Here is a 57,671-nt window from a genome sequence, read left to right as displayed (position 1 = left end):
GGGCGGCCTCCGGGGCGCACGGCTTCAACATCGGCATGAACCAGGGGACCGTCGCCGGCGCCGGTATCGCCGCTCATCTCCACCAGCACATCGTCCCGCGCTGGGGCGGCGACACGAACTTCATGCCGGTCGTCGGCCACACGAAGGTGCTGCCGCAGCTGCTGGGCGACACCCGCAAGATGCTGGCGGAGGCCTGGCCGGCCGAGTAGTGACACGGGGGCCGCCGGTCCGCGGCCCCCTCAACTCTGTGCGCCCCTACGCGTCGTAGAGATCCGCCTTCTGCGGCGCGACGTCCTGCACCTGCGTGCTCAGGAAGCCCGCCCGCGTGCCGAACTTCTCGGTGTCCACGCCGTTGTCCCGCAGGACCCGGATCGCCGCCGCGTGCACGACCCGCAGGACCGGGGTCGCGGCGCGCAGCGCGTCGTCGGCCATGAAGCGGTGCCGCCACGGCTTGTCCGCCCAGGCGTGCCGCAGACCGAACGGCTCGGGCAGGGCCAGCGAGCCGCCGAGCCAGTTGAGCAGCGGTGGAAACCGGGTCAGGGGCGCCCGGGCGGTGAGCCGGACCACCTCGTCCGCGTCGACCAGCGGCAGCTTGATCTTCTTGGTCTCCCAGAACTTGACCTGCTTGGCGACTTCTTTCTCCTTGGCCGCCGGCTTCGTGGTGAACAGTCCGTGCACCGGCCCCAGGGCGTGCCCGGTGACCTCGATGCGCAGCGTCTCGTGCAGCACGGTCACCGTGATCAGCATGGTCAGGACCAGCTGCCCCTCCCACAGGGTCCACTGGACGCCCAGGTAGTGCCGGTCGCCGCCGCCGAACTGCTGCTTGTTGCAGATGTCCTGTATCGCGTGGGTCTTGACCTGGTAGGCGTCCACGTCCGTGCCTCCCGGCCGGGACACCTCCTTCGCGCCCTCCGCGATCGGCGTGACGATCCAGTGGCGCACGGACGGCTTCGGGAAGCCGCCGGTGTTGATCGTGTTGCGTTCCAGCATGCGCAACTGGTCGTGGATGGAGCGGATGACGTCCCAGCTGCGGAAGGGGTGGATCTCCCGGGTCGGGTCGGCGGACACCAGGTCCTCGGCCAACTGCCAGCTGCCCCACCGGGTGCCCATGCCGAGTATCCCCTTGGGACCGGCGTAGAAGACCGAGTTGGACTGCTGTTCGGCGCTGAGCGTGGCCAGGGACTGGCGCAACTGCTCGGCCGCGGTCTCGCCGGGGTTGCTCGGCACCGCCTCGGGCACCTTCGCGCCGACGCTGCTGCCCGCCAGCAGACTGGCCCAGCGCTCCCGCAGATCCCTCGCGGTGCGCTCGCAGATCTGCTTGGCCCAGAACCAGCCGACCACGGGCAGGGCCACGCAGGCGCGTGCGTACAAGCCCCAGAAGCCGGAGAACGGCATCTTGATCAGGAAGAGCACCGCGAGCGCGCCCATCGCGACGAGCAGCGCCGTGGCGAACGCGCCGGCCTGCTTGTCCTCACGCCTGGTGATGTTGGTGCGCAGTATGAAGACCATCAGCCAGACGAGGAGCCCCGGCAGGAAGAGCACACCGCACAGCACCATCACGGCGGTCAGCCAGTTGTCGCGGTCCCGCCGGATGTTGTTCGCCGCGAGACAGTGCTCGACCACGACCTGCGGCTCGGCGCCGAAGGACTGGATGAGGGGCTTGCGGCCCGCGCCGAGCATGCGGGTGATCACGGCCGTGGAGAACGCCTCACCCAGGTTGGGGCGGAAGATCTTCGCCCACCTGCGGCCGCCCGTGACGGCCGACTGGTGCCATTCGTTGTTGGCCTTGAGGACCTCCTCCACCGGATTGTCCCGATAGGCCGCCGAGGCCAGGGCGAACGTCGCCGTCTGCGCCTCGTCGCCCGTGCGCGGCACCTGCGGACCGAAGATGTCCGCGTAACCGCCGTCAACGGTCATTCCCGCCCCCGATCGCCGCCGGACTCACCCACTGCGGCTTTCCCGACTTCCTTGCTTCGCACACCTGTTGATCAGGTCATCAGCGTATCCGTACGCGCTGACATTAATCGGCGGACGGCCGAAGCCGCCCGCCGATTCGGAGGGGAGCGTTCCATAAACGTCACCCGAGGGGCCCCGGACGCCACTTGTGCGCCGTCCGGACCCAACTACGAGGCGGCCCGCGCCTCTTCACGGATCCTCTCGGCGATCTGCGGCGGCATGGGTTCGTGCCGGGCGTAGGAGCGGCTGAAACGCGCGGTGCCGTGCGACAGGGACCGGAGGTCGACCGCGTACCGGCCGATCTCGATCTCGGGCACCTCGGCCTTGATGAGCGTGCGCCCGCCGTTGGTCTGCTCGGTGCCCTGCACCCGGCCGCGCCGCCCGGACAGGTCGCTCATCACGGCGCCCACGTAGTCGTCGCCGACCAGCACGGACACCTCGGCGACCGGCTCCAGCAGATGGATCCTCGCGTCGGCCGCCGCCTCCCTGAGGGCCAGCGCCCCGGCCGTCTGGAACGCGGCGTCCGAGGAGTCCACGGAGTGCGCCTTGCCGTCCAGCAGTGTCACCCGGACATCGATGAGCTGATGGCCGGTGGCGACCCCCTTGGCCGCCTGCGCCCGTATGCCCTTCTCGACGGACGGGATGAACTGCCGCGGTACCGCGCCGCCGACGACCTTGTCCACGAACTCGATGCCCGAGCCGCCGGGCAGCGGCTCCACCTCGATCTCGCAGATGGCGAACTGCCCGTGCCCGCCGGACTGCTTCACATGGCGCCCGCGCCCGGTCGAGCTGTCGGCGAAGGTCTCGCGCAGGGAGACCCGGTGCGGTACGACGTCCACCTGCACGCCGTAGCGGCTGCGCAGCCGCTCCAGTGCCACATCGGCGTGCGCCTCGCCCAGGCACCACAGGACGACCTGGTGGGTGTCCTGGCTCTGTTCGAGCCGCATGGTCGGATCCTCGGCGACCAGCCGGGCCAGGCCCTGCGAGAGCTTGTCCTCGTCCGCCTTGCTGTGCGCCTGGATGGCGAGCGGCAGCAGCGGGTCCGGCATCTCCCACGGTTCCATGAGCAGCGGGTCGTCCTTGGCGGAGAGGGTGTCGCCGGTCTCCGCGCGGCTGAGCTTGGCCACGCACGCGAGGTCGCCCGCGATGCAGTGCGACAGCGAGCGCTGCTGCTTGCCGAAGGGAGCGGACAGCGCGCCGATGCGTTCGTCGACGTCGTGGTCCTCGTGCCCGCGGTCGGCGAGCCCGTGCCCGGAGACATGGACCGTCACGTCCGGACGCAGCGTCCCGGAGAAGACCCGCACCAGCGAGATCCGGCCGACGTACGGGTCGGACGCCGTCTTCACGACCTCCGCGACCAGCGGCCCCTCGGTGTCGCACGCCTTGATCTCACGCAGCTTGCCGTCGATGGTCGTGACGCCCGGCGTGGGGTGCTCGAACGGTGTCGGGAAGCCGCCCGTGATCAGCTCCAGCAGCTCGACCGTGCCGAGCCCCTGCCTGGCGCCGTCGGCCGCGGGGGCGGCGGCCAGGACCGGATGGAACACCCCGCGTGCGACGGCCCGCTCCAGGTCCTGCACGAGCGTCTTGAAGTCGATCTCCTCGCCGCCCAGATAGCGGTCCATGAGGGTCTCGTCCTCGCTCTCCGAGATGATTCCCTCGATCAGCCGGTTGCGGGCCTCCTCGATCCCCGGCAGCAGGTCCTCGCCCGGCTCGGACTCCTTGCGCTCCCCGGACGAGTAGTCGAACAGCTTCTGCGACAGCAGTCCGGTCAGCCCGGTCACGGGCGCGTGCCCGTCGGGCCCCTGCGGGCCGCGCAGCGGGAGGTAGAGCGGCAGTACGGCGTCGGGGTCGTCGCCGCCGAAGGCCTGCGCGCAGATCCGCGTCATCTCCTCGAAGTCGGCCCTCGCGGCCTCCAGATGCGTGATGACGATCGCCCGGGGCATCCCGACGGCCGCGCACTCCTCCCACACCATGCGCGTGGAGCCGTCCACCCCGTCCGAGGCCGAGACGACGAAAAGGGCCGCGTCCGCCGCTCGCAGACCGGCCCTGAGTTCCCCGACGAAGTCGGCGTATCCGGGGGTGTCCAGAAGATTGATCTTGTACCCGTCCCATTCGACGGGCACCAGGGAGAGCTGTACCGAGCGTTGTTGCCGGTGCTCGATCTCGTCGTAGTCCGAGACGGTGCCGCCGTCCTCCACGCGGCCCGCCCGGTTCAGTGCTCCCGCGGTGAGCGCGAGAGCTTCCACCAATGTCGTCTTGCCCGATCCGGAGTGGCCGACCAGCACCACATTCCGTACGGACGCGGGGTGGTCGGCCGCTGTTGCCCTGCCGGCGGCTCCGGGGTGTGCGTTCGCCTTGTCGCCCATGGCCTTGCCTCCCGTGCACGGTGAGGTCTCTGTGGGCGCGGACATGCGGACCCGCGTGCGGTGCGGCTCCGGTGACGCCCGCGGTCCTTCGAGCTTTCCACTCCCGTCACGGTGCGTCCATACGACGGACGCGATCGCCCGGTGACCTGGAGGCCGCGAGCGCGTGACACGGCTACGGGTGCCCGGCCGTCACCCACGCGCGCGCGTGGCTACGATGGGCCAGCCGGTGGCCAGCAGGGGCCGCGCGGCGAAACCGACCCTCGGGAAGGCCATGCTGAACAAGTACGCGCGTGCTTTCTTCACGCGTGTTCTCACGCCGTTCGCCTCGTTTCTGATCAGAAGGGGCGTCAGCCCCGACACGGTCACACTCCTCGGCACCGCCGGAGTGGTCGCGGGCGCGCTGGTCTTCTACCCCATGGGCGAGTTCTTCTGGGGCACGGTCGTGATCACGCTGTTCGTGTTCTCCGACCTCGTCGACGGCAACATGGCCCGCCAGCTCGGCCGCTCCAGCCGCTGGGGCGCCTTCCTGGACTCCACGCTCGACCGCGTCGCCGACGGCGCGATCTTCGGCGGCTTCGCCCTCTGGTACGCCGGGGGCGGCGACGACATCACCCTGTGCGCGGTCTCCATCTTCTGCCTGGCCAGCGGCCAGGTGGTGTCGTACACGAAGGCCCGCGGCGAGTCGATCGGGCTGCCGGTCGCCGTCAACGGCCTCGTCGAGCGCGCCGAACGCCTGGTGATCGCCCTGACCCTGGCGGGACTCGCGGGCCTGCACAAGTTCGGCGTACCCGGCATCCAGTACCTGCTGCCGATCGCCCTGTGGATCGTGGCCGTCGGCAGCCTGATCACGCTGATCCAGCGGGTCGTCACGGTCCGCCGGGAGTCCGCGGAGGCCGAGCAGGCCGAGCAGGCCGAGCAGGTCGCGGAGGCCGTGCAGGCCTCGGACGAGCCCTCCGCCACCGGTCCGGCTGCCGGGGAGTCCCGGGAGCAGGGGAGCGAGGCCGCGAAGTGAGCGCCCAGGACCGGCTGACGGACTCGCTGTACGGCCTCGGCTGGGGCGTGGTGAAGAAGCTCCCCGAGCCGGTCGCCGTGCGCCTCGGCCGGAGCATCGCCGACCTGGCCTGGAAACGGCGCGGCAAGGGCGTGCTCCGGCTGGAGAGCAACTACGCGCGCGTGCTCCCCGACGCGAGCCCGGCGCGCCTCGCCGAGCTCTCGCGCGCGGGCATGCGCTCGTACCTGCGCTACTGGATGGAGTCCTTCCGGCTGCCCGCCTGGAGCAAGGACCGCATCAAGAGCGGCTTCGATCCCAAGGGCCTGCACCACCTCACCGACGGGCTCGCCGCCGGCAAGGGCGTCGTCCTCGCGCTGCCGCACATGGCCAACTGGGACCTCGCCGGCGCCTGGGTCACCACCAAACTGGAGACACCGTTCACCACGGTCGCCGAACGGCTCAGGCCGGAGACGCTCTACGACCGTTTCGTCGCCTACCGCGAGGGCCTGGGCATGGAGGTGCTCCCGCACAGCGGCGGCACCGCCTTCGGCACGCTGGCCAGGCGGCTGCGTGACGGCGGCCTGGTCTGCCTGGTCGCCGAGCGCGATCTGTCGTCGTCCGGGGTCGAGGTCCGGTTCTTCGGCGAGGCGACCCGTATCCCCGCGGGCCCGGCCCTGCTGGCCCAGCAGACGGGCGCACTGCTGCTGCCGGTGACCCTCTGGTACGACGACTCGCCCGTCATGCAGGGCCGGGTGCATCCCCCGGTCGAGGTGCCCGAGACAGGTACGCGGGCCGAAAAGACGTCTGTCATGGCACAGGCGCTGGCCGATGCCTTCGCCACCGGGATCGCCGACCATCCGGAGGACTGGCACATGCTGCAGCGCTTGTGGCTGAAGGACCTCGAGCCCCGGCCGTCGGACGGGGCGCGCTCGTGAGAATCGGCATCGTCTGCCCGTACTCCTGGGACGTACCGGGTGGCGTCCAGTTCCACATCCGCGATCTCGCCGAGTACTTCATCCGCCTCGGCCACGAGGTGTCCGTCCTCGCCCCGGCCGACGACGACACCCCGCTGCCGCCGTACGTCGTCTCGGCCGGCCGCGCGGTCCCGGTGCCGTACAACGGCTCGGTGGCCCGTCTGAGCTTCGGTTTCCTGTCGGCGGCACGGGTGCGCCGCTGGTTGCACGACGGCGAGTTCGACGTGGTGCACATCCATGAGCCGTCCTCGCCGTCGCTCGGCCTGCTGACCTGCTGGATCGCTTCGGGACCGATCGTCGCGACCTTCCACACCTCGAACCCGCGCTCCCGGGTCATGGTCGCCGCGTACTCGATCCTCCAGGCCGCCCTGGAGAAGATCAGCGCCCGGATCGCCGTCAGCGAGTACGCCCGCCGCACGCTCGTCGAACATCTCGGGGGCGACGCGGTGGTGATCCCCAACGGTGTGGACGTCGAATTCTTCGCCAGGGCGGAGCCGAAGCCCGAGTGGCAGGGCGACACGATCGGCTTCATGGGCCGCATCGACGAACCCCGCAAGGGCCTGCCGGTGCTGATGAAGGCCCTGCCGAAGATCCTCGCCGCGCGCCCGGGGACGCGGCTGCTGGTCGCCGGGCGCGGCGACGAGGAGGAGGCGGTGGAGTCGCTTCCCGAGGAACTGCGCGCGCGCGTGGAGTTCCTCGGCATGGTCAGCGACGAGGACAAGGCCCGCTTCCTGCGCAGCGTCGACCTGTACGTCGCCCCCAACACCGGCGGCGAGAGCTTCGGGATCATCCTGGTCGAGGCCATGTCGGCGGGCGCCCCGGTGCTCGCCTCCGACCTCGACGCCTTCGCCCAGGTTCTGGACCAGGGCGCGGCGGGCGAGCTCTTCGCCAACGAGGACGCGGACGCGCTCGCCGAGGCGGCGGTACGGCTGCTCGGCGACCCGGCGCGGCTGTCCGAACTGCGCGAGCGCGGCAGCGCGCACGTCCGCCAGTTCGACTGGTCGACCGTCGGGGCGGACATCCTGTCGGTCTACGAGACGGTGACGTCGGGCGCGGCGGCGGTGGCGGCGGCGGACGACGACCGGGGGTGGGGGCTGCGGGCACGGCTGAGGCTCGCCCGCGACTGATCGCCGACCTCGGGGTCGGGCTGGGCCGGAGTCGGTGAGCGGATCACGGCACCGGTTCACCCGCCCTCGGCAGCGCGGACCGGCCGGACACCCGGGCACGGCTCCGCGTCGGCTGCCGCTTCCCGCGCCGACCCGCCCCGATAGCCTTGCTGCCCGTGACTCCCACCCTCATCTGGATTCTCGTCGCGCTGGTCGCGATCGGCCTTTATCTGAGCTGGACCGCGGGCCGTCTCGACCGGCTGCACGCGAGGATCGACGCCACGCGCGCGGGCTTGGACGCGCAGTTGCTCCGCCGGGCCTCCGTGACCCAGGAGCTGGCCACCTCGGGCGTGCTCGATCCGGCCGCGTCGATCGTCCTGTACGAGGCCGCGCACGCCGCGCGGCAGGCCGAGGAGGAGCAGCGGGAGGTCGCCGAGAGCGACCTGAGCCAGGCGCTGAGGGCCGTGTTCGCGGAGCCCGCCCAGGTGGAGGCGGTGCGCGAGGCGCCCGGGGGAGAGGCGGCCGCCCATGAGCTCACCGAGGCGGTACGCCGGGTCCCCATGGCCCGCCGCTTCCACAACGACGCCGTGGGCGCCGCCCGCCGCCTGCGCCAGCACCGCAAGGTCCGCTGGTTCCGCCTGGCCGGCCACGCCCCCTTCCCAATGGCCTTCGAAATGGACGACGAGCCACCTGCGGCCTTGGTGGACCGGGCCGGGTAGGGGCGATCAGACCCAGCTTTCGGCCGGGAAGCGCTGGTGCGGGGCAACGGTTGGGCAGCGGGGTCCGACTCACCGGCGGCCCTGGTGGACTGGGGCGGGTAGGACTGAGGCCGACGTCGGCCGCCAGGGTCCTTGCGTGGCTGGAGGGCAACCAGATGCAGCTTTCGGCTGGGAAGCGCTGGTGCGGGGCAACGGTTGGGCAGCGGGGTCCGACTCGCCGGCGGCCCTGGTGGACTGGGCCGGGCCGGGCCTGACCGATGTCGGCTGCCAGCGTGGTTGCGTGGCTGGAGGGCAACCAGATCCAGCTTTCGGCTGGGAAGCGCTGGTGCGGTGTGGGGCACCGGTTGGGCGGCGGGGCACGAGCCGCCGACGGCCTTGGTGGACCGGGCCGGGCCGGGCCTGACCGATGTCGGCTGCCAGCGTGGTTGCGTGGCTGGAGGGCAACCAGATGCAGCTTTCGGCTGGGAAGCGGTGGTGCGGTGTGGGGCACCGGTTGGGCGGCGGGGTCCGACTCGCCGGCGGCCCTGGTGGACTGGGCCGGGCCGGGCCTGACCGATGTCGGCTGCCAGCGTGGTTGCGTGGCCGAAGGGCAACCAGATCCAGCTTTCGGCCGGGAAGCGCTGGAGCCCTGCGGGGCAACGGTTCGGCGGACGGCACGAGTCGCCCCTGGCCCCGGGTAGGACAGTGACCGGCGTCAGCTGTCGAGTCTTCCGTGGCCCGGAGGGCGATCAGGACAAGCCCCCGGCCGGGAAGCGTCGGCGTACTGCGGCGCAACGGCTCAGCCGATCGGCCGCCGCGTCCTCCGTGGCCCGGAGGGCAACCAGATCCGGCCACCGATTGCGCAGCGCCCCGCACTGCCCATCCGCGGCCTCGCCGACCGGCGCGGCCCGCCCCCGGAACCCCACAGCGGCAAAAACGATCCACCGCCTCCCCATTGGCCCTTGCTGTGGCCTGGTCCGGTGGCGTTTCCTCGGTGCTGCAGCAGTCCCTTTCACTTCAGCGAGGTCAACCCGTGTCCAGCATCGAGAACCAGGCTCCCGAGACCGGCACCGCGCGCGTGAAGCGCGGTATGGCGGAGCAGCTCAAGGGCGGCGTGATCATGGACGTCGTCACGCCGGAGCAGGCGAAGATCGCGGAGGACGCGGGCGCCGTCGCCGTCATGGCCCTGGAGCGGGTCCCGGCCGACATCCGCAAGGACGGCGGCGTGGCGCGCATGTCCGACCCGGACATGATCGAGGGCATCATCGAAGCCGTCTCGATCCCGGTCATGGCCAAGTCCCGCATCGGCCACTTCGTCGAGGCCCAGGTCCTGCAGTCCCTCGGCGTCGACTACATCGACGAGTCCGAGGTCCTCACCCCGGCCGACGAGGTCAACCACTCCGACAAGTGGTCCTTCACGACCCCCTTCGTCTGCGGTGCCACCAACCTGGGCGAGGCCCTGCGCCGCATCGCCGAGGGCGCGGCGATGATCCGCTCCAAGGGCGAGGCCGGCACCGGAAACGTCGTGGAGGCCGTCCGCCACCTGCGCCAGATCAAGAACGAGATCGCCAGGCTCCGCGGCTACGACAACCACGAGCTGTACGCCGCCGCCAAGGAGCTGCGCGCCCCGTACGAGCTGGTCAAGGAGGTCGCCGAGCTCGGCAAGCTCCCCGTGGTGCTGTTCTCCGCCGGTGGCGTCGCCACCCCCGCCGACGCCGCGCTGATGCGCCAGCTCGGTGCCGAGGGCGTCTTCGTCGGCTCCGGCATCTTCAAGTCCGGTGACCCGGCCAAGCGTGCCGCCGCCATCGTGAAGGCGACCACCTTCTACGACGACCCGAAGATCATCGCGGACGCGTCCCGCAACCTCGGCGAGGCCATGGTCGGCATCAACTGCGACACCCTCCCCGAGACCGAGCGCTACGCCAACCGCGGCTGGTAACCACTCATGAGCACTCCTGTCATAGGCGTCCTGGCCCTCCAGGGCGACGTCCGGGAGCACCTCGTGGCCCTGGCCGCGGCCGACGCCGTGGCCAGGCCGGTGCGGCGCCCCGACGAACTCGCCGAGGTGGACGGCCTCGTCATCCCCGGCGGCGAGTCCACCACCATCTCCAAGCTGGCCGTCCTGTTCGGCGTGATGGAGCCCCTTCGCGCGCGCGTGCGCGACGGCCTGCCGGTCTACGGCACCTGCGCGGGACTGATCATGCTGGCCGACAAGATCCTCGACCCGCGCTCGGGCCAGGAGACGATCGGCGGCATCGACATGATCGTGCGGCGCAACGCCTTCGGACGTCAGAACGAGTCCTTCGAGGCGGCGGTCGACGTGAAGGGCGTTCCGGGCGCCCCTGTGGAGGGCGTCTTCATCCGCGCTCCCTGGGTGGAGTCCGTCGGCGCCGAGGCCGAGGTGCTCGCCGAGCACGGCGGCCACATCGTCGCGGTCCGTCAGGGCAACGCGCTCGCCACGTCGTTCCACCCGGAACTGACCGGCGACCACCGCGTGCACTCTCTCTTTGTCGACATGGTGCGCGCGTACCGGACGCGGGAGTCCTTGTAGGATCTCAGGCGTTGGTTGCAGAGATGGGTTACGCGAAGGAGACAGGCAGATGTCCGGCCACTCTAAATGGGCCACGACGAAGCACAAGAAGGCCGTGATCGACGCCAAGCGCGGCAAGCTCTTCGCGAAGCTGATCAAGAACATCGAGGTCGCGGCGCGTATGGGCGGCGTGGACCTGGACGGCAATCCGACGCTGTACGACGCCGTGCAGAAGGCGAAGAAGTCGTCGGTTCCGAACAAGAACATCGACTCCGCGATCAAGCGTGGCGGCGGTCTCGAGGCCGGCGGCGCCGACTACGAGACGATCATGTACGAGGGCTACGGCCCCAACGGTGTCGCGGTGCTCATCGAGTGCCTGACCGACAACCGCAACCGCGCCGCCTCCGACGTGCGTGTCGCCATGACCCGCAACGGCGGCAACATGGCCGACCCCGGTTCGGTGTCGTACCTCTTCAACCGCAAGGGCGTCGTCATCGTCCCCAAGGGCGAGCTCACCGAGGACGACGTGCTCGGCGCGGTCCTGGACGCGGGCGCCGAGGAGGTCAACGACCTGGGCGAGTCCTTCGAGATCCTCAGCGAGGCCACCGACCTGGTCGCCGTCCGCACCGCTCTCCAGGACGCCGGGATCGACTACGACTCCGCCGACGCCAACTTCGTCCCGACCATGCAGGTCGAGCTGGACGAGGAGGGCGCCAGGAAGATCTTCCGGCTGATCGACGCCCTCGAGGACAGCGACGACGTCCAGAACGTCTTCGCCAACTTCGACGTCAGCGACGAGGTCATGGAAAAGGTCGACGCCTGAGCCGACGCTCAGCTTCCAACGGGCCGACGGGACGCACCCGTCGGCCCGTCGCTTTGTCGGTGGCACCCGATAGCCTGCACAAACAGGCGAATCGAAGAGAGGGGGGCGCGTGCGCGTACTCGGGGTGGACCCCGGTCTCACGCGATGCGGCGTCGGCGTGGTCGAGGGGGTCGCGGGCCGCCCGCTCACGATGATCGGCGTCGGGGTCGTCCGCACGCCCGTGGACGCCGAGTTGGGGCAGCGGCTCGTCGCCGTCGAGCAGGGCATCGAGCAGTGGCTGGACGAGTACCGGCCCGAATGCGTCGCCGTGGAGCGGGTGTTCAGCCAGCACAACGTCCGTACGGTGATGGGCACCGCCCAGGCCAGCGCCGTCGCCATGCTGTGCGCCGCCCGCCGCGGCATCCCCGTCGCCCTGCACACCCCGAGCGAGGTCAAGGCCGCCGTCACCGGCAGCGGCCGCGCCGACAAGGCCCAGGTCGGCGCGATGGTCACCCGCCTGCTGCGGCTCGACGCGCCGCCCAAGCCGGCCGACGCCGCCGACGCCCTCGCACTCGCCATCTGCCACATCTGGCGCGCGCCTGCCCAGAACCGACTCCAGCAGGCCGTCGCCCTGCACGCAGCCACAGCACGGAAAGGCCGTACGGCATGATCGCCTTTGTGAGCGGCACGGTCGCCGCACTCGCTCCCGACACCGCGGTGGTCGAGGTCGGTGGTGTCGGCCTGGCGGTGCACTGCACGCCGAACACGCTGTCGACCCTCCGTCTCGGTCAGCCGGCCAAGCTCGCCACCTCCCTGGTCGTACGCGAGGACTCCCTCACCCTCTACGGCTTCGTCGACGACGACGAGCGCCAGGTCTTCGAGCTGCTCCAGACCGCCAGCGGAGTCGGCCCGCGGCTGGCCCAGGCCATGCTGGCCGTGCACGCCCCGGACGCCCTGCGCCGGGCGGTGGCCACGGGTGACGAGAAGGCGCTCATCGCCGTGCCCGGCATCGGCAAGAAGGGCGCCCAGAAGCTGCTCCTGGAGCTCAAGGACCGGCTCGGCGAGCCGCTCGGCGCCCCCGCGATCGGCGCTCCGGTCAGCCGGGGCTGGCGCGACCAGCTGCACGCCGCCCTGATCGGCCTCGGCTACGCCACCCGCGAGGCCGACGAGGCCGTCACCGCCGTCACCCCGCAGGCAGAGGCGGCCGAGGGCACGCCTCAGGTCGGCCAACTGCTGAAGGCCGCCCTGCAGACCCTGAACCGCGCCCGCTAGGAGAACGTCAGTGAACTGGGACGACACCACCGACGAGACCGCCACCGAGCGGCTCGTCGGTGCGTCCGCCGACCGTGAGGACCAGGCCGTCGAGGCCGCCCTGCGCCCCAAGGACCTCGATGAGTTCATCGGCCAGGAGAAGGTCCGCGAACAGCTCGACCTCGTCCTGCGGGCCGCACGCGCGCGGGGTGCCACCGCCGACCACGTGCTGCTCTCCGGCGCCCCCGGCCTCGGCAAGACCACCCTCTCGATGATCATCGCGGCCGAGATGAACGCCCCGATCCGGATCACCAGCGGCCCCGCCATCCAGCACGCCGGCGACCTCGCGGCGATCCTCTCCTCCCTCCAGGAGGGAGAGGTCCTCTTCCTCGACGAGATCCACCGCATGTCGCGGCCCGCCGAGGAGATGCTCTACATGGCGATGGAGGACTTCCGCGTCGACGTCATCGTCGGCAAGGGCCCCGGCGCCACCGCCATCCCGCTGGAGCTGCCTCCCTTCACCCTGGTCGGTGCCACCACCCGCGCGGGTCTGCTGCCGCCCCCGCTGCGCGACCGCTTCGGCTTCACCGCGCACATGGAGTTCTACGAACCCGCCGAGTTGGAGCGCGTCATCCACCGCTCGGCCCACCTGCTCGACGTCGAGATCGGCTCCGACGGCGCCGCCGAGATCGCGGGCCGCTCCCGCGGCACGCCCCGTATCGCCAACCGTCTGCTGCGCCGGGTCCGCGACTACGCCCAGGTCAAGGCCGACGGAGTCATCACGCGGGACATCGCCGCGGCGGCGCTCAAGGTCTACGAGGTCGACGCCCGCGGCCTCGACCGCCTCGACCGCGGAGTCCTGGAGGCCCTGCTCAAGCTCTTCGGCGGCGGCCCGGTCGGCCTGTCCACGCTCGCCGTCGCGGTGGGGGAGGAGCGCGAGACCGTCGAAGAAGTGGCCGAGCCCTTCCTCGTCCGGGAGGGTCTGCTCGCCCGCACCCCGCGCGGGCGGGTCGCCACTCCCGCCGCATGGGCACATCTCGGCCTCACGCCGCCCCGCTCGGCAGCCACGGGAAACGGACAACAGGACCTGTTCGGGACGTGACGCGATCGTGACGGCGCGGGCATTGGCCGGGTCAGGAACCCTGGTGCCATGCTGAGCGTTGTTCACTGCGCGCGGACTCGCTTAGACTCCGCCGATGCCGCCCTTGTCGGCGGCAGACATACCCCCAACCATCAGGCCGCTCACCTCGCGGTCGCGTGAAGGAAGTACCGACCCGTGAGTCTCGTGACCCTCCTCCCGTTCATCGTGCTCATCGGGGCCATGTTCCTGATGACCCGCTCGGCCAAGAAGAAGCAGCAGCAGGCCGCGAGCATGCGGAACGACATGCAGCCCGGCAGCGGCGTCCGCACCATCGGGGGCATGTACGCCACGGTCAAGGAGGTCAACGAGGACACGGTCCTCCTCGACGCCGCTCCCGGCGTCGATCTTCTCTTCGCGAAGAACGCCATCGGTGCCGTCCTGACCGACGACGAGTACAACCGCATCGTCCACGGCATCGAGCACGACCTGAAGTCCGACTCCGACGTCGTCCCCGACGACGCCTCCTCCCTCACCGACACCGAGACCGACGAGTCCGCCGACGAAGCTGCCGCCGCCTCCGACGAGAAGTCCGTCGACCTCGGTAAGAAGGACACGGCAGAGGAGCCCGCCGACGACGCGCCCGCCAAGGCCGACGCCGAGACCGAGGCCGCCGAGGCGAAGTCGGACGACGAGCCGAAGAAGACCGACGGCGACTCCGACGCGAAGTAGTCGCACTCCGGGGCGCGCGGACCAGCTCCGCGCGCCCCGGATCTGCGCGGCTCGCACGGAATCCCGACACCAGTCATGGCCGCCCGCCCGCCGACCCGGCGCGAGAGCGGCCCGAGAGGGAGTACGAGAAGGTGGCAGCACCCAAAAGGGGCCGGAGCGCGAGTGCCCAGAGCAAGCCAGGGCGCACGCTGGCCCTGATCCTGATCGCCATCGTGGCGCTCACCGGTGGAATGTTCCTCTCCGGACACACCACCCCGCGTCTCGGCATCGACCTGGCCGGAGGCACCAGCATCACGCTGGAGGCCAAGGCCGACCAGGGGGCCGCGATCAACAAGGCCAACATGGACACCGCGGTCGACATCATGAACCGCCGTGTCAACGGCCTGGGCGTCTCCGAGGCGGAGGTGCAGACCCAGGGTGATCGCAACATCATCGTGAACATCCCCAAGGGCACCAACTCCAAGGAGGCCCGCGACCAGGTCGGCACCACCGCCAAGCTGTACTTCCGTCCGGTCCTGGCCCAGGAGGCCACCGGCGGCGCCGCGGCCACCTCGCCGAGCCCGTCCGCCAGCGGCTCCTCGACCGCCTCGCCGAGCCCCTCCGCGAGCAAGTCCGGCTCCACCGGAGAGAAGGCGACCTCGTCGTCCTCCCCGTCGGCCTCCGCCACCTCGCAGGGCCGCGCCGTCACCGACGCGCTGAAGGCCGACTCCACGCCGTCGGCGTCCGCGAAGGCGTCGAGCTCCGCGTCCCCGTCGGCCTCCGCGAGCACCGCTCCCTCCGCCGCCGACGCCAAGCTCCAGGCCCAGTACACCGCCCTGGACTGTTCCAAGAAGGCGCAGCGCAACAAAGCGGGCGACGGCGCCAAGCCGGGCGAGACCACCGTGGGCTGCGGCGAGAGCTCCGGCGTCTGGTACAAGTACCTGCTCGGCCCGGCCGCCGTCGACGGCACCGAGGTCAAGAAGGCCCAGGCGGTCTTCGACACGCAGACCGCCGCCGGCTGGCAGGTCACCATGGCCTTCAACGGCAAGGGTGCCAAGAAGTTCGCGGACATCACGGGCCAGCTCGCGAAGAACACCCAGCCGCAGAACGAGTTCGGCATCGTCCTCGACGGCGAGGTCGTCTCCAGCCCCTACGTCAGCTCCTCGATCACCGGCGGCAGCGCCCAGATCTCCGGCAGCTTCACGCAGGACGAGGCCCAGAACCTCGCCAACATGCTGTCGTACGGCGCTCTCCCGCTCTCCTTCCAGGAGCAGAGCGTGACCACGGTGACCGCCGCGCTCGGCGGTGACCAGCTGCACGCCGGTCTCCTCGCCGGTGCCATCGGCCTCCTGCTGGTCGTGATCTACCTGGTGGCCTACTACCGGGGCCTGTCGCTCGTCGCGATGGCCTCGCTGCTGGTCTCCGGAATGCTCACCTATGTGCTCATGGCGCTGCTCGGCCCGGCCATCGGCTTCGCGCTGAACCTGCCGGCCGTGTGCGGTGCCATCGTCGCGATCGGTATCACCGCGGACTCGTTCATCGTGTACTTCGAACGCATAAGGGACGAGATCCGGGAGGGCCGCTCGCTGCGCCCCGCCGTCGAGCGGGCCTGGCCGCGTGCCCGGCGCACCATCCTGGTCTCCGACTTCGTGTCGTTCCTCGCCGCCGCGGTGCTGTTCATCGTGACGGTCGGCAAGGTCCAGGGCTTCGCGTTCACGCTCGGTCTGACCACCGTGCTCGACGTGGTCGTGGTCTTCTTCTTCACCAAGCCGCTGATGACGCTGCTGGCCCGCCGGAAGTTCTTCGCGAGCGGCAGCAAGTGGTCCGGCCTCGACCCGAAGAGCCTGGGCGCCAAGCCACCGCTGCGCCGCACCCGCCGCCCCGCCCCCGCCCACACGAAGGAGGCGTGAGCATGTCGAAACTCGGCAACCTCGGCGCCCGACTGCACCGTGGCGAGATCAGCTACGACTTCATCGGTCATCGCAAGCTCTGGTACGGCATCTCGATCCTGATCACCATCACGGCGATCCTGGGCCTCGCGGTACGCGGCCTCAACATGGGCATCGACTTCCAGGGCGGCGCGGTCTTCACCACCGAGAAGACCAGCGTCTCGGTGTCCCAGGCCGAGAACTTCGCGAAGGAGGCCTCCGGCCACGACGCCGTCGTGCAGAAGCTCGGCAACGGCACGCTGCGCATCCAGATCGCCGGCATGGACACCAAGCAGTCCGACCAGATCAAGACGGACCTGGCCAAGGACTTCAAGGTCGACCCGGAGACCATCGCCGCCGACCTGGTCGGCCCCAGCTGGGGCGACCAGATCGCCAAGAAGGCCTGGCAGGGTCTGGCGATCTTCATGGTCCTCGTCGTGATCTATCTAGCGATCGCCTTCGAGTGGCGCATGGCCATCGCGGCGCTCGTCGCCCTGATCCACGACATCACCATCACCGTCGGCATCTACGCCCTCGTGGGCTTCGAGGTCACGCCGGGCACGGTGATCGGTCTGCTGACCATCCTCGGTTACTCGCTCTACGACACGGTGGTCGTCTTCGACTCCCTCAAGGAGCAGACGAGGGACATCACCAAGCAGAGCCGCTGGACCTACAGCGACATCGCCAACCGTTCGATCAACGGCACCCTGGTCCGCTCGATCAACACCACGGTGGTCGCGCTGCTGCCGGTGGCGGGCCTGCTGTTCATCGGTGGCGGTTTCCTCGGCGCGGGCACGCTCAACGACATCTCGCTGTCGCTGTTCGTCGGTCTCGCCGCCGGTGCGTACTCCTCGATCTTCATCGCCACCCCGCTCGTCGCCGACCTCAAGGAGCGCGAGCCGGCGATGAAGGCCCTGAAGAAGCGGGTCCTGGCCAAGCGCGCCCAGGGGGCGTCCGTCGAGGAGGAGATGGCCGACGACGCGTCTTCCGTCCGCGACGACGAGCCGGACGACGACACCGCCCACGCGGTCGTCGGTCCGCGCACTCAGCCCGCGTCCCGGGGCCGGGGCCGTGGCCGTCCCTCGGGGAAGCGCCGATGACCGACGTCGAGGAGTTGCTGCTCAGCCGTATCCGCGATGTCGCCGACTACCCGGAGCCGGGGGTGATGTTCAAGGACATCACCCCGCTCCTGGCGGACCCGGCGGCGTTCACGGCCCTCACCGACGCGCTGGCCGCGGTCGCCGCGAACACCGGTGCCACGAAGGTCGTCGGTCTGGAGGCCCGGGGCTTCATCCTCGGTGCCCCGGTCGCGATCCGCGCGGGACTCGGCTTCATCCCCGTGCGCAAGGCAGGCAAGCTCCCCGGGGCGACCCTGAGCCAGGCGTACGACCTGGAGTACGGCTCGGCGGAGATCGAGGTGCACGCGGAGGACCTGTCCGCCGACGACCGTGTCCTGATCGTCGACGACGTGCTGGCCACGGGCGGCACCGCCGAGGCGTCCATCGAGCTGATCCGCCGCGCGGGCGCCGAAGTCGCCGGCCTCGCGGTCCTGATGGAACTGGGCTTCCTGGGCGGGCGAGCCCGCCTGGAGCCGGCCCTGGCCGGAGCCCCGCTGGAAGCACTGCTGGTGGTCTGATCCGCCGACAGCAGCACGCACGCACTGCGCAACGGCCGTTCCGGGAGACCGGGACGGCCGTTCCGTGTGAGGGCGCGCGGATCACTTCCCGAACCCCGCAAAGCCGGCCCCCAGTCCCTCGCGTTCCAGAGGTAGACGTCCCTCACATCGGTCCGAAGGCGATCCCGGGGCGCAGGATCGCTACCATGGGTTCTCCGGAGCCTGACCTGGGGACCCGGATCGCGCACGAGGAGTCCTCTTGCCAGACGAGGCCCAGCCACTCGCCCCCGGTGCTGAACGCCTGGGGGGACCTCCAGCCGCCAAGCCCGAGCCCGCCTCGGCGCCCGCGGCGAAGCCCGCGCCGGACGCGAAGAACGCGACGAGCGACGCCCGCGGGCCTGTCGAGCACGCCCAGTCCGCGCCCGTCGACAAGCCGGCCGAGCCGCCCCGGCCCAAGCCCGCCTCTGCCGAGCCCGCCGCACCGGCCACCCCGGCGGCCCGCCCGAACACCGGCCAGCCCGCCCGCACCGGCTCCTCCAACCGCGTCCGCGCCCGCCTGGCCCGTCTCGGCGTCCAGCGCTCCAACCCGTACAACCCGGTCCTGGAGCCCCTGCTGCGGATAGTGCGCAGCAACGACCCGAAGATCGAGACGGCGACGCTGCGCCAGATCGAGAAGGCCTACCAGGTCGCCGAGCGCTGGCACCGCGGCCAGAAGCGCAAGAGCGGCGACCCGTACATCACCCACCCCCTCGCGGTGACCACCATCCTCGCCGAGCTCGGCATGGACCCGGCGACCCTGATGGCCGGGCTGCTGCACGACACCGTCGAGGACACCGAGTACGGCCTCGACCAGCTCCGCCGCGACTTCGGCGACTCGGTCGCGCTGCTCGTCGACGGCGTCACCAAGCTGGACAAGGTCAAGTTCGGCGAGGCCGCGCAGGCGGAGACCGTGCGCAAGATGGTCGTCGCCATGGCCAAGGACCCGCGCGTCCTGGTCATCAAGCTCGCCGACCGCCTCCACAACATGCGCACCATGCGCTACCTCAAGCGCGAGAAGCAGGAGAAGAAGGCGCGCGAGACGCTGGAGATCTACGCGCCGCTCGCCCACCGCCTCGGCATGAACACCATCAAGTGGGAGCTGGAGGACCTCGCGTTCGCGATCCTCTACCCCAAGATGTACGACGAGATCGTACGGCTGGTGGCCGAGCGGGCGCCCAAGCGGGACGAGTACCTGGCCATAGTGACCGACGAGGTGCAGTCCGACCTGCGCGCGGCCCGGATCAAGGCCACCGTCACCGGCCGCCCCAAGCACTACTACAGCGTCTACCAGAAGATGATCGTCCGAGGCCGCGACTTCGCGGAGATCTACGACCTGGTCGGCATCCGAGTCCTCGTCGACACCGTCCGCGACTGCTACGCCGCCCTCGGCACCGTGCACGCGCGATGGAACCCGGTCCCCGGCCGGTTCAAGGACTACATCGCGATGCCCAAGTTCAACATGTACCAGTCGCTGCACACGACAGTCATCGGGCCGAACGGCAAGCCGGTCGAACTGCAGATCCGCACGTTCGACATGCACCGCCGTGCCGAGTACGGCATCGCCGCGCACTGGAAGTACAAGCAGGAGGCCGTCGCCGGCACCTCCAAGGTCCGCTCGGACCAGCCGAGGACCACCGGCAAGGACGACCACCTCAACGACATGGCGTGGCTGCGTCAGCTCCTCGACTGGCAGAAGGAGACCGAGGACCCCGGCGAGTTCCTGGAGTCCCTGCGCTTCGACCTCTCGCGCAACGAGGTCTTCGTCTTCACGCCCAAGGGCGACGTGATAGCGCTGCCGGCCGGTTCCACTCCGGTGGACTTCTCGTACGCGGTGCACACCGAGGTGGGCCACCGCACCATAGGAGCCCGGGTCAACGGCCGTCTCGTACCGCTGGAGTCGACCCTGGACAACGGCGACCTCGTCGAGGTCTTCACGTCCAAGGCGGCCGGGGCCGGACCGTCCCGCGACTGGCTGAACTTCGTGAAGTCGCCGCGGGCCCGCAACAAGATCCGCGCCTGGTTCTCCAAGGAGCGCCGTGACGAGGCGATCGAGCAGGGCAAGGACGCCATCGTCCGCGCGATGCGCAAACAGAACCTGCCGATCCAGCGCATCCTCACCGGGGACTCCCTCGTCACGCTCGCGCACGAGATGCGGTACTCCGACATCTCCGCGCTGTACGCGGCGATCGGCGAGGGGCATGTCTCCGCGCAGAACATCGTGCAGAAACTCGTCTCCGCGCTCGGCGGCGAGGAGGCGGCCACCGAGGAGATCGACGAGTCGGTCCCGCCGTCCCACGGCCGCGGGCGCAAGCGCCGCACCAGCACAGACCCGGGCGTCGTCGTCAAGGGCGTCGACGACGTGTGGGTCAAGCTGGCCCGCTGTTGCACCCCCGTCCCGGGCGACCCGATCATCGGTTTCGTCACCCGCGGTAGTGGCGTATCGGTTCACCGCAGCGACTGCGTCAACGTGGAGTCATTGTCCCGGGAGCCCGAGCGCATCCTCGAGGTCGAGTGGGCGCCCACGCAGTCCTCGGTCTTCCTGGTCGCCATCCAGGTCGAGGCCCTGGACCGCTCCCGGCTCCTCTCGGACGTCACCCGCGTCCTGTCCGACCAGCACGTCAACATCCTCTCCGCGGCCGTCCAGACCTCCCGCGACCGCGTCGCCACCTCCCGCTTCACCTTCGAGATGGGCGACCCGAAGCACCTCGGACACGTTTTGAAGGCGGTCAGGGGCGTGGAGGGCGTGTACGACGTGTACCGCGTGACGTCGGCGCGGAACCGGTCGTAGAAGACATGGGAAGGGGCCCCGCACCAAGGTGCGGGGCCCCTTCCCATACGGTCACACGCGGCCTCAGCCGCCGAACTCCTCAAGACCCTTGAGCGCCTGGTCCAGGAGCGCCTGGCGGCCCTCCAGCTCCCGCTCCAGCTTGTCGGCCCTGGAGTTGTTGCCCTGGGCGCGCGCCTGGTCGATCTGGCCCCTGAGCTTGTCCACGGCGGCCTGCAGCTGGCCGGTCAGACCCGCGGCACGCGCGCGTGCCTCCGGGTTGGTCCGGCGCCACTCGGTCTCCTCGGCCTCCTGCAGGGCGCGCTCGACGGCGTGCATCCGGCCCTCGACCTTCGGCCGGGCGTCCCGCGGGACGTGACCGATGGCCTCCCAGCGCTCGTTGAGCGTGCGGAAGGCGGCGCGGGCGCTCTTCAGGTCGCCGATCGGCAGGAGCTTCTCGGCCTCCTCGGCCAGCTCCTCCTTCAGCTTGAGGTTCTCGGTCTGTTCGGCGTCCCGCTCGGCGAACACCGAGCTGCGGGCGGCGAAGAACACGTCCTGGGCGCCGCGGAAGCGGTTCCACAGGTCGTCCTCGTGCTCGCGCTGCGCGCGGCCCGCCGCCTTCCACTCGGCCATCAGCTCGCGGTAGCGCGCGGCCGTCGGACCCCAGTCCGTCGACCCGGACAGCGCCTCGGCCTCGCCGACCAGCCGCTCCTTGGTCCTGCGGGCCTCCTCGCGCTGGGCGTCCAGCGACGCGAAGTGGGCCTTGCGACGCTTGGAGAACGCCGAGCGGGCGTGCGAGAAGCGGTGCCACAGCTCGTCGTCGGACTTGCGGTCCAGGCGCGGCAGACCCTTCCAGGTGTCCACCAGCGCGCGCAGTCGCTCACCGGCGGCCCGCCACTGGTCGGACTGGGCCAGCTCCTCCGCCTCGACGACCAGCGCCTCCTTGGCGTGCCGGGCCTCGTCGGACTGCTTCGCGCGCTGCTGCTTGCGCTCCTCGCGGCGCTTGTCGACGGTCTCCACGAGCTTGTCCAGCCGCACCTTGAGCGCTTCCAGGTCGCCGACCGCGTGATGCGCGTCGACCTGCTCGCGGATGTGGTCGATGGCCGCCTGAGCGTCCTTCGCCGACAGGTCGGTGGTCTTCACACGCTTCTCGAGGAGGCCGATCTCGACAACCAGGCCCTCGTACTTGCGCTCGAAGTAGGCCAGGGCTTCCTCGGGGGAGCCGGCCTGCCAGGAACCGACGACCTGCTCACCGTCGGCCGTTCGCACGTACACGGTCCCCGTCTCGTCGACGCGGCCCCACGGGTCGCTGCTCACAGCGCCTCCTCCACATGATGCCTGCGGGAGGCTTCCTCGCCCCCGGACATCGTCCACAGTTTCGTCACGGCCAACATAGGCGACCGGCGGGTTGCCTGTCCGCATCCCGCGCGACCGAAATTCCGCACTTGACGGTCAGGATTTGGTGACCGTCGCCTTGTTGATCACGACGGTCGCGTTCGGTGCGCCGTCGCCCGCGCCGGTGCTCTCACCGGCCGCGGCGATCTTCTTCAGCACCTTCATACCGGATGCCGAGATGGTGCCGAACGGCGTGTAGCTCGGCGGCAGCTGGCTGTCCTGGTAGACGAGGAAGAACTGGCTGCCGCCGGTGTGCGCCTGCCCGGTGTTCGCCATCGCGACGGTGCCCGCCGGGTAGACGTTGGACTTGAGGCTCTTGTCCTTCAGGTTCTCGTCCGGGATGGTGTAGCCCGGTCCGCCGCTGCCGGAGCCCGTCGGGTCGCCGCACTGCAGGACGTAGATGCCGTTGGTGGTGAGCCGGTGGCACTTGGTGTGGTCGAAGAAGCCCTTGTTCGCCAGGAAGTCGAACGAGTTCACGGTGTGCGGGGCCGCCGACGTCTTCAGCGCGATGTCGACCTTCCCGCAGGTCGTCGCGAGGTCAAGGGTGTACTTCGCCGACTTGTCGATGGACATCGCCGGCTCCTTCTTCCAGGTCTGCGTCTTGACCTTGCCCGCTGCCGGCTTCTCGCACGGGTCCGGCGCCTTGCTGGTCGGCGCCGCGCTGGGAGTGGTCTGCGCGCTCGCGCTGGCCTTGTCGTCGTCCTTCATGACTCCGGACGTGTAGAGCGCCAGGCTGCCCACCAGTATCACGCCGAGCACCGACGCGATCACAGAGTTGCGTACACGGGCCTTGCGGCGCGCGGCCGTGCGCCGCTGCTGCTGCCGCAAGAACTTCTCCCGCGCGAGCTGCCGCTTCCGCTGTTCCTGGGTGACCACGGGGTTCTCTCCTCATGCGTCTCGTACGCCGACCGGTACGCATGCGTCCTATGAACCGACCGCCTGCGTGTGCCCCGTACCGTATATGGGTTCGCTGAGGAATCGGCAGCGCCGGTAGGCTCTGACCACTGGGGCAGCCGCCCGGAAGACCGCCCGTACCCACACAAAACGAGGACGATCGTGCTCATTGCCGGGTTCCCCGCCGGGGCCTGGGGGACGAACTGTTATCTCGTCGCCCCCGCCGCCGGTGAGGAGTGCGTGATCATCGACCCCGGCCACCAGGCCGCCGAAGGCGTCGAGGAGACGCTGAGGAAGCATCGGCTCAAGCCCGTCGCCGTCGTCCTCACGCACGGCCACATCGACCACGTGGCCTCGGTCGTCCCGGTGTGCGGCGCGCACGGTGTACCGGCGTGGATCCACCCCGAGGACCGCTACATGATGAAGGATCCGTCGATGGGTCTCGGGCGTTCCATCGGGATGCCGCTCATGGGCGAGATCACCGTGGGAGAGCCGGACGACGTCAAGGAGCTGACCGACGGCGTGAAGCTGGAGCTCGCGGGCCTGGAGCTGTCCGTCGCGCACGCGCCGGGCCATACCAAGGGGTCGGTGACATTCCGGATGCCCGAGACCGCGGAGATCCCCTCCGTGTTCTTCTCCGGGGATCTGCTCTTCGCCGGCTCCATCGGACGCACCGACCTGCCCGGCGGCGACATGGCCGAGATGCTCGACTCGCTGGCCCGCGTGTGCCTGCCGCTCGACGACTCGACCGTGGTGCTGTCCGGCCACGGTCCCCAGACGACCATCGGCCAGGAGCGCGCCACCAACCCGTATCTGCGGGAAGTGGCCGCAGGCCGCCGAGATCTCGGCGAGGGTGCGAGCACCCCTCCCCGACGAGGAATGTGACGAGAGACTTCGTGAGCACCTTTCAGGCCCCCAAGGGCACGTACGACCTTCTGCCCCCCGACTCGGCCACGTACCTGGCCGTCCGCGAGGCGATCGCCGCGCCCCTGCGCACCTCCGGCTACGGCTACATCGAGACCCCCGGCTTCGAGAGCGTCGAGCTGTTCGCGCGCGGGGTCGGTGAGTCCACCGACATCGTGACCAAGGAGATGTACGCCTTCGAGACCAAGGGCGGCGACAAGCTGGCCCTGCGCCCCGAGGGCACGGCGTCCGTGCTGCGCGCGGCGCTGGAGGCCAACCTGCACAAGACGGGCAACCTGCCGGTCAAGCTCTGGTACTCCGGCTCGTACTACCGCTACGAGCGTCCGCAGAAGGGCCGCTACCGGCACTTCTCGCAGGTCGGCGCCGAGGCGATCGGCGCGGAGGACCCGGCGCTCGACGCCGAGCTGATCATCCTGGCCGACCAGGCGTACCGCTCGCTGGGCCTCAGGACCTTCCGGATCCTGTTGAACTCCCTGGGCGACAAGGAGTGCCGTCCGGTGTACCGGGAGGCACTGCAGAACTTCCTGCGGAGCCTGGACCTCGACGAGGACACCCTGCGCCGGGCGGACATCAACCCGCTGCGCGTCCTGGACGACAAGCGCGAGTCGGTGCAGAAGCAGCTCGGGGACGCCCCGCTGCTTCGGGACTACCTGTGCGACGCCTGCAAGGCGTACCACGAGGAGGTCCGTGAGCTGATCACCGCGGCGGGCGTGGCCTTCGAGGACGACCCGAAGCTGGTGCGTGGCCTCGACTACTACACCCGTACGACCTTCGAGTTCGTCCACGACGGTCTGGGCTCCCAGTCCGCGGTGGGCGGCGGCGGCCGGTACGACGGTTTGTCGGAGATGATCGGCGGCCCCGCGCTCCCGTCCGTCGGCTGGGCCCTCGGCGTCGACCGCACGGTCCTCGCCCTGGAGGCGGAGGGCATCGAGCTCGAACTCCCCTCCGCGACCAGCGTGTTCGCGGTGCCGCTGGGGGAGGAGGCCCGCCGGATCCTGTTCGCCAAGGTCACCGAACTGCGCAAGGTGGGCATCGCGGCGGACTTCTCGTACGGCGGCAAGGGCCTCAAGGGCGCCATGAAGAACGCCAACCGCAGCGGCGCCCGCTACACGATCGTGGCCGGCGAACGCGACCTCGCCGAGGGCGTCGTACAGCTGAAGGACATGGAGTCCGGGGAGCAGTCGGCGATCGGGGTCAACGAGATCGTGGCGGAGCTGGAATCCAGGCTCGGCTGACGGATCCGCGCGGGAGGGGCGCCGGTCGTGAGGCCGGCGCCCTTGTCGTCCGACGGCTCGGCAGGTCCGCCGAGGGAGAGACGGGGTACGCGGCCGTCGCCCGGGCCCCGGGCCAGCCACAGGGCCGGACCGGCAGCGCATGCCGGCCCAGCGGCTCTGCCTGGCACGCAGGCTCAACGGCCGCCTCCCAGGGAGTGACCCGACCGCGTCGACGGCGCCCGACACGACGCCTCACTGGTCCAGCAGCCCGTGCCGCATCGCGCTGGTGACCGCGGCCGTCCGGTCGTCCACTCCCAACTTGGCGAAGACGCGCAGGAGATGGGTCTTCACCGTCGACTCGCCGATGAACAGCCTGCGGCCGATCTCCGCGTTCGTGCAGCCCTCCGCGACCAGGCGCAGCACCGCCGTCTCGCGCACCGAGAGCCGCGGCCGTGCCGGCCGGGTGCGCAACTGGTCGACCAGGCGGGCGGCGACCGTGGGCGCCAGGACCGTCTCGCCGCGCGCGGCGGCCCGTACGGACTCCGCCAGTTCGGCGCGGGGCAGGTCCTTGAGGAGATAGCCGGCCGCCCCGGCCTCCACGGCCCGCAGGATGTCCCGGTCCGTCTCGTACGTCGTCAGGACGATCACCCGGCACGGCAGCCCCGCCTCCGTCATCCGCATGATCGACTCCACGCCCGAGCCGCCCGGCATCCGGAGGTCCATCAGCACGATGTCGGGCCGCAGTTCCGCGGCCAGTGCCTCCGCCTGCGGCCCGCTGGACGCGTCGGCGATCACCTCCAGGTCCGGCTCCGCCGTCAGCATGGCCCGCAGGCCCTCCCGTACGACGGGGTGGTCGTCGGCCAGGATGATCCGGATCATGAACAGCTCCTCGGGGGCGGTACGGGCAGGCGGACGGTGACCGTGGTGCCGCCGCCGGGCGCGCTGCGCACCCGGACCGTCCCGCCGACCTCGGAGGCACGGGCGCGGAGCCCCGCGAGACCGTAACCGTCACGGACGGCCCCCGGGTCGAAGCCGTGACCGTCGTCCCGTACGAAGAGGGTGAGGCTGTCGTCGGTGTAGGCCAGGGCGACACCTATCCTCGCCGAACTCCCCGCGTGCTTACGGCAGTTCGTGAGCGCCTCCTGGCATGAGCGCAGGGCGACGACCTCGGGCCCCGTGGGCAGCGGACGGACCTGTCCGGTCACCGCGAGTTTCGCGGAGTGCCGGGCCGCCAGCCGGTCCAGGGCGTCCGGCAGCGTCGCGCCGTCCAGGTCGGCTGGAGTGCCGTCGGCGACCAGGGCCCGTGCCTCGGCAAGGTTCAGCCGGGCCGTCTCGTCCATCAGGGCCAGATGACGGCGGGCCTGTGGCACGTCGTGGTCGAGCTCGGCCTCCACGGCCTGGATCAGCATCAGCAGGCTGGTGAAGCCCTGGGCGAGGGTGTCGTGGATCTCTCGGGCCATCCGCTCCCGCTCGGCCAGCGCCCCGTGCGCCGCCGACAGCCGCGAGACCGCGTGCCGACTGGTGTCCAACTCGGCGATCAGCGCCGCCCGTTCCTGGCTCTGCTCGATGATCCGGATGACATAGCTGCCGACGGCGACCGAGAAGACCAGGGTGACGACGGCGAACAGGCCGTTGAAGAAGACGTCCTGGTCGCTCGGCCACCACAGCAGGGCCCAGCCCAGCACGGGCGCCAGATTGATCACGGCCACGGCGGTCAGTGCCCACCGCATCCGCAGCGTCATGAAGCACTGGGGCACGAGGGCGAACGTCATCAGCCGGGTCTCGCCGACCAGGATCGCCGAGGGCAGGAACAGCGCCATCATCGCGCCGAGATAGGTGAGCGCTTCGCGTGCGCCGGGCGGATCCTGCCGGAGCAGCGGACGCCCGACCCGGACGAAGAGGGGGACCAGCGGCACGAGCAGGGCCGCCGCGGTGACGCGGACCGGCCACCCGGGCTGTGCCGTGCCCAGCACGAACACCAGGGTGGCCAGCCAGATCAGCGCGAAGTAGGTGTCCCAGAGCCGGAACGACCGGTCCCACGAGTACGCGCCCCCGGCGTCCGCCGGACCGTTCATCCGTCGCGCCGGTTCTTCCACCGGAAGGTCAGCAGACACAGCAGTAATCCTCCGACGCACCAGGCCCCCAGCACCAGGGCGGTGCGCCCGAACTCCCAGCCGCCGGCCTGTTCCAGGACCTGCGCCGAGTCCGGCAGGAACACCCCACGCAGCCCCTGACACATCCACTTCAGCGGGAACAGCGCGCCGATGTTCAGCATCCAGTCCGGGATCGTGTCGATCGCGATGTACACCCCGGAGATGAACTGGAGGACCAGAAAGGGCAGGACGACCACGGAACTCGCGCTCTTGCTGGACTTGGGCACCGAACCGATCGCGATGCCGAGCAGCGTGCACGCCGTCAGGCCGAGCACGAAGATCCAGGCGAAGGCGAACCATTTGCCGGCGTCCGCGGGCAGGTCGACGTCGTACAGCGTGGTGCCGACGAAGAGCAGGATCGCCGTCTCCAGGACGCCGGTGACCAGAACCAGCCAGATCTTGCCGAGGAAGTACGCCGCCGGCGGCATCGGCGTCCCGCGCAGCCTTCTCAGCACCTTCTCGTCCCGCTCGACGGCGATCGAGATGCCGAGCGACTGGAAGCTCGTCGACATGATGCCGGCGGCCATCATCGCCGGAACGTAGAGCTGCGAGGCCTTGATGCCGGCCCCTTCCACGTCGTCGCTGAAGATCGACGCGAACAGGAACAGGAAGACCACCGGGAAGGCGAAGGTGAACACCACCTGGTCGCGCTGGCGGAAGAACTGCTTGATCTCCAGAGCACCCCGTCGCAGCCCGAGCCCCCAGACACCGGGCAGCCCTGCCCGGACATGACTGCGGTTTTCCCGCACGGCGGCCGTGGTCATCGCGCGTCCTCCTGTCCGGTGAGCCGGAGGTAGACGTCCTCCAGCGTGGGGCGGCTGACCTGGAGCCCCGGGATCTCGCCGTCGAAGCGGCGCATCAGCGCGGCGACCGTCCCGGTCGGGGTGTCCGTGCGCTCGGCGCGCGGGGTGCCGTCCGGCTCGGTCCACTCGACGGTCGCGCCGGAGCCGTACCGCTCCCGCAGAGCGGCCGGCTCGCCCTCGGCGACGACCGTGCCGCGGGAGACCACGGCCAGCCGGTCGGCGAGCGCCTCGGCCTCCTCCAGGTAGTGCGTGGTGAGCAGGATCGTGGTGCCCTCGACGGACAGCTTGCGGATCAGGTCCCAGAACTGGCGCCGGGCCGCGGGGTCGAAGCCCGTCGTCGGCTCGTCCAGGAGCAGCAGCTCGGGGCCCCCGATCACGCCCAGCGCCACGTCGAGGCGCCGGCGCTGACCGCCGGACAGGGCCTTGATCCGGCTGCCCGACTTCGCCTCCAGACCCACCAGCCCGATGACCTCCTCGGGGTCCCGCGGCCGCGGGTAGTAGTGGGCGAAATGCCGGACGGTCTCCGCGACCGTCAACTCGGCGGGCGCGGATTCGTCCTGCCAGACGATTCCGACTTTTGAGCGCCACGCGCGTGTGCCGTGCGCCGGGTCCGCGCCGAGCACGGACACCTCACCCGCGTCCCGGTCCCGGTTGCCCTGGAGGATCTCCACCGTGGTGCTCTTGCCCGCGCCATTGGGTCCGAGCAGGCCGAAGACCTCGCCCGTGCGGATGCCGAGATCGATCCCGTCGAGCGCGGTCACGTCACCGTACTGCTTGCGCAGCCCCCGAACGTCCACCGCGAGTTCGTTCGCGTGTGTGGTCATGCCTGTGAGCATCGGCCGGAACCGAACGCTCAGGGACGACCGTGCGTACTTCCTTATGTCCACCGAACGGTGGACAAGCCTCCAGGTGCGGCACAATGGCCCCTGCCCGAAGAAGGTCCAACTCTCAAGCAGACGGATCGGCGTGATGAGCAAGACCACAGTGAAAGACGTCTCCACGGATCCCGAGCCCTCGTCGGCGAGCGCCGACGCCGCGCCCCGGACGGTGGGCGGCAGCCGTGCCTTCGCGCTGCTGATGGTGATCACCGGTGCCGCCGGACTGCTCGCCGCGTGGGTCATCACGATCGACAAGTTCAAGATCCTCGAGGGAAAGGTCAGCGGCAAGACGTTCACGCCGAGCTGCTCCCTCAACCCGATCGTCTCCTGCGGCAGCGTGATGGAGAGCAAGCAGGCCGCCGCCTTCGGGTTCCCCAACCCGATGCTCGGCCTCGTCTGCTACGGCATCGTCATCTGCGTCGGCATGAGCCTGCTGGCCCGCGCCACCTTCCCGCGCTGGTACTGGCTCACCTTCAACTTCGGCACGCTCTTCGGCGTGGCCTTCTGCACCTGGCTTCAGTTCCAGTCGCTGTACCGCATCAACGCGCTGTGCCTGTGGTGCTCGCTGGCCTGGGTCGCCACGATCACGATGTTCTGGTACGTGACCTCGTTCAACATCCGCAACGACCTGCTGCCGTCCCCGGGCTGGCTCAAGCGCTTCCTCGCCGAGTTCACCTGGGTCCTGCCGGTCACCCACTGCGGCATCATCGCCATGCTGATCCTGACCCGCTGGGGCGACAGGCTCTGGGCCTGACCGACGGCCGACGGCGTTGTCAGTGCCGTGAACTAGGGTTTCCGTGTGGAGCCCGATCTGTTCACCGCCGCGGCGGAAGAGCGCCAGGAGAAGGACCCGGCCGGCAGTCCCCTGGCGGTCCGGATGCGCCCGCGCACCCTCGACGAGGTGGTGGGCCAGCAGCACCTGCTCAAGCCGGGCTCGCCGCTGCGCCGGCTGGTCGGTGAGGGCAGCGGCGGTCCCGCGGGACCCTCCTCGGTGATCCTCTGGGGCCCGCCCGGCACCGGCAAGACGACCCTGGCGTACGTCGTCTCCAAGGCGACCAACAAGCGTTTCGTGGAGCTCTCCGCGATCACCGCCGGGGTCAAGGAGGTCCGCGCGGTCATCGACGGCGCCCGCCGCGCCACCGGCGGCTTCGGCAAGGAGACCGTCCTCTTCCTCGACGAGATCCACCGCTTCAGCAAGGCCCAGCAGGACTCCCTGCTCCCCGCGGTGGAGAACCGCTGGGTGACCCTGATCGCGGCGACCACCGAGAACCCGTACTTCTCGATCATCTCCCCGCTGCTGTCCCGGTCCCTGCTGCTGACCCTCGAACCCCTCTCGGACGACGACCTCAGAGGGCTCCTGAAGCGGGCGCTGAGCGACGAGCGCGGTCTGAAGGACGCCGTCACCCTCCCCGAGGACACCGAGGACCACCTCCTGCGCATCGCCGGCGGCGACGCCCGCCGCGCCCTGACCGCGCTGGAGGCCGCCGCCGGGGCCGCCCTCGACAAGGGTGAGCCGGAGGTCTCCCTCACCACGCTGGAGGAGACGGTCGACCGCGCGGCCGTGAAGTACGACCGCGACGGCGACCAGCACTACGACGTGGCCAGCGCCCTCATCAAGTCCATCAGGGGCTCCGACGTGGACGCGGCCCTGCACTACCTGGCCCGCATGATCGAGGCCGGCGAGGACCCCCGCTTCATCGCCCGCCGCCTGATGATCTCCGCCAGCGAGGACATCGGCCTGGCCGATCCGAACGCCCTGCCCATAGCCGTGGCCGCCGCCCAGGCCGTCGCCATGATCGGCTTCCCCGAGGCAGCGCTGACGTTGAGCCACGCCACCATCGCCCTCGCGCTGGCCCCGAAGTCCAACGCCGCGACCACGGCGATCGGCGCGGCCATGGAGGACGTACGCAAGGGTCTGGCCGGGCCGGTGCCGCCGCATCTGCGCGACGGGCACTACAAGGGCGCCGCCAAACTCGGGCACGCGCAGGGGTACGTCTACCCGCACGACCTGCCCGAGGGGATCGCCGAGCAGCAGTACGCCCCGGACGCCATCAAGGACCGCGAGTACTACGAACCCACCCGGCACGGCGCCGAGGCCCGGTACGCGGACGCCGTGGAGTGGACCCGCAGACACCTCGGTCGCAAGCGGTCCTGAGCACCCTGTAGAATCCCTCGAAGTGCTGTGTCCCGTGCAGTCAGAACGGGACGGTCAGCCGGAACCCCCCAGTGGGGTTCCCGGAGCGTCGCGCACCGTTCGAATGGTGTCGCGGGCAGCCCACCACCGCTCGCGGTAGGTGGGCCACTCGCGTGCTGCACGTATGTGCCCAGACCAGGGAGCGGCTGCCCTCCAGGTCCTTCGAGGACCCGGTGGGTTTCCCCGGCTGCGGATGCGACCTCCCTCAACCCTGACAAGCCGAAACCAGGAAATGAGAGACAGTGGCGAACCAGCCCCGCCCGAAGGTCAAGAAGTCGCGTGCCCTCGGCATCGCGCTGACCCCGAAGGCCGTCAAGTACTTCGAGGCCCGTCCCTACCCCCCGGGTGAGCACGGCCGTGGTCGCAAGCAGAACTCGGACTACAAGGTCCGTCTGCTCGAGAAGCAGCGTCTGCGCGCGCAGTACGACGTGTCCGAGCGTCAGCTCGTCCGCGCCTACGAGCGTGCCGCCAAGACCCAGGGCAAGACCGGTGAGGCCCTGGTCATCGAGCTCGAGCGCCGTCTCGACGCCCTGGTCCTGCGTTCGGGCATCGCCCGCACCATCTACCAGGCCCGCCAGATGGTCGTTCACGGCCACATCGAGGTCAACGGCCAGAAGGTCGACAAGCCGTCCTTCCGCGTCCGTCCCGACGACGTCGTGATGGTCCGCGAGCGCAGCCGTGAGAAGACCCTCTTCTCGATCGCCCGTGAGGGCGGCTTCGCCCCCGACGGCGAGACCCCGCGCTACCTCCAGGTGAACCTCCGCGCCCTGGCCTTCCGCCTGGACCGCGAGCCGAACCGCAAGGAGATCCCGGTGATCTGCGACGAGCAGCTCGTCGTCGAGTACTACGCCCGCTGATCACCGGCAGGCCGTAGCACCCGCATCACGTCAGCCCGCCGTCTCCCCGCCCTTCCGGGCGGGCGAGGCGGCGGGTTGCTGCATGCCGAGGCTCCCTTCGGCGTGCAGCACGCGCCCCCGTGGTGCCGGCAGCCCGTCGAGCGGACGTGCGCCGCCCAGCGCCCGGGACACCGCGGCCTCCCGCCCCAGCGCCCGGCCCTGTCCCAGGCACCGCTGGTACCGCTCGTCGTCCAGCCGCTCCCGGACCATCGCCTCGCACAGCTCGCGCGGGGCGTTGTAGTAGGCCGAGCCGAACAGGGGCAGGCCCACCGAAGGCCACAGCGAGGCCGCCGCACCCTGGAGGACGGCGGCCTCGGCCGCGTCGCCCTGGGCCACCGTGACCAGGGCGAGGAGTTCGATCGACAGCACCGAGCCCAGCAGGTCGTGGAAGGTGTGCGCGCAGGTCAGACAGTCGGTGAGCAGCTCACGCGCGCGTGCCGCGTCCCCCTCGCTCCAGGCCGCGTACGCCAGGACGTACAGCGCGTACGACCGCGCCCACCGCTCGCCGTGGTCCTCGCACACCCGGCGCACCTCCTCGCACAGCCGCACCGCGTCCGGCAGGTCGCCCAGGAAGGCCCGGGCCATCGCCAGCTCGACCTGAGCCATCAGCACGTTGCTGTTGAGTTCGCCGATCTCCAGGTACCGCTCCAGTGCCGAGCGCAGCAGCCGCTCCGCGCGGGGCATGTCGTCCGAGACGAGCGCCAGGCAGCCGGTGCGGTGTTCGGCGTACGCCACCGCTGTCGCGTTCGCGGAGCGCTCCGCCTCCTGGCGGCACTCCTGGAGCGCCGCCAGCGCCGGCACGGTGTCGCCCTGGAGGATCGACACATAGCCGAGTACCCACAGGGCCTTCAGCCGGGTGTGCTCATGGCCCGGCTCCAGATCGACGCTGCGCTCCAGCCAGTGCCGCCCCTCGGAGAGCCGGCCGCAGCCGACCCAGCAGAACCAGAGGGAGCCCGCCAGAAGCCGGGCCAGCTCCGCCCCGTCCGGCTCGGTCAGGGAGTACTCCAGGGCACCGCGGAGGTTCGGCAGCTCGGCCTCGATCCGCGCCGCCACCTCGTTCTGGCGCGGGGAGAACCAGTCCAGCTCGCACCAGGTCGCCAGGCCCACATACCAGTCGCGGTGCCGTCTGCGCAGCCGGACCGCGTCGCCGGTCGCCTCCAGCCACTCGGCGCCGTATGCCCGGACCGTGTCGAGCATCCGGTAGCGCACGCCGGTCGCGGTCTCCTCGCGGGCCACCACCGACTGGGCGAGCAGCGCGGACAGGACGTCGAGGACGTCGTCGCAGTGCAGGCCGCCGCCGCTGCACACGTACTCCGCGGCCTCCAGGTCGAACTGCCCCGCGAACACCGAGAGCCGTGACCACAGCAACCGCTCCTCGGGCGTGCACAGTTCATGGCTCCAGCCGATCGCCGTGCGCAGTGTCCGATGGCGGGGCAGAGCGTCCCGGCCGCCGCCGGTCAGCAGCCGGAACCGGTCGTCGAGCCGCTCCAGCACCTGCCCGGGGGACAGTGCCCCCAGCCGGCCCGCGGCCAGCTCGATCGCCAGCGGAATGCCGTCCAGGCGCCGGCACAGTTCCCGTACGTGCGGATCGTCGCCGACCGTCACCCCCAGCCGTCCGGCCCGCTGTGCGAACAGTTCCACCGCCTCGTCCTCGCCCAACGGCCCCAGCGCGAAGACCTGCTCGCCGGCGACGGCCATCGGCCGGCGTCCCACGGCGAGCACGGCCAGCGTCGGCAGCTGCCCCAGCAGATCGACGACCAGGGCCGCGCACGCGTCCACCAGATGCTCGAAACCGTCCAGAACCAGCAGGAGTTGACGCCCGGTCAGATGAGCCAGCAGCGCCTCGCGCGGTGGCCGCGCGGTGTGGTCCGTCAGCCCCAGCGACTCCACGACGGCGTAGTCGACGAACTCCGGATCGCGTACGGCGGCCAGCTCGACGTGCCACACCCCGTCGGCCGGCGCGCACCGGCCGCCCGCCACCCGTGCCGCGAGCCGTGACTTGCCGATACCGCCGGGACCCGTCACCGTCACCAGCCGCGAGGTGTCCAGCGCCCGTGCCAGCTCCGGGAGTTCCGCGCGCCGGCCCACGAAGCCGTCGAGTTCCGGCGGGAGATTGCCGTTCACCTCGGAGCCGTCGGGCTGATCACTGCGCATGGAACACGGAGCGTACTGAAGTGTATGCACTGCGTACAATCGGCACGGGCAACCCGGGTGCGGGTGAGGGGTGATCCGGTGCGGACCGCCGTCCCCGGCGCGATAGGCTCGGCGGAGACTTTTTCCATAGACAGCACGTATCAGGGAGCGGGTGCACACAGTGTCCGGTGGAGAGGTTGCCGGGATCCTGGTGGCCGTCTTCTGGGCGATCCTGGTCTCCTTCCTCGCCGTCGCGCTGGCGAGGCTGGCCCAGACGCTCAAGGCGACCACCAAACTCGTGGCGGACGTGACCGACCAGGCCGTCCCGCTGCTGGCCGACGCCTCCACCGCGGTGCGCTCCGCGCAGACCCAGATCGAGCGCGTCGACGCGATCGCCTCGGACGTCCAGGAGGTCACGTCGAACGCCTCCGCGCTGTCCACCACCGTCGCCTCCACCTTCGGCGGCCCGCTGGTCAAGGTCGCGGCCTTCGGCTACGGCGTGCGCCGCGCGATCAGCGGCCGCAAGGACGACGACGTGCCCGCGAAATCCTCCCGGCGTACCGTGATCGTGGGCCGGGCGGTTTCCCGGGGCCGAGGCAAGAAGGACTGAGGCTCAAGAGATGTTCCGCCGTACTTTCTGGTTCTCCTCGGGGGTGGCCGCCGGTGTCTGGGCCACCACCAAGGTGAACCGCAAGCTGAAGCAGCTGACCCCCGAGAACCTCGCCGTGACGGCGGCCAACAAGGCGATCGAGACGGGCGCCCGGCTCAAGGACCGCGCGGTCGGTTTCGCGCTCGACGTCCGCGACAACATGGCCCAGCGGGAGGCCGAGCTGACGGACGCCCTGGGCATCCGGGAGGATCCCGAACTTCCCGCCCCCAGGCGCATCGCCGCCATCGAGAACACGACGTACCCCAAGCATTCGTACAACCGGAATGAGGACCACTGATGGAGTCGGCCGAGATTCGCCGCCGCTGGCTGAGCTTCTTCGAGGAGCGCGGGCACACCGTCGTCCCTTCGGCGTCGCTCATCGCGGACGACCCGACTCTGCTCCTCGTCCCGGCCGGCATGGTGCCCTTCAAGCCCTACTTCCTGGGCGAGGTCAAGCCGCCCTTCGCGCGTGCCACCAGCGTGCAGAAATGCGTGCGCACGCCGGACATCGAAGAGGTCGGCAAGACCACCCGGCACGGCACGTTCTTCCAGATGTGCGGCAACTTCTCCTTCGGCGACTACTTCAAGGAAGGCGCCATCAAGTACGCCTGGGAGCTGCTCACCAGCCCCCAGGACAAGGGTGGTTACGGCCTTGAGGCCGATCGTCTGTGGATCACCGTCTACAAGGACGACGACGAGGCCGAGCGCATCTGGCACGAGGTCGTCGGTGTGCCCAAGGAGCGCATCCAGCGCCTCGGCATGAAGGACAACTACTGGTCCATGGGCGTCCCCGGACCCTGTGGCCCCTGTTCCGAGATCAACTACGACCGCGGCCCCGAGTTCGGCGTCGAGGGCGGCCCCGCCGTCAACGACGAGCGGTACGTGGAGATCTGGAACCTCGTCTTCATGCAGTACGAGCGCGGCGAGGGCATCGGCAAGGACAACTTCGAGATCCTCGGCGAACTCCCCAGCAAGAACATCGACACCGGCCTCGGACTCGAGCGCCTGGCGATGATCCTGCAGGGTGTGCAGAACATGTACGAGATCGACACCTCCATGGCCGTCATCAAGAAGGCCACCGAGCTGACCGGCGTGGCCTACGGCGAAGCCCACGCGTCGGACGTCTCGCTGCGCGTGGTCACCGACCACATGCGCACGTCCGTGATGCTCATCGGCGACGGTGTCACCCCCGGCAACGAGGGCCGCGGCTACGTCCTGCGCCGCATCATGCGCCGCGCCATCCGCAACATGCGCCTGCTCGGTGCCACCGGTCCGGTCGTGCTCGACCTGATCGACACCGTGATCGCCATGATGGGCCAGCAGTACCCCGAGCTCGTCACCGATCGCGAGCGCATCGAGAAGGTCGCCGTCGCCGAGGAGAACGCGTTCCTCAAGGCCCTCAAGGGCGGCACGAACATCCTCGACACCGCCGTCACCGAGACCAAGCAGGCCGGTGGCACGGTCCTGTCGGGCGACAAGGCGTTCCTGCTCCACGACACCTGGGGCTTCCCGATCGACCTCACCCTGGAGATGGCCGCCGAGCAGGGGCTGTCCGTGGACGAGGACGGCTTCCGCCGCCTGATGAAGGAGCAGCGGGAGCGCGCCAAGGCCGACGCCCAGGCGAAGAAGACCGGTCACGCCGGCGCCGGCGCCTACCGTGAGATCGCCGACCAGGCCGGCGAGACCGACTTCGTCGGGTACACGGACACCGAGGCCGAGTCGACGATCGTCGGCATCCTCGTCGACGGCGCCTCCTCGCCGGCCGCCACCGAGGGCGACGAGGTCGAGATCGTCCTGGACCGCACCCCCTTCTACGCCGAGGGCGGCGGTCAGATCGGCGACACCGGCAGGATCAGGGTCGACTCCGGTGCCGTCATCGAGATCCGCGACTGCCAGAAGCCGGTCCCGGGTGTCTACGTCCACAAGGGCGTCGTCCAGTTCGGCGAGGTGACCGTCGGAGCCAAGGCCCAGGCCTCGATCGACAACCGCCGGCGTACGGCCATCGCCCGCGCCCACTCGGCCACCCACCTCACTCACCAGGCCCTGCGGGACGCGCTAGGCCCGACGGCCGCCCAGGCCGGGTCGGAGAACCAGCCCGGCCGCTTCCGCTTCGACTTCGGCTCCCCGTCGGCGGTGCCCACGGCCGTGATGACCGACGTCGAGCAGAAGATCAACGAGGTGCTCGCCCGTGACCTCGACGTCCGCGCCGACGTCATGGGCATCGACGAGGCCAAGAAGCAGGGCGCCATCGCCGAGTTCGGCGAGAAGTACGGCGAGCGGGTCCGCGTGGTGACCATCGGCGACTTCTCCAAGGAGCTGTGCGGCGGCACCCATGTGCACAACACCTCGCAGCTCGGCCTGGTCAAGCTGCTCGGCGAGTCGTCCATCGGCTCCGGGGTCCGGCGCATCGAGGCGCTCGTCGGTGTCGACGCGTACAACTTCCTCGCCCGCGAGCACACCGTCGTCGCCCAGCTCCAGGAGCTGATCAAGGGCCGTCCGGAGGAGCTCCCGGAGAAGGTCTCCGCCATGCTCGGCAAGCTGAAGGACGCCGAGAAGGAGATCGAGAAGTTCCGCGCCGAGAAGGTCCTGCAGGCCGCCGCCGGTCTCGCCGAGTCCGCCAAGGACGTCCGCGGGATCGCCGTCGTCACCGGGCAGGTCCCGGACGGCACCACCCCCGACGACCTGCGCAAGCTGGTCCTCGACGTACGCGGCCGCATCCAGGGCGGCCGGGCCGCCGTGGTGGCCCTCTTCACCGTCAGCAACGGCAAGCCGCTGACGGTCATCGCCACCAACGAGCCCGCCCGCGAGCGCGGTCTCAAGGCCGGTGACCTGGTCCGCACGGCCGCCAAGACCCTCGGCGGCGGCGGTGGCGGCAAGCCGGACGTGGCGCAGGGCGGCGGCCAGAACCCGGCCGCGATCGGTGAGGCCGTGGACGCCGTGGAGCGCATGGTCGGGGAGACGGCCAAGTAATGCGCCGAGGCCGCAGACTCGCGATCGACGTCGGGGACGCCCGCATCGGGGTCGCCTCGTGCGACCCCGACGGGATCCTGGCCACCCCGGTGGAGACGGTCCCGGGCCGGGACGTCCCGGCGGCCCACCGCCGGCTGAAGCAGCTGGTCGAGGAGTACGAACCGATCGAGGTCGTCGTCGGTCTCCCTCGCTCCCTCAAGGGGGGCGAGGGCCCGGCCGCTGTGAAGGTCCGCGGCTTCGTCCAAGAGCTCGCCCGGGCCATCGCCCCCGTTCCGGTCAGGCTCGTCGACGAGCGGATGACCACGGTGACGGCCAGTCAGGGACTGCGCGCATCCGGAGTGAAATCCAAAAAGGGCAGATCGGTCATCGACCAGGCGGCAGCCGTGATCATTCTTCAGCAGGCCCTGGAATCCGAACGGGTGTCAGGTAAAGCACCCGGCGAGGGCGTCGAAGTGGTCATCTGATCGCGATACGGTAACGTTCCGCGCGATGCGGCGACATTCGAACAGTCACCGCACAGAAAGAGGCGGATCGGTAGCCGGATCGTGGACGAGGGAGACCGCCGCCTCGCGGCTCTAGGGGATCGATGACTGAGTATGGCCGGGGCCAAGGCTCCGAACCGTGGCATCCGGAGGACCCGTTGTACGGGGACGACGGATGGGGTGGACAGCAGGCCCAGGCGGGCCAGCAGTCCCCCTACGGCGGCCAGCCGCAGCACTATCCGGAGCAGCCGCCCCAGCCGCAGTACGACAACGGCGGCTGGGGCGACGGCCAGCAGGCCTCCTATGGTCAGGCGCAGCAGCAGTACCCGCAGCACGACGGCCAGTACGACCAGCACCAGCAGTACGACCAGCAGCAACAGTACGGTCAGCAGCAGTACGACCAGCAGGCGTATCAGGACCAGCAGCAGCAGTCGTACGACAACAACGGCTGGCCGGCCGGCACCCAGGCGCAGATCCCGTACCCCGCCGACCCGTCGGATCCCTACGGGCAGCAGCAGGCCGCCGCGTACGGCGCTGAGCAGCAGGACTACTACGGCAGCCCGGACGCCTACCCGCCGCCGGAGCCGCCGAGCCGTCGGCGGGCCGAGCCGGAGCCGCAGATCGACTGGGATCCGGGACCCGACCAGGGCGAACACGCCTTCTTCGCCGGCGACGACAGCGGCGAGGACGAGTCCGACGACCCGAAAGGCGGCCGCGGCGACCGGCGCGGGCGCGGCGGCAAGGGCGCCAAGAAACGCAAGAGCGGTTGCGCCTGTCTGGTGGTCCTGCTGGTGTTCGGCGGCGGCACCGCGGGCGTCGGCTATTTCGGCTACCAGTTCTACCAAAATCGTTTCGGCGCGGCTCCGGACTATGCGGGGGACGGGACGAGCGAGGTGGTCACCGTCCAGATCCCCAAGGGCGCGGGCGGGTACGCGATCGGCCGGCTGCTGAAGGATGCGGGTGTCGTCAAAAGCGTCGACGCATTTGTGTCCGCCCAGGAGCAGAACCCCAAGGGGAAGGCCATCCAGGCCGGTGCCTATCTGCTGAAGAAGGAAATGTCCGCCAAGAGCGCCGTCGTGATGATGCTCGACCCGGACAGCCAGAACAACGTGCAGGTTGTTCCGGGAGCGAGGAACCTCAACGTCTACAAGGCCATCGACGGAAAACTCGATCTTGCTTCCGGCACCACGAAGAAGATCGCCGAGAAGGAATACAAGAGCTTCGGTCTGCCGAGCTGGGCGAACGGCAACAAGGAGATCAAGGACCCGCTGGAGGGCTTCCTCTACCCGGGTACCTATCCCGCCGCGAAGGGCATGAAGCCCGAGACGGTACTGAAGGACATGGTCACCCAGGCCGCCGAGACGTACGGCAAGTACGACCTGGAGGCGAAGGCCAAGGCGCTCAAGCTGGACAGTCCGCTGCAGGTCATCACGGTCGCCAGCCTCGTCCAGGCCGAGGGCAAGACCGAGGAGGACTACCGCAGGATGGCGGAGGTGGTCTACAACCGCCTCAACCTCGCGAACCCCGAGACCTATGGCCTGCTCCAGTTCGACTCGACCTTCAATTACCTGAAGAACGAGAGCAATATCCGCATCTCCGAGTCCGAGATCAAGAGCAACAAGGACCCGTACAACACGTACACGAACAAGGGTCTGCCGCCCGGACCGATCGACAACCCGGGTGATGTCGCGCTGAAGGCGGCGCTGAACCCGACCGATCAGGGCTGGTACTACTTCGTCGCGACCGACGGAGTGAAGACCACCGAATTCGCCAAGACCCACGCTGAATTCCTGAGGCTCAAGGACAAGTTCGATGCAAGCACGGGCAGCTGACGCCCGCCGGGCCGCCGTTCTCGGCAAGCCCATCGCCCACTCCCTCTCGCCGGTCCTGCACCGGGCCGCCTACGAGGAACTGGGCCTCACGGGCTGGTCCTACGACCGGTTCGAGCTCGACGAGGCCGCACTGCCCCGGTTCGTCGAGGAACTCGGGCCGGAGTGGGCCGGGCTGTCGGTGACCATGCCGCTCAAGCGGGCGGTCATCCCGCTGCTCGACGGGATCAGCGACACGGCCGCCTCGGTGGAGGCGGTCAACACGGTCGTGTTCACCGAGGACGGCCGCCGCCTCGGCGACAACACCGACATCCCGGGGATGGTCGCCGCCCTCAGGGAGCGGGGTATCGAGCAGGTCGACTCGGCGGCGATCCTCGGCGCCGGCGCCACCGCCTCCTCCGCGCTCGCCGCGCTGGCCCGGATCTGCACCGGCGAGGTCGTCGCCTATGTGCGCAGCGAGGCCCGGGCCGCCGAGATGCGGCAGTGGGGCGAGCGACTCGACGTCGAGGTCCGCACCGCGGACTGGGCGGACGCGGCCCAGGCCCTGCGCGCCCCCCTGGTGATCGCGACCACTCCCGCCGGGGCGACGGACGCCCTCGCCCACGCCGTACCGGAGCGCCCCGCGGCCCTCTTCGACGTGCTCTACGACCCCTGGCCGACCGAGTTGGCGGCCCGCTGGTCGATGATCGGCGGAGCCGTGGTCGGCGGCCTCGACCTGCTCGTGCACCAGGCGGTGCTCCAGGTCGAGCAGATGACCGGCCTGCGGCCCGCGCCCGTGGAGGCCATACGCAAGGCGGGCGAGCACGCGCTGGCGGGCCGCTGAGACCCGTCCACGTCCGTCTGCTGGACCTGTGACCGGCTCCCGGCGCCGGACGTGGGAGGATCGGAGGCGGCGGGCCGGGGCCGCGCACCTGGTCGCGCCGTTGGCTTACGCGAGGACGCGCGTAAGCAGGGCAGTACCAGGGCGCGAGCACTGAGGAGCACCGTTGAGCAGGTTGCGCTGGCTGACCGCGGGGGAGTCCCACGGTCCCGCACTCGTGGCGACGCTGGAGGGCCTTCCCGCCGGTGTGCCGATCACCACGGAGCTGGTGGCGGACCACTTGGCGAGGCGTCGGCTGGGCTATGGCCGCGGTGCCCGGATGAAGTTCGAGCAGGACCAGGTCACCTTCCTCGGCGGTGTCCGTCATGGTCTGTCCCTGGGTTCCCCGGTCGCGATCATGGTGGGCAACACCGAGTGGCCGAAGTGGGAGCAGGTCATGTCGGCCGACCCCATCGACCCGGAGATCCTGGCGGGCCTGGCGCGCAACGCCCCCCTGACCCGGCCGCGCCCTGGCCACGCCGACCTGGCGGGCATGCAGAAGTACGGCTTCGACGAGGCCCGGCCGATCCTGGAGCGGGCCTCGGCGCGGGAGACGGCGGCCCGGGTGGCGCTGGGCGCGGTGGCCAGGTCGTACCTGAAGGAGACGGCCGGCATCGAGATCGTCAGCCATGTCGTGGAGCTGTGCTCGGTGAAGGCCCCGGCCGGGGTGTACCCGACGCCGGACGACGTGGAGAGGCTGGACGCCGATCCGCTGCGCTGCCTGGACGCGGACACGTCGAAGGCGATGGTGGCCGAGGTCGACCAGGCCCACAAGGACGGCGACACCCTGGGCGGCGTGGTGGAGATCCTGGCGTACGGCGTGCCGGTGGGCCTGGGCTCGCATGTGCACTGGGACCGCAAGCTGGACGCCCGGCTGGCCGGTGCCCTGATGGGCATCCAGGCGATCAAGGGGGTCGAACTCGGTGACGGGTTCGAACTGGCGCGGGTGCCGGGTTCGAAGGCGCACGACGAGATCGTGAACACCCCTGAGGGCATCCGGCGTGTCTCGGGCCGTTCCGGTGGGACCGAGGGCGGGCTGTCCACGGGTGAGCTGCTCCGGGTGCGGGCGGCGATGAAGCCGATCGCGACCGTGCCGCGGGCCCTGCAGACCGTGGACGTGACCACCGGCGAGGCCGCGCAGGCCCACCACCAGCGCTCGGACGTGTCCGCGGTTCCGGCCGCCGGGATCGTGGCCGAGGCGATGGTGGCCCTGGTGCTGGCGGACGCGGTGGCGGAGAAGTTCGGCGGCGACAGCGTGCCCGAGACCCGCCGCAACGTGCAGTCCTACCTCGACAACCTGGCCATCCGGTGAGCCCTCTGGTGGTGCTCGTCGGTCCGATGGGCGTGGGCAAGTCCACCGTCGGGCGGCTGCTGGCCGACCGGCTCGGCACGAGCTACCGGGACACCGACGAGGACATCGTCACCGAGCAGGGCCGCTCGATCGCGGAGATCTTCGTCGACGAGGGTGAGCCGGTCTTCCGGGCGATCGAGAAGGCCGCGGTGGCGCGGGCGCTGGCCGAGCACGACGGCGTTCTCGCGCTGGGCGGCGGCTCCATCCTCGATGAGGACACCCGCTCCCTGCTGGCCGGGCAGCGGGTGCTGTACCTCTCGATGGACGTCGAGGAGGCGGTCAAGCGCACCGGCCTGAACGCCGCGCGGCCACTGCTCGCGGTCAACCCGCGCAAGCAGTGGCGCGAGCTGATGGAGGCCCGGCGCTCGCTGTACGAGTCGATCGCCACCGCGGTCGTCGCCACCGACGGCCGTACGCCCGAAGAAGTCACCCGAATCGCGCTGGACGCACTGGAGTTGAAGGAAGCATGAGCGAGGCAGTGACGCGCATCCAGGTCGGCGGCACCGCGGGCAGCGAGCCGTACGAGGTCCTGGTGGGACGTCAACTCCTGGGTGAGCTCGGTTCGTTGATCGGGGAGAAGGCCCAGCGGGTCGCGATCATCCACCCCGAGGCGCTCGCGGACACCGGTGAGGCGCTGCGTGCCGACCTGGCCGGGCAGGGGTACGAGGCCGTCGCCATCCAGGTGCCGAACGCGGAGGAGGCCAAGACCGCCGAGGTCGCCGCCTACTGCTGGAAGGCGCTCGGACAGTCCGGCTTCACCCGCACCGACGTCGTGGTCGGCGTCGGCGGCGGCGCCACCACCGACCTCGCCGGGTTCGTGGCCGCGACCTGGCTGCGCGGGGTGCGCTGGATCGCCATCCCGACCACCGTGCTCGCCATGGTCGACGCGGCGGTCGGCGGCAAGACCGGCATCAACACCGCCGAGGGCAAGAACCTCGTCGGTGCCTTCCACCCGCCCGCCGGTGTCCTGTGCGACCTGGCCGCGCTGGACTCCCTGCCCGTCAACGACTACGTGTCCGGGCTCGCCGAGATCATCAAGGCCGGCTTCATCGCCGATCCGGTGATCCTGGAGCTCATCGAGTCCGACCCCGAGGCCGCGCGCACCCCGGCGGGGCCGCACACCGCCGAGCTCATCGAGCGCTCCATCCGGGTCAAGGCCGAGGTCGTCTCCTCCGACCTCAAGGAGTCGGGCCTCAGGGAGATCCTCAACTACGGGCACACGCTGGCCCATGCCATCGAGAAGAACGAGCGGTACAAGTGGCGGCACGGCGCCGCGGTCGCCGTGGGCATGCACTTCGCCGCCGAACTGGGCCGCCTGGCGGGCCGGTTGGACGACGCGACGGCCGACCGCCACCGCACCGTCCTCGAATCGGTGGGCCTGCCGCTGCACTACCGCTACGACCAGTGGCCGAAGTTGCTGGAGACCATGAAGGTCGACAAGAAGTCCCGCGGCAATCTGCTGCGGTTCATCGTCCTCGACGGACTGGGCAAGCCCACGGTCCTGGAGGGCCCGGACCCGGCGGTCCTGCTCGCCGCCTACGGCGAGGTCGGCCAGTAGGTCCCGCGACGGCGGGTTCCGCCGATTCGCCTTCCCCCAGGGGCACTTCCGGCCGCCCCCGGCCGTTTCACCAAATGACGGCCGGGGGCGGTACCGTTCGGTGACGAACGGGGTACGCACCACCCCGTAACCAGCGCCGATCAGCCTGACGCGAGTGAGCCGGAGGGGCGCGTCGGAGACGAGAGGACGAGCGGGCGGGGGCCTTCGGGCCGCGCACGGTCGCACTCCCGGCACCGATGCGAGCGCCCCGTGGGCGAGCGAGCCGAAAAAGACGAGACGGAGTGGCACCGGATGCAGCACGCAGTGGGTTCTCCGCTGCCGCCGCCCCATCAGCCGGGGCACGGACCGGCCGCCGGCTGGTCGCCGGCCGCACACCACCCGGGACCGCATCACCCAGGTGCGCAACCGGGCCCCGCCCCGGCGCCCCCACCGCCGTCGGCACCGGGCTTCTCCCCGGCTCCGGTACCGCCGACGCCACCGCACTCCCAGGTACCGCCGGCGCCGCAACACGCACCGGTCCCGCCTGCGCCGCAGCACTCACCGGGGCCGGTACCGGACACCACCGGCCATGTGCCGCTGCCGCCCGGCGCCCCCATGGGCGCCTACAGCACCCCGCCCGTCGCCGCGCCCGACCCCGCGGGCACGACCCTCGCGGTGCTGCTCATCGGTCCGGCGGGCGCCGGGAAGACGAGCGTCGCCAAGTACTGGGCCGACCATCGCCGGGTCCCCACCGCCCACATCAGCCTCGACGACGTACGCGAGTGGGTCCGCTCCGGCTTCGCCGACCCGCAGTCCGGCTGGAACGACCACTCCGAGGCCCAGTACCGGCTCGCCCGCCGCACCTGCGGCTTCGCCGCCCGCAACTTCCTCGCCAACGGCATCTCCTGCATCCTCGACGACGCGGTCTTCCCGGACCGGCCGGTGGTCGGTCTCGGCGGCTGGAAGCGGCACGTGGGCCCGGGACTGCTCCCGGTGGTCCTGCTGCCCGGACTGGAGATCGTCCTGGAGCGCAACGCCGAACGCTCGGGCAACCGCCGCCTGACCGACGAAGAGGTCGCGCGGATCCACGGCCGGATGGCCGGCTGGTACGGCTCCGGCCTGCCGATCATCGACAACTCGCAGCTGGACGTCCCGCAGACGGCGAGGCTGCTGGACGACGTGCTGGCGAGGTCGATCGCGAGCCCGCCGAGCTGGTAGTCGAGCGTGGCGCTGCCCCACTCGGCTCTCTCGAACGGCGCCGAGCCCGCAGCGCTCCTACGCTCAAAACATGTCAGAGGTGTACGCCACTCGCAGAGCCCGCCTGCGCGACCGCTGCCGAGCCGGCGGCAGCCAGTCCGCGCTGATCTCCCGCCCCGCCAACGTCCGCTATCTCGCGGGCGCGGCCCCCAGGGGCGCCGTACTGCTGCTCGGCGGGGCCGAGGACCTGCTGCTGTGCCCCGGCCCGCCCGACGACCGCGTCGACGGCCGTCCCGACGAGGCGCTGCGCGTCCGGACCCTGCCCGGACCCGGCGGCGACCCCGCCGTGGCCGCGGCCGGTCTCGCGGCAGCGCACGGCGGCGGCTCCCTCGCCGTCGAGGAACACCACCTCACCATGGCCCGCCACCGTGCCATCCGCTCGGTCGTCCCGCAGCTGCGCCTCGCCGACCTCGGTGGCGCGGTCGAACAGCTCCGCGTCATCAAGGACGAGGAGGAGATCTCCTGCCTGCGCATCGGCGCCGAGATCGCCGACCAGGCACTGGGCGAGCTGCTGGAGTCCATCCTGGTCGGCCGCACCGAGCGGCACCTGGCCCTCGAACTGGAGCGCCGCCTCGTCGACCACGGCGCCGACGGCCCGGCCTTCGCCACCTCCGTCGGCACCGGTCCGAACTCCGGCCGCCCCGCCCACCGCCCCACCGACCGCCGCGTCGAGGAGGGCGACTTCCTCTCCGTCTGCCTGGGCGCCAGCTACCGCGGCTACCGGTGTGAGATCGGCCGTACCTTCGTCATCGGTACGTCTCCCGCCGACTGGCAGATCGATCTCTACGACCTCGTCTTCGCCGCTCAGCGGGCCGGACGGGAGTCGCTGGCACCCGGCGCCGCCTACCGTGACGTGGACCGGGCGGCCCGCCAGGTACTGGAGTCCGCGGGCCACCACGAGGGGCTCCCGACCCTCACCGGACACGGTGTGGGACTCGAAATCGACGAGGACCCGCAGTTGGCCCCCGCGGCCATGGGTAAACTGGACGCTTGCGTGCCGGTCACCGTCGAACCGGGGGTCCACCTCCCGGGACGGGGCGGCGTCCGGATCGATGACACGCTCGTCGTACGCCCCGAGGCGGACGGCGGACCCGAGCTACTCACCATCACGACCAAGGAGCTGCTCGCACTATAGGCAACGTGCGTGCGCCGGGGTCGTCCACGTCAGTCCAGGAGATTCCGCAACCGTGGCTTCCACGAACGACCTCAAGAACGGCCTGGTGCTCAAGCTCGAAGGCGGCCAGCTCTGGTCCGTCGTCGAGTTCCAGCACGTCAAGCCCGGCAAGGGCCCCGCATTCGTGCGCACCAAGCTCAAGAACGTGCTGTCCGGCAAGGTCGTCGACAAGACCTTCAACGCCGGCGTCAAGGTCGAGACGGCCACTGTCGACAAGCGCGACATGCAGTTCTCGTACATGGACGGCGAGTACTTCGTCTTCATGGACATGGAGACCTACGACCAGCTCATGGTCGACCGCAAGGCTGTCGGCGACGCCGCCAACTTCCTGATCGAGGGCTTCACGGCCACCGTCGCCCAGCACGAGGGCGAGGTGCTCTTCGTCGAGCTGCCGGCCGCCGTCGAGCTGACCATCCAGGAGACCGAGCCGGGTGTCCAGGGCGACCGCTCCACGGGCGGCACCAAGCCCGCCATCCTGGAGACCGGCCACCAGATCCAGGTCCCGCTCTTCATCACCACCGGTGAGAAGATCAAGGTCGACACCCGCACGAGCGACTACCTCGGCCGGGTGAACAGCTAACCGTGGCTGCCCGCAACACGGCCCGCAAGCGCGCCTTCCAGATCCTCTTCGAGGGCGACCAGCGCGGCGTCGATGTCCTGACGGTCCTGGCGGACTGGATCCGGCTTTCCCGGGAAGACACCCGGCAGCCGCCGGTGAGCGAGTACACGATGCAGCTGGTCGAGGGCTACGCGGAGCACGCGCAGCGCATCGACGAGCTGATCGCGCAGTACTCGGTCGGCTGGACGCTGGACCGGATGCCGGTCGTCGACCGCAACATCCTGCGTCTGGGCGCCCACGAGCTGATCTGGGCCGACGAGACCCCGGACGCGGTGGTCCTCGACGAGATGGTGCAGCTGGCCAAGGAGTTCTCCACGGACGAGTCGCCCTCGTTCGTGAACGGCCTGCTGGGCCGGCTCAAGGACCTGAAGCCGTCGCTGCGCCGGGAGTAGCCCCACCGCACCGCGCCCTTCGGGGCAGGAACTTGCCTGAGGGCCCACAGCGAACCGCTGTGGGCCCTCAGGCATCCCCCCGGGCCCCGCGGCTCCTCCAGGCCCGCAGAAAGCCGCCGGGGGGGGGGGGGGGCGGCCGGCGCGGCCGCCCCCCCCCCCCCCCGCGGGCCGGGGGGGGGGGGGCGGGCCCCCGCGCCCCGGGCCGGCGCCCCCCGCCCCCGCGCCCGCCCCCCCCCCCCCCCCCCCCCCCCCCCCCCCCCCCCCCCCCCGCCCGGGGCGGGCGGGGCCCCCCCCCCCCCCCCCCCCCCCCCCCCCCCCCCCCCCCACGTTTCTGCTGAGGCTGGGAGCGGCTCAGCTCTCCTCGTGGGACACCGCGCGACGCGCGTCCGCGTCCAGCACGCCCCAGCTGATCAGCTGCTCGGTGAGGACCGAGGGCGACTGGTCGTAGATGACGGCGAGTGTGCGCAGGTCGTCCTGGCGGATCGAGAGCACCTTGCCGTTGTAGTCACCGCGCTGGGACTGGATCGTCGCGGCGTAGCGCTGCAAGGGGCCGGCCTTCTCGGCCGGGACGTGGGCCAGCCGCTCCAGGTCCAGAACCAGCTTCGGCGGGGGCTCGGCGGCCCCGCCCGGAGTGGTGCCGGGCAGCAGCTCCTGCACCGGAACGCCGTAGAAATCCGCCAACTCGGCAAGACGCTGCACGGTCACCGCGCGGTCGCCGCGCTCGTACGAACCGACCACGACCGCCTTCCAGCGTCCCTGGGACTTCTCCTCGACGCCGTGGAGGGAAAGGCCCTGCTGGGTGCGGATGGCCCGGAGCTTGGCCCCGAGCTGTTTGGCGTATTCGCTGGACATATAGCTCCCCGGACACTGGATCGACGCGGCCGCAATGGTTTCGAGCCGCGCGTCTGGTAACTCACTGTGAGGTTACGCAGCGTGACTCTTGTGCGTCAAGCCGAATGGTCCACACCGACTCTTCCGTGAGAGTGGTGGCCGATTGGGCCAAGGGGGTGATCCGGGGCCTCCTGCGGGCCTGGTACCGTGGTTGGCGCAAATCCGACGTCCTTTAAGGTCCGTCCCGTGAGGCGGAGAAGGAGGTCCGTTTCGTATGGACAAGCAGGACACTTCCGATATCCAGGCGTCCGATGCCCGGCCCGTTCTCGAAGGCCCCGACATCGCACGCGTGCTGACCCGCATCGCCCACGAGATCGTCGAACGCGCCAAGGGCGCCGACGACGTGGTACTCCTCGGCATCCCCACCCGAGGCGTCTTCCTCGCCCAGCGGCTCGCCGCGAAGCTGGAGGAGATCACCGGCCGCGGCATCCCGGTCGGTTCACTCGACATCACCATGTACCGCGACGATCTGCGCATGCACCCGCCGCGTGCGCTGGCCCGCACCGAGATCCCCGGTGACGGCATCGACGGCCGCCTGGTCGTCCTCGTCGACGACGTGCTCTTCTCCGGCCGCACCATCCGCGCAGCCCTGGACGCCCTGAACGACATCGGGCGCCCCCGCGCGGTCCAGCTCGCGGTCCTCGTCGACCGAGGCCACCGCGAACTGCCCATCCGCGCCGACTACGTCGGCAAGAACCTCCCCACGTCGTTGCGGGAGACGGTCAAGGTCCAGCTCGTCGAGGAGGACGGTCGCGACACCGTTCTGCTCGGTGTGAAGCAGACCTAGCAGCAGGTGTACGAGGGCACTTGTTGGTGCGCCCTCGCCTGCCCGGATCCTCCCGATACCTGAACTGCCTTACGGAGCCTGACAGATGCAGCGTCATCTCATCTCGGCCGCCGACCTCACCCGCGACGACGCCGTCCTGATCCTCGACACCGCCGAGGAGATGGCCCGGGTCGCCGACCGGCCGATCAAGAAGCTGCCGACCCTGCGCGGCCGCACGATCGTCAACCTGTTCTTCGAGGACTCCACGCGTACGCGTATCTCCTTCGAGGCCGCCGAGAAGCGCCTGTCGGCGGACGTCATCAACTTCACCGCCAAGGGCTCCAGCGTGTCCAAGGGCGAGTCCCTCAAGGACACCGCCCAGACCCTGGAGGCCATGGGCGTCGACGCCGTCGTCATCCGGCACGGAGCCTCGGGGGCGCCGTACCGCCTCGCCAACTCGGGCTGGATCGACGCCGCCGTCATCAACGCCGGTGACGGCACCCACCAGCACCCGACCCAGGCCCTGCTGGACGCGTTCACCATGCGCCGCCGGCTCGTCGGGCGGGACGCCGGGATCGGCCAGGACCTCTCCGGCAAGCGCATCACGCTCGTCGGCGACATCCTGCACAGCCGCGTCGCCCGCTCCAACGTCGACCTGCTGCACACCCTCGGCGCCGAGGTCACCCTCGTCGCCCCGCCCACCCTGGTGCCGGTCGGCGTCGAGACCTGGCCCTGCCAGGTGGCGTACGACCTCGACAGCACGCTCGCCAAGTCCGACGCCGTGATGATGCTGCGCGTCCAGCGCGAGCGGATGAACGCCGCGTTCTTCCCGACCGAGCGCGAGTACTCGCGGCGCTACGGCCTGGACGGCGACCGCATGGCGCGGATGCCGCAACACGCCATCGTCATGCACCCCGGCCCGATGGTCCGCGGCATGGAGATCACCGCCGAGGTCGCCGACTCCGACCGCTGCACCGTCGTCGAGCAGGTCGCAAACGGAGTCTCCATCCGGATGGCCGTTCTGTACCTGCTTCTGGGCGGCAACGAACCCGCCGTGAGCCACACCCGTATCGAGGAGAAGTAAGACACATGAGCAAGATCCTGATCCGTGGTGCGAAGGTGCTCGGCGGCGAGCCGCAGGACGTGCTGATCGACGGCCCGGTCGTCGAGGCGGTCGGCAGCGGGCTCCCGGACGAGGGCGCCGAGGTCGTCGAGGCGGCCGGCAAGCTGCTCCTGCCGGGCCTGGTCGACCTGCACACCCATCTGCGCGAGCCGGGCCGCGAGGACTCCGAGACCGTCCTGACCGGCACCCGCGCGGCGGCCTCCGGCGGCTACACGGCCGTGTTCGCCATGGCCAACACCTTCCCGGTCGCCGACACCGCCGGTGTGGTCGAGCAGGTGTACCGGCTCGGCCAGGAGCACGGCTACTGCGACGTGCAGCCCATCGGAGCCGTCACCGTCGGCCTGGAGGGCAAGAAGCTCGCCGAACTGGGTGCCATGCACGAGTCGGCCGCCGGTGTCACCGTCTTCTCCGACGACGGCAAGTGCGTCGACGACGCCGTGATGATGCGGCGGGCGCTGGAGTACGTGAAGGCCTTCGGCGGGGTCGTCGCCCAGCACGCGCAGGAGCCGCGGCTGACCGAGGGCGCCCAGATGAACGAGGGCGTCGTCTCCGCCGAGCTGGGGCTCGGGGGCTGGCCCGCGGTGGCCGAGGAATCGATCATCGCCCGGGACGTCCTGCTCGCCGAGCACGTCGGCTCCCGCGTCCACATCTGCCACCTGTCGACCGCCGGGTCCGTCGAGATCGTGCGCTGGGCCAAGTCCCGCGGCATCGACGTCACCGCCGAGGTCACCCCGCACCACCTGCTCCTCACCGACGAGCTGGTGCGGTCGTACAACCCGGTCTACAAGGTGAACCCGCCGCTGCGCACCGAGCGGGACGTGCTCGCCCTGCGCGAGGCGCTCGCCGACGGCACGATCGACATCGTCGCCACCGACCACGCCCCGCACCCGCACGAGGACAAGGACTGCGAGTGGGCCGCCGCCGCCATGGGCATGGTGGGCCTGGAGACCGCGTTGTCCGTGGTGCAGGAGACCATGGTGGACACCGGGCTCCTCGACTGGGCCGGGGTCGCCGAGCGCATGTCCTTCGCGCCCGCCCGCATCGGGCGGGCCACGGGACACGGCCGTCCCGTCTCGGCTGGTGAGCCCGCCAACCTCACGCTGGTCGACACGGAATACCGTGGGTCGGTGGACCCCGCGGGCTTCGCCTCGCGCAGCCGCAACACTCCGTACGAGGGGCGTGAGCTGCCGGGCCGTGTCACGCACACGTGGCTCCGGGGCAGGGCCACGCTCGTCGACGGGAAGCTCACGTGACATCTGAAATCCTGCTGGCCGCCGGTCTCGCAGCCGAGAAGAAGTCGGCCGAGGTCACCGACTGGGCCGCCCGCATCGGCTGGCTCGTCGGCCTCGCCCTCTTCGTCGCGCTCGTCTACTGGCTGATGCGCGAGGGCTGGAAGTGGCGCGGCACGCTCCAGGGCGACCTGCCCGAGCTCCCCACCGTGCCGGACGACCCCGGCCCGGCGAGACTGAGCATGAGCGGCCGCTACCACGGCTCCACCACCGCGGGGCAGTGGCTCGACCGGATCGTGGCGCACGGCCTGGGCACCCGCAGCCGGGTCGAGCTCACGCTCACCGACAAGGGACTGGACGTCGTACGACCCGGAGCCACCGACTTCTTCGTTCCGCGCGAGGCCCTGCGGGAGGCCGTGCTCGGCAAGGGCATCGCCGGCAAGGTCCTGACCGAAGGCGGGCTGCTCCTGGTGACCTGGGCGCACGGCGAGCGGCTGATCGACTCGGGGTTCCGCTCGGACCACGCGGCCGAGCACACCGAGTGGGTCGACGCCATTAACTCCATGATCAACAAGACGGAAACGGAAGGCGCACGATGACCACCTCCACTAGGGGAGCCTCGAAGGCTCCCGCGGTACTCGTCCTGGAGGACGGCCGGATCTTCCGCGGCCGTGCCTACGGGGCCGTGGGGGAGACCTTCGGCGAGGCCGTGTTCTCCACCGGCATGACCGGCTACCAGGAGACCCTGACCGACCCGTCGTACGCCCGCCAGATCGTCGTCGCGACCGCCCCGCAGATCGGCAACACCGGCTGGAACGACGAGGACGACGAGTCGCGGCGCATCTGGGTGTCCGGGTATGTCGTGCGCGACCCCGCGCGGGTGCCGTCCAACTGGCGCTCCCAGCGCTCCCTGGACGACGAGCTGGTCGCGCAGGGCGTCGTCGGCATCAGCGGCATCGACACCCGCGCGCTCACCCGCCACCTGCGCGAGCGCGGTTCCATGCGCGCCGGGGTCTTCTCCGGCGAGGCGATCGCCGCCGAGTCGGAGCTCGTCGCGCGCGTGCAGGCCCAGCCGCACATGAAGGGCGCCTCGCTGTACGAGGAGGTCGCCACCAAGGAGGCGTACGTCGTCCCCGCGGTCGGCGAGAAGAAGTTCACGGTCGCCGCGATCGACCTCGGCATCAAGGGCATGACTCCCCACCGCATGGCCGAGCGCGGTATCGAGGTGCACGTACTGCCGGCCACGGCCACCCCGGAGGAGGTCTACGCCGTCGCTCCCGACGGGGTCTTCTTCTCCAACGGCCCCGGCGACCCGGCCAACGCCGACGGCCCGGTCGCGCTCATGACCGCCGTTCTGGAGCGCCGGACGCCGTTGTTCGGCATCTGCTTCGGCAACCAGATCCTCGGCCGCGCGCTCGGCTTCGGCACCTACAAGCTGAAGTACGGCCACCGGGGCATCAACCAGCCCGTGCAGGACCGGACCACCGGCAAGGTCGAGGTCACCGCCCACAACCACGGCTTCGCCGTGGACGCGCCGCTCGACAAGGTCAGCGAGACCAGGTTCGGACGCGTCGAGGTCTCGCACGTCTGCCTGAACGACAACGTCGTGGAGGGACTCCAGCTGCTCGACCAGCCGGCCTTCTCCGTCCAGTACCACCCCGAAGCGGCAGCGGGCCCGCACGACGCCGCCTATCTGTTCGACCGCTTCACGTCTTTGATGAGCACAGCTCCGATGGAGGGCCAGCGTGCCTAAGCGCACCGATATCCAGTCCGTCCTGGTCATCGGCTCCGGCCCGATCGTCATCGGCCAGGCCGCCGAGTTCGACTACTCAGGTACCCAGGCATGCCGCGTGCTCAAGGCCGAGGGCCTGCGCGTCATCCTCGTCAACTCCAACCCGGCGACGATCATGACCGACCCGGAGATCGCCGACGCCACCTACGTCGAGCCGATCACCCCGGAGTTCGTCGAGAAGATCATCGCCAAGGAGCGCCCCGACGCCCTGCTGCCCACCCTGGGCGGCCAGACGGCCCTCAACACGGCGATCTCCATGCACGAGCAGGGTGTGCTGGAGAAGTACGGCGTCGAGCTGATCGGCGCCAACGTCGAGGCGATCAACAAGGGCGAGGACCGCGACCTGTTCAAGGGTGTCGTCGAGGCCGTCCGCGAGAAGATCGGGCACGGCGAGTCCGCCCGGTCCTACATCTGCCACTCCATGGACGACGTACTGAAGGGCGTCGAGCAGCTCGGCGGCTACCCCGTCGTCGTCCGCCCGTCCTTCACCATGGGCGGCGCCGGCTCCGGTTTCGCGCACGACGAGGAGGAGCTGCGCCGCATCGCGGGACAGGGACTCACGCTCTCGCCGACCACCGAGGTGCTCCTGGAGGAGTCCATCCTCGGCTGGAAGGAGTACGAACTGGAGCTGATGCGCGACAAGAACGACAACGTCGTGGTCGTCTGCTCCATCGAGAACTTCGACCCGATGGGCGTGCACACCGGTGACTCGATCACCGTCGCGCCGGCCATGACGCTCACCGACCGCGAGTACCAGGTACTGCGCGACGTCGGGATCGCGATCATCCGCGAGGTCGGCGTCGACACCGGCGGCTGCAACATCCAGTTCGCGGTGAACCCCGAGGACGGCCGCGTGATCGTCATCGAGATGAACCCGCGCGTGTCGCGTTCCTCGGCGCTCGCCTCCAAGGCGACCGGCTTCCCGATCGCCAAGATCGCCGCGAAGCTCGCCGTCGGCTACACGCTGGACGAGATCCCGAACGACATCACCGAGCAGACCCCGGCCTCCTTCGAGCCGACGCTCGACTACGTGGTGGTCAAGGCCCCGCGGTTCGCGTTCGAGAAGTTCCCGTCCGCCGACTCCACCCTCACGACCACCATGAAGTCGGTCGGCGAGGCCATGGCGATCGGCCGGAACTTCACCGAGGCCTTCCAGAAGGCACTGCGCTCGCTGGAGAAGAAGGGCTCCCAGTTCACCTTCGTGGGCGAGCCCGGCGACAAGGCCGCCCTCCTGACGGAGGCCGTGCGCCCCACCGACGGCCGTATCAACACCGTCATGCAGGCCATCCGCGCGGGTGCCACGCCCGAGGAGGTCTTCGAGTACACGAAGATCGACCCCTGGTTCGTCGACCAGCTCTTCCTGATCAAGGAGATCGCGGACGAGCTGGCCGCCGCCGACCGCCTCGACGCCGACCTGCTCGCCGAGGCCAAGCGGCACGGCTTCTCCGACCAGCAGATCGGCGAGATCCGCGGCCTGCGCGAGGACGTGGTGCGCGAGGTGCGGCACGCGCTGGGCGTCCGCCCGGTCTACAAGACGGTCGACACCTGCGCGGCCGAGTTCGCCGCCAAGACGCCGTACTTCTACTCCTCCTACGACGAGGAGAGCGAGGTCGCGCCCCGGACCAAGCCCGCGGTGATCATCCTGGGCTCCGGTCCGAACCGCATCGGCCAGGGCATCGAGTTCGACTACTCCTGCGTGCACGCGTCCTTCGCGCTGTCGGACGCCGGGTACGAGACGGTGATGGTCAACTGCAACCCGGAGACCGTCTCCACCGACTACGACACCTCCGACCGGCTGTACTTCGAGCCGCTCACCCTGGAGGACGTCCTGGAGATCGTCCACGCGGAGCAGCAGGCCGGCCCGGTCGCGGGCGTGATCGTGCAGCTCGGCGGCCAGACCCCGCTGGGCCTGGCGCAGGCGCTCAAGGACAACGGCGTGCCGGTCGTGGGCACCTCGCCCGAGGCGATCCACGCCGCCGAGGACCGCGGCGCCTTCGGCCGTGTCCTCGCCGAGGCGGGCCTTCCGGCCCCCAAGCACGGCACCGCCACCACCTTCGCCGGCGCCAAGGCCATCGCGGACGAGATCGGCTACCCGGTCCTCGTGCGGCCGTCGTACGTCCTCGGCGGCCGGGGCATGGAGATCGTCTACGACGAGACCCGCCTGGAGTCCTACATCGCCGAGTCGACCGAGATCAGCCCCTCGCGGCCGGTCCTGGTCGACCGTTTCCTGGACGACGCCATCGAGATCGACGTCGACGCCCTCTACGACGGCCAGGAGCTCTACCTGGGCGGCGTGATGGAGCACATCGAGGAGGCCGGCATCCACTCCGGCGACTCGGCGTGCGCGCTGCCGCCGATCACCCTGGGCGGCTTCGACATCAAGCGGCTGCGGGCCTCCACGGAGGCCATCGCGCGCGGAGTGGGCGTCCGGGGCCTGATCAACATCCAGTTCGCGATGGCCGGGGACATCCTCTACGTCCTCGAAGCCAACCCGCGCGCGTCCCGCACCGTCCCCTTCACCTCGAAGGCGACCGCGGTGCCGCTCGCCAAGGCCGCCGCCCGGATCTCGCTGGGCGCGACCGTCGCCGAACTGCGCGCCGAGGGCCTGCTGCCCGCCAAGGGCGACGGCGGCGAACTCCCGCTGGACGCGCCGATCTCCGTCAAGGAGGCCGTCATGCCGTGGTCGCGGTTCCGCGACATCCACGGCCGCGGCGTCGACACGGTCCTCGGCCCGGAGATGCGCTCCACCGGCGAGGTCATGGGCATCGACTCCGTCTTCGGCACGGCGTACGCCAAGTCGCAGGCGGGTGCCTACGGTCCGCTGCCCACCAAGGGGCGCGCGTTCATCTCGGTCGCCAACCGTGACAAGCGCTCGATGATCTTCCCGGCGCGCGAGCTCGTCGCCCACGGCTTCGAACTGCTCGCCACCTCCGGCACGGCCGAGGTCCTCAAGCGCAACGGCATCAACGCCACCGTCGTGCGCAAGCAGTCCGAGGGCACCGGTCCCAACGGTGAGAAGACCATCGTCCAGCTCATCCACGACGGCGAGGTCGACCTGATCGTCAACACCCCGTACGGCACCGGCGGCCGCCTCGACGGCTACGAGATCCGTACGGCGGCCGTGGCGCGGTCGGTCCCGTGTCTGACGACGGTCCAGGCGCTCGCCGCCGCCGTCCAGGGCATCGACGCCCTCAACCACGGTGACGTGGGCGTCCGTTCGCTTCAGGAACATGCGCAGCACCTGACCGCGGCCCGCGACTAGCAGCCCCGAGGGGGACACCGGAAACGGTGTCCCCCTCTTGGTGAGGACACCATGTACAAGATCTTCTTCAATCTCGTCTTCAAGCGCCTGGACCCCGAGCAGGCCCATCACCTGGCCTTCGGGTGGATCCGCCTCGCCGTCCGCGTCCCCGTGCTGCGCACCTTCCTTGCGGCCGCCCTCGCGCCCCGCCACAAGGAGCTGCGCACCGAGGCCTTCGGGCTGCGCATGCACGGCCCCTTCGGTCTCGCCGCGGGCTTCGACAAGAACGCGGTCGCGATCGACGGCATGGCGATGCTGGGCTTCGACCACATCGAGATCGGCACGGTGACGGGGGAGGCCCAGCCCGGCAACCCCAGAAAGCGGCTGTTCCGCCTGGTGCCGGACCGCGCGCTCATCAACCGGATGGGCTTCAACAACGAGGGCTCGCTGGCCGTGGCGGCCCGTCTGGCGTCCCGTGAGCCGGTCTTCAAGACCGTCGTGGGCGTCAACATCGGCAAGACCAAGGTCGTCCCCGAGGCCCAGGCGGTCGGCGACTACGTGAAGTCGGCCGAGCGCCTCGCGCCCTTCGCGGACTACCTCGTCGTGAACGTGTCGTCGCCCAACACACCAGGCCTGCGCAACCTCCAGGCCACGGAGGTGCTGCGTCCGCTCCTGACCGCCGTCCGTGAGGCCGCCGACCGGATCGTCGCGCACCGGCATGTCCCGCTCCTGGTGAAGATCGCGCCCGACCTGGCCGACGAGGACGTCGACGCGGTCGCCGACCTGGCCGTCGAGCTCGGCCTGGACGGCATCATCGCCACCAACACCACCATCGCGCGCGAGGGACTCGGTCTGACCTCCGGAGCCGCCCTGGTGAACGAGACGGGCGGCCTCTCCGGGGCACCCCTGAAGCAGCGCTCCCTGGAGGTCCTCAGGCGCCTGTACGCGCGCGTGGGCGACCGGATCACCCTGGTGGGCGTCGGGGGCGTAGAGAACGCCGAGGACGCCTGGCAGCGCATCCTGGCGGGTGCCACGCTGGTCCAGGGCTACAGCGCCTTCGTCTACGAGGGCCCCTTCTGGGCCCGTGCCATCCACAAGGGCCTCGCCGCGCGCCTGCGCACCAGCCCCTACGCCACTCTCGCCGACGCGGTCGGCGCCGACGTGAGAAAGGTCACGGCATGACCGAGCCCTTCGGCGCCCGCCTGCGCCGCGCCATG

The 57,671-nt window shown here is 70.4% G+C and carries 52 protein-coding genes (2 of these 52 cut by a window edge); 42 read left to right on the top strand and 10 right to left on the bottom strand.

Annotation, left to right across the window (positions count from 1 at the left end):
* Positions 1-209 carry the end of an HIT family protein gene (locus ACIRP7_RS15630; RefSeq protein ID WP_403658693.1) on the top strand. 352 nt of this gene lie to the left of the window's left edge, so 209 of the gene's 561 nt are visible here — the last part of the coding sequence; its start codon lies off the left edge, out of view; it ends in the stop codon at positions 207-209.
* 46 nt (positions 210-255) lie between these two features.
* On the opposite strand, the gene ACIRP7_RS15625 is transcribed toward ACIRP7_RS15630, so the two are convergent.
* Positions 256-1,917 (bottom strand): hypothetical protein, encoded by a 1,662-nt coding sequence (locus ACIRP7_RS15625; protein ID WP_403658690.1) that lies wholly within the window; start codon positions 1,915-1,917, stop codon positions 256-258.
* A 206-nt stretch (positions 1,918-2,123) separates the two neighbouring features.
* On the bottom strand, positions 2,124-4,322 hold the full coding sequence (locus tag ACIRP7_RS15620; RefSeq protein WP_403659562.1) for an elongation factor G-like protein EF-G2: 2,199 nt from the start codon (positions 4,320-4,322) through the stop codon (positions 2,124-2,126).
* Positions 4,323-4,536: 214 nt separating this feature from the next.
* Here ACIRP7_RS15620 and pgsA point away from each other — a divergent pair, with 214 nt between their 5' ends.
* From pgsA to ACIRP7_RS15545, 15 genes are all read left to right on the top strand, one after another.
* Positions 4,537-5,334: a phosphatidylinositol phosphate synthase gene (pgsA, locus tag ACIRP7_RS15615; protein ID WP_403659559.1), complete on the top strand. Its 798-nt coding sequence runs from the start codon at positions 4,537-4,539 to the stop codon at positions 5,332-5,334.
* The gene (locus ACIRP7_RS15610) at positions 5,331-6,248 is read left to right on the top strand and encodes a phosphatidylinositol mannoside acyltransferase (protein WP_403658687.1); all 918 of its coding nucleotides are present in this window, start codon (positions 5,331-5,333) and stop codon (positions 6,246-6,248) included. The genes pgsA and ACIRP7_RS15610 overlap by 4 nt, the downstream gene beginning before the upstream one ends.
* The gene (locus ACIRP7_RS15605; RefSeq protein ID WP_403658684.1) at positions 6,245-7,414 is read left to right on the top strand and encodes a glycosyltransferase family 4 protein; all 1,170 of its coding nucleotides are present in this window, start codon (positions 6,245-6,247) and stop codon (positions 7,412-7,414) included. Before ACIRP7_RS15610 ends, ACIRP7_RS15605 begins: the two co-directional genes overlap by 4 nt.
* A gap of 155 nt (positions 7,415-7,569) precedes the next feature.
* The gene (locus ACIRP7_RS15600; RefSeq protein ID WP_403658682.1) at positions 7,570-8,112 is read left to right on the top strand and encodes a hypothetical protein; all 543 of its coding nucleotides are present in this window, start codon (positions 7,570-7,572) and stop codon (positions 8,110-8,112) included.
* A gap of 1,012 nt (positions 8,113-9,124) precedes the next feature.
* On the top strand, positions 9,125-10,030 hold the full coding sequence (gene pdxS, locus ACIRP7_RS15595; protein ID WP_057614185.1) for a pyridoxal 5'-phosphate synthase lyase subunit PdxS: 906 nt from the start codon (positions 9,125-9,127) through the stop codon (positions 10,028-10,030).
* 6 nt (positions 10,031-10,036) lie between these two features.
* Positions 10,037-10,642: a pyridoxal 5'-phosphate synthase glutaminase subunit PdxT gene (pdxT, locus tag ACIRP7_RS15590; protein ID WP_403658679.1), complete on the top strand. Its 606-nt coding sequence runs from the start codon at positions 10,037-10,039 to the stop codon at positions 10,640-10,642.
* Between the two features lie 49 nt (positions 10,643-10,691).
* Complete coding sequence (locus ACIRP7_RS15585; RefSeq protein WP_020117485.1) at positions 10,692-11,444, top strand: YebC/PmpR family DNA-binding transcriptional regulator; 753 nt, start codon at positions 10,692-10,694, stop codon at positions 11,442-11,444.
* 109 nt (positions 11,445-11,553) lie between these two features.
* The gene (ruvC, locus tag ACIRP7_RS15580) at positions 11,554-12,093 is read left to right on the top strand and encodes a crossover junction endodeoxyribonuclease RuvC (RefSeq protein WP_393604073.1); all 540 of its coding nucleotides are present in this window, start codon (positions 11,554-11,556) and stop codon (positions 12,091-12,093) included.
* Positions 12,090-12,695, top strand: a complete 606-nt coding sequence (ruvA, locus tag ACIRP7_RS15575) for a Holliday junction branch migration protein RuvA (RefSeq protein WP_403658675.1) — start codon at positions 12,090-12,092, stop codon at positions 12,693-12,695. The genes ruvC and ruvA overlap by 4 nt, the downstream gene beginning before the upstream one ends.
* Positions 12,696-12,705: 10 nt before the next feature.
* Positions 12,706-13,776 (top strand): Holliday junction branch migration DNA helicase RuvB, encoded by a 1,071-nt coding sequence (gene ruvB, locus ACIRP7_RS15570; protein ID WP_403658672.1) that lies wholly within the window; start codon positions 12,706-12,708, stop codon positions 13,774-13,776.
* Positions 13,777-13,950: 174 nt separating this feature from the next.
* Positions 13,951-14,484 (top strand): preprotein translocase subunit YajC, encoded by a 534-nt coding sequence (gene yajC, locus ACIRP7_RS15565; RefSeq protein WP_403658669.1) that lies wholly within the window; start codon positions 13,951-13,953, stop codon positions 14,482-14,484.
* Positions 14,485-14,615: 131 nt separating this feature from the next.
* The gene (secD, locus tag ACIRP7_RS15560) at positions 14,616-16,373 is read left to right on the top strand and encodes a protein translocase subunit SecD (protein ID WP_403658666.1); all 1,758 of its coding nucleotides are present in this window, start codon (positions 14,616-14,618) and stop codon (positions 16,371-16,373) included.
* A 2-nt stretch (positions 16,374-16,375) separates the two neighbouring features.
* On the top strand, positions 16,376-17,491 hold the full coding sequence (gene secF / locus ACIRP7_RS15555; RefSeq protein WP_403658663.1) for a protein translocase subunit SecF: 1,116 nt from the start codon (positions 16,376-16,378) through the stop codon (positions 17,489-17,491).
* Entirely contained in the window at positions 17,488-18,027 is a 540-nt protein-coding gene (locus ACIRP7_RS15550; protein WP_403658660.1) for an adenine phosphoribosyltransferase, read from the top strand. The genes secF and ACIRP7_RS15550 overlap by 4 nt, the downstream gene beginning before the upstream one ends.
* A 238-nt stretch (positions 18,028-18,265) precedes the next feature.
* On the top strand, positions 18,266-20,833 hold the full coding sequence (locus ACIRP7_RS15545; protein ID WP_403658657.1) for a RelA/SpoT family protein: 2,568 nt from the start codon (positions 18,266-18,268) through the stop codon (positions 20,831-20,833).
* A 63-nt stretch (positions 20,834-20,896) separates the two neighbouring features.
* Here the strand turns inward: ACIRP7_RS15545 and ACIRP7_RS15540 are convergent, their stop codons facing one another.
* Both ACIRP7_RS15540 and ACIRP7_RS15535 read right to left on the bottom strand, forming a co-directional pair.
* The gene (locus tag ACIRP7_RS15540; RefSeq protein WP_403658655.1) at positions 20,897-22,126 is read right to left on the bottom strand and encodes a DUF349 domain-containing protein; all 1,230 of its coding nucleotides are present in this window, start codon (positions 22,124-22,126) and stop codon (positions 20,897-20,899) included.
* A 135-nt stretch (positions 22,127-22,261) separates the two neighbouring features.
* Positions 22,262-23,080: a peptidylprolyl isomerase gene (locus ACIRP7_RS15535; RefSeq protein WP_403658652.1), complete on the bottom strand. Its 819-nt coding sequence runs from the start codon at positions 23,078-23,080 to the stop codon at positions 22,262-22,264.
* Positions 23,081-23,260: 180 nt separating this feature from the next.
* Between ACIRP7_RS15535 and ACIRP7_RS15530 the strand changes: the two genes are divergently transcribed.
* Together ACIRP7_RS15530 and hisS are read left to right on the top strand one after the other, a co-directional pair.
* Positions 23,261-23,983, top strand: a complete 723-nt coding sequence (locus tag ACIRP7_RS15530; RefSeq protein WP_403658649.1) for an MBL fold metallo-hydrolase — start codon at positions 23,261-23,263, stop codon at positions 23,981-23,983.
* 11 nt (positions 23,984-23,994) lie between these two features.
* Entirely contained in the window at positions 23,995-25,257 is a 1,263-nt protein-coding gene (gene hisS, locus ACIRP7_RS15525) for a histidine--tRNA ligase (protein WP_403658646.1), read from the top strand.
* Positions 25,258-25,488: 231 nt separating this feature from the next.
* Here hisS and ACIRP7_RS15520 read toward each other — a convergent pair whose 3' ends face one another.
* The 4 genes from ACIRP7_RS15520 to ACIRP7_RS15505 are packed head-to-tail and all read right to left on the bottom strand — an operon-like array spanning position 25,489 to position 29,016.
* The gene (locus ACIRP7_RS15520) at positions 25,489-26,115 is read right to left on the bottom strand and encodes a response regulator (RefSeq protein WP_403658643.1); all 627 of its coding nucleotides are present in this window, start codon (positions 26,113-26,115) and stop codon (positions 25,489-25,491) included.
* Entirely contained in the window at positions 26,112-27,311 is a 1,200-nt protein-coding gene (locus tag ACIRP7_RS15515) for a sensor histidine kinase (protein WP_403658640.1), read from the bottom strand. Before ACIRP7_RS15515 ends, ACIRP7_RS15520 begins: the two co-directional genes overlap by 4 nt.
* Entirely contained in the window at positions 27,308-28,153 is an 846-nt protein-coding gene (locus ACIRP7_RS15510) for an ABC transporter permease (protein ID WP_403658637.1), read from the bottom strand. The genes ACIRP7_RS15515 and ACIRP7_RS15510 overlap by 4 nt, the downstream gene beginning before the upstream one ends.
* Positions 28,150-29,016, bottom strand: a complete 867-nt coding sequence (locus tag ACIRP7_RS15505) for an ABC transporter ATP-binding protein (RefSeq protein WP_403658634.1) — start codon at positions 29,014-29,016, stop codon at positions 28,150-28,152. Before ACIRP7_RS15505 ends, ACIRP7_RS15510 begins: the two co-directional genes overlap by 4 nt.
* Positions 29,017-29,161: 145 nt before the next feature.
* Here ACIRP7_RS15505 and ACIRP7_RS15500 point away from each other — a divergent pair, with 145 nt between their 5' ends.
* From ACIRP7_RS15500 to rpsD, 3 genes are all read left to right on the top strand, one after another.
* Positions 29,162-29,824 carry a vitamin K epoxide reductase family protein gene (locus tag ACIRP7_RS15500; protein ID WP_403658631.1) on the top strand — a complete coding sequence of 221 codons (663 nt, stop codon included), beginning with the start codon at positions 29,162-29,164 and terminating at the stop codon, positions 29,822-29,824.
* 45 nt (positions 29,825-29,869) lie between these two features.
* Positions 29,870-31,225 carry a replication-associated recombination protein A gene (locus ACIRP7_RS15495; RefSeq protein ID WP_352389982.1) on the top strand — a complete coding sequence of 452 codons (1,356 nt, stop codon included), beginning with the start codon at positions 29,870-29,872 and terminating at the stop codon, positions 31,223-31,225.
* A gap of 281 nt (positions 31,226-31,506) precedes the next feature.
* On the top strand, positions 31,507-32,121 hold the full coding sequence (gene rpsD, locus ACIRP7_RS15490) for a 30S ribosomal protein S4 (RefSeq protein ID WP_037714931.1): 615 nt from the start codon (positions 31,507-31,509) through the stop codon (positions 32,119-32,121).
* Between the two features lie 30 nt (positions 32,122-32,151).
* Here rpsD and ACIRP7_RS15485 read toward each other — a convergent pair whose 3' ends face one another.
* Complete coding sequence (locus ACIRP7_RS15485) at positions 32,152-34,314, bottom strand: ATP-binding protein (RefSeq protein WP_403658627.1); 2,163 nt, start codon at positions 34,312-34,314, stop codon at positions 32,152-32,154.
* A 151-nt stretch (positions 34,315-34,465) separates the two neighbouring features.
* Between ACIRP7_RS15485 and ACIRP7_RS15480 the strand changes: the two genes are divergently transcribed.
* From ACIRP7_RS15480 to nusB, 13 genes are all read left to right on the top strand, one after another.
* Positions 34,466-34,903, top strand: a complete 438-nt coding sequence (locus tag ACIRP7_RS15480) for a DUF948 domain-containing protein (protein ID WP_403658624.1) — start codon at positions 34,466-34,468, stop codon at positions 34,901-34,903.
* Positions 34,904-34,913: 10 nt separating this feature from the next.
* Positions 34,914-35,240 carry a hypothetical protein gene (locus ACIRP7_RS15475; RefSeq protein WP_352389980.1) on the top strand — a complete coding sequence of 109 codons (327 nt, stop codon included), beginning with the start codon at positions 34,914-34,916 and terminating at the stop codon, positions 35,238-35,240.
* Entirely contained in the window at positions 35,240-37,912 is a 2,673-nt protein-coding gene (alaS, locus tag ACIRP7_RS15470) for an alanine--tRNA ligase (protein ID WP_403658621.1), read from the top strand. Before ACIRP7_RS15475 ends, alaS begins: the two co-directional genes overlap by 1 nt.
* A complete protein-coding gene (gene ruvX / locus ACIRP7_RS15465; protein WP_352389978.1) occupies positions 37,912-38,376 on the top strand; it encodes a Holliday junction resolvase RuvX in 465 nt (154 codons plus the stop codon). Before alaS ends, ruvX begins: the two co-directional genes overlap by 1 nt.
* Positions 38,377-38,498: 122 nt before the next feature.
* Complete coding sequence (gene mltG / locus ACIRP7_RS15460) at positions 38,499-40,226, top strand: endolytic transglycosylase MltG (protein WP_403658618.1); 1,728 nt, start codon at positions 38,499-38,501, stop codon at positions 40,224-40,226.
* Positions 40,207-41,046 (top strand): shikimate dehydrogenase, encoded by an 840-nt coding sequence (locus ACIRP7_RS15455; protein ID WP_403658615.1) that lies wholly within the window; start codon positions 40,207-40,209, stop codon positions 41,044-41,046. The genes mltG and ACIRP7_RS15455 overlap by 20 nt, the downstream gene beginning before the upstream one ends.
* A 163-nt stretch (positions 41,047-41,209) precedes the next feature.
* Positions 41,210-42,394: a chorismate synthase gene (gene aroC, locus ACIRP7_RS15450; RefSeq protein ID WP_403658612.1), complete on the top strand. Its 1,185-nt coding sequence runs from the start codon at positions 41,210-41,212 to the stop codon at positions 42,392-42,394.
* Between the two features lie 26 nt (positions 42,395-42,420).
* Entirely contained in the window at positions 42,421-42,903 is a 483-nt protein-coding gene (locus ACIRP7_RS15445) for a shikimate kinase (RefSeq protein WP_403659556.1), read from the top strand.
* Positions 42,900-43,991 (top strand): 3-dehydroquinate synthase, encoded by a 1,092-nt coding sequence (gene aroB, locus ACIRP7_RS15440; protein ID WP_403658609.1) that lies wholly within the window; start codon positions 42,900-42,902, stop codon positions 43,989-43,991. Before ACIRP7_RS15445 ends, aroB begins: the two co-directional genes overlap by 4 nt.
* Before the next feature lie 291 nt (positions 43,992-44,282).
* A complete protein-coding gene (locus tag ACIRP7_RS15435; RefSeq protein ID WP_403658606.1) occupies positions 44,283-45,188 on the top strand; it encodes a Pro-rich N-terminal domain-containing protein in 906 nt (301 codons plus the stop codon).
* A 70-nt stretch (positions 45,189-45,258) separates the two neighbouring features.
* Positions 45,259-46,362, top strand: a complete 1,104-nt coding sequence (locus ACIRP7_RS15430; protein ID WP_403658603.1) for an aminopeptidase P family protein — start codon at positions 45,259-45,261, stop codon at positions 46,360-46,362.
* 52 nt (positions 46,363-46,414) lie between these two features.
* Positions 46,415-46,981, top strand: coding sequence for an elongation factor P (efp, locus tag ACIRP7_RS15425; protein WP_352389971.1), 567 nt, complete (start codon positions 46,415-46,417; stop codon positions 46,979-46,981).
* A gap of 2 nt (positions 46,982-46,983) precedes the next feature.
* Entirely contained in the window at positions 46,984-47,412 is a 429-nt protein-coding gene (nusB, locus tag ACIRP7_RS15420; protein WP_352389970.1) for a transcription antitermination factor NusB, read from the top strand.
* Between the two features lie 351 nt (positions 47,413-47,763).
* On the opposite strand, the gene bldD is transcribed toward nusB, so the two are convergent.
* Positions 47,764-48,264, bottom strand: a complete 501-nt coding sequence (gene bldD / locus ACIRP7_RS15415) for a transcriptional regulator BldD (protein ID WP_003956405.1) — start codon at positions 48,262-48,264, stop codon at positions 47,764-47,766.
* Between the two features lie 253 nt (positions 48,265-48,517).
* Here bldD and pyrR point away from each other — a divergent pair, with 253 nt between their 5' ends.
* The 8 genes from pyrR to pyrF form a co-directional block, all read left to right on the top strand.
* Positions 48,518-49,090: a bifunctional pyr operon transcriptional regulator/uracil phosphoribosyltransferase PyrR gene (pyrR, locus tag ACIRP7_RS15410; protein ID WP_403658597.1), complete on the top strand. Its 573-nt coding sequence runs from the start codon at positions 48,518-48,520 to the stop codon at positions 49,088-49,090.
* An 85-nt stretch (positions 49,091-49,175) separates the two neighbouring features.
* The gene (locus ACIRP7_RS15405) at positions 49,176-50,153 is read left to right on the top strand and encodes an aspartate carbamoyltransferase catalytic subunit (RefSeq protein ID WP_403658594.1); all 978 of its coding nucleotides are present in this window, start codon (positions 49,176-49,178) and stop codon (positions 50,151-50,153) included.
* Between the two features lie 5 nt (positions 50,154-50,158).
* The gene (locus ACIRP7_RS15400) at positions 50,159-51,445 is read left to right on the top strand and encodes a dihydroorotase (protein ID WP_403658591.1); all 1,287 of its coding nucleotides are present in this window, start codon (positions 50,159-50,161) and stop codon (positions 51,443-51,445) included.
* Positions 51,442-52,020: a hypothetical protein gene (locus ACIRP7_RS15395; RefSeq protein ID WP_352389966.1), complete on the top strand. Its 579-nt coding sequence runs from the start codon at positions 51,442-51,444 to the stop codon at positions 52,018-52,020. Before ACIRP7_RS15400 ends, ACIRP7_RS15395 begins: the two co-directional genes overlap by 4 nt.
* Positions 52,017-53,174 carry a glutamine-hydrolyzing carbamoyl-phosphate synthase small subunit gene (gene carA, locus ACIRP7_RS15390; RefSeq protein WP_403658588.1) on the top strand — a complete coding sequence of 386 codons (1,158 nt, stop codon included), beginning with the start codon at positions 52,017-52,019 and terminating at the stop codon, positions 53,172-53,174. The genes ACIRP7_RS15395 and carA overlap by 4 nt, the downstream gene beginning before the upstream one ends.
* Positions 53,167-56,475 carry a carbamoyl-phosphate synthase large subunit gene (gene carB, locus ACIRP7_RS15385; RefSeq protein ID WP_403658585.1) on the top strand — a complete coding sequence of 1,103 codons (3,309 nt, stop codon included), beginning with the start codon at positions 53,167-53,169 and terminating at the stop codon, positions 56,473-56,475. Before carA ends, carB begins: the two co-directional genes overlap by 8 nt.
* Positions 56,476-56,526: 51 nt before the next feature.
* Positions 56,527-57,636: a quinone-dependent dihydroorotate dehydrogenase gene (locus tag ACIRP7_RS15380; RefSeq protein WP_403658582.1), complete on the top strand. Its 1,110-nt coding sequence runs from the start codon at positions 56,527-56,529 to the stop codon at positions 57,634-57,636.
* Positions 57,633-57,671, top strand: the 5' portion of a protein-coding gene (gene pyrF, locus ACIRP7_RS15375; RefSeq protein WP_403658579.1) for an orotidine-5'-phosphate decarboxylase. It continues 801 nt past the right edge of the window; the window shows 39 of its 840 coding nt (coding positions 1-39); its start codon is at positions 57,633-57,635; its stop codon lies beyond the right edge, outside the window. Before ACIRP7_RS15380 ends, pyrF begins: the two co-directional genes overlap by 4 nt.

This window comes from Streptomyces sp. NPDC102270, assembly GCF_044766405.1.
GTDB lineage: Bacteria > Actinomycetota > Actinomycetes > Streptomycetales > Streptomycetaceae > Streptomyces.
This window is presented reverse-complemented; position numbering and strand designations above follow the sequence as displayed.

Coding starts and splice junctions, on each gene's coding strand:
- ACIRP7_RS15625 (WP_403658690.1), bottom strand. CDS start 1,917: ATGACCGTTGACGGCGGTTACGCGGACATCTTCGGTCCGCAGGTGCCG.
- ACIRP7_RS15620 (WP_403659562.1), bottom strand. CDS start 4,322: ATGGGCGACAAGGCGAACGCACACCCCGGAGCCGCCGGCAGGGCAACA.
- pgsA (WP_403659559.1), top strand. CDS start 4,537: ATGGGCCAGCCGGTGGCCAGCAGGGGCCGCGCGGCGAAACCGACCCTC.
- pdxT (WP_403658679.1), top strand. CDS start 10,037: ATGAGCACTCCTGTCATAGGCGTCCTGGCCCTCCAGGGCGACGTCCGG.
- ACIRP7_RS15585 (WP_020117485.1), top strand. CDS start 10,692: ATGTCCGGCCACTCTAAATGGGCCACGACGAAGCACAAGAAGGCCGTG.
- ruvA (WP_403658675.1), top strand. CDS start 12,090: ATGATCGCCTTTGTGAGCGGCACGGTCGCCGCACTCGCTCCCGACACC.
- secF (WP_403658663.1), top strand. CDS start 16,376: ATGTCGAAACTCGGCAACCTCGGCGCCCGACTGCACCGTGGCGAGATC.
- ACIRP7_RS15550 (WP_403658660.1), top strand. CDS start 17,488: ATGACCGACGTCGAGGAGTTGCTGCTCAGCCGTATCCGCGATGTCGCC.
- ACIRP7_RS15520 (WP_403658643.1), bottom strand. CDS start 26,115: ATGATCCGGATCATCCTGGCCGACGACCACCCCGTCGTACGGGAGGGC.
- ACIRP7_RS15515 (WP_403658640.1), bottom strand. CDS start 27,311: ATGAACGGTCCGGCGGACGCCGGGGGCGCGTACTCGTGGGACCGGTCG.
- ACIRP7_RS15510 (WP_403658637.1), bottom strand. CDS start 28,153: ATGACCACGGCCGCCGTGCGGGAAAACCGCAGTCATGTCCGGGCAGGG.
- ACIRP7_RS15505 (WP_403658634.1), bottom strand. CDS start 29,016: ATGACCACACACGCGAACGAACTCGCGGTGGACGTTCGGGGGCTGCGC.
- ACIRP7_RS15500 (WP_403658631.1), top strand. CDS start 29,162: ATGAGCAAGACCACAGTGAAAGACGTCTCCACGGATCCCGAGCCCTCG.
- ACIRP7_RS15485 (WP_403658627.1), bottom strand. CDS start 34,314: ATGCGCAGTGATCAGCCCGACGGCTCCGAGGTGAACGGCAATCTCCCG.
- ACIRP7_RS15475 (WP_352389980.1), top strand. CDS start 34,914: ATGTTCCGCCGTACTTTCTGGTTCTCCTCGGGGGTGGCCGCCGGTGTC.
- alaS (WP_403658621.1), top strand. CDS start 35,240: ATGGAGTCGGCCGAGATTCGCCGCCGCTGGCTGAGCTTCTTCGAGGAG.
- ruvX (WP_352389978.1), top strand. CDS start 37,912: ATGCGCCGAGGCCGCAGACTCGCGATCGACGTCGGGGACGCCCGCATC.
- mltG (WP_403658618.1), top strand. CDS start 38,499: ATGACTGAGTATGGCCGGGGCCAAGGCTCCGAACCGTGGCATCCGGAG.
- ACIRP7_RS15455 (WP_403658615.1), top strand. CDS start 40,207: ATGCAAGCACGGGCAGCTGACGCCCGCCGGGCCGCCGTTCTCGGCAAG.
- ACIRP7_RS15445 (WP_403659556.1), top strand. CDS start 42,421: ATGGGCGTGGGCAAGTCCACCGTCGGGCGGCTGCTGGCCGACCGGCTC.
- aroB (WP_403658609.1), top strand. CDS start 42,900: ATGAGCGAGGCAGTGACGCGCATCCAGGTCGGCGGCACCGCGGGCAGC.
- ACIRP7_RS15435 (WP_403658606.1), top strand. CDS start 44,283: ATGCAGCACGCAGTGGGTTCTCCGCTGCCGCCGCCCCATCAGCCGGGG.
- ACIRP7_RS15430 (WP_403658603.1), top strand. CDS start 45,259: ATGTCAGAGGTGTACGCCACTCGCAGAGCCCGCCTGCGCGACCGCTGC.
- bldD (WP_003956405.1), bottom strand. CDS start 48,264: ATGTCCAGCGAATACGCCAAACAGCTCGGGGCCAAGCTCCGGGCCATC.
- pyrR (WP_403658597.1), top strand. CDS start 48,518: ATGGACAAGCAGGACACTTCCGATATCCAGGCGTCCGATGCCCGGCCC.
- ACIRP7_RS15405 (WP_403658594.1), top strand. CDS start 49,176: ATGCAGCGTCATCTCATCTCGGCCGCCGACCTCACCCGCGACGACGCC.
- ACIRP7_RS15400 (WP_403658591.1), top strand. CDS start 50,159: ATGAGCAAGATCCTGATCCGTGGTGCGAAGGTGCTCGGCGGCGAGCCG.
- carA (WP_403658588.1), top strand. CDS start 52,017: ATGACCACCTCCACTAGGGGAGCCTCGAAGGCTCCCGCGGTACTCGTC.
- ACIRP7_RS15380 (WP_403658582.1), top strand. CDS start 56,527: ATGTACAAGATCTTCTTCAATCTCGTCTTCAAGCGCCTGGACCCCGAG.